Below are 57,671 nucleotides of genomic sequence, written 5' to 3' on the forward strand. Positions count from 1 at the left end.
GGGCTTTTTTGCGTCTGTGCGGGATGAAAACCGCCGGATGCGGCGTGCCGCCTTATCCGGCCTGCAGGGGCTGGGCTGAACGTATTTTGTAGGCCTGATAAGCGCAGCGCATCAGGCAACACGTCTGCACACTGCCGGATGCGGCGTATCGCCTTATCCGGCCTACAAAAGCTAGTCCTGCTACCCTCGTACGAGGTTGAGTAACGGGTACGGTCGTCCGAGATCGTCCACCTCTGTACGTCCCGTCACGCTAAATCCCATCTTCTTATAGAATCCAACCGCCTGCTCATTCTGCTCGTTAACATTGGTTGTTAGCGTTGAACTCATTGATAAAGCATGTTCAATCAGCAGTTTACCAACGCCACTACCACGCACATCCGGATCGACAAACAAAGCATCTATATGCTGGTCGGTCAGGAGCATAAAGGCGACGGGCTCATCCTGTTCTGTCACTGCAACCCACAGAGGGGCTTCTGGTAAAAATGAACGTACCAGCTCCTCCAGCTCAATCCGATAATCCGCAGAGAGGAAATGGTGCGTGGCATCTACTGAGCGACACCAAATAGAAACTAACTTATCTCCTTCGTCCTGACGCGAACGACGAATGGTAAGGTTCATAGCATTCTCCTTTTTTTCTTTACTGCACTATTCTACAGCAAGGAGCCGTGAAACTTTCTCAACTTGAGGATGCAGGCTCGACATTCGCATGATTCCTGGGTATCTTCAGCTATCTGGATGTCTAAACGTTTAAACGTATGTTGTGAGGTTATCAGGTTATGCCAATTCGCGTGCAGGACGAGCTACCCGCCGTCAATTTTTTGCGTGAGGAAAACGTCTTCGTGATGACGACATCCCGCGCTTCCGGTCAGGAAATTCGTCCACTGAAGGTGCTCATCCTCAACCTGATGCCCAAGAAGATTGAAACGGAAAACCAGTTCCTGCGCTTACTGTCTAACTCACCGCTGCAGGTTGATGTTCAGCTATTGCGCATCGATGCCCGCGAGTCACGCAACACCCCAACGGAGCATCTGAATAACTTCTACTGTAATTTCGAGGATATCTGCGATCAGAACTTTGACGGGTTGATCGTGACCGGCGCGCCGTTGGGCCTGGTTGAATTTAATGATGTGGCTTACTGGCCGCAGATTAAGCAAGTGCTTGAATGGGCCAAAGATCACGTTACCTCGACGCTATTTGTCTGTTGGGCGGTGCAGGCCGCGTTGAATATCCTGTACGGAATTCCCAAGCAAACCCGCACGGACAAACTCTCAGGCGTCTATGAGCACCATATTCTGCACCCTCATGCGCTTCTGACGCGTGGATTCGATGATGCGTTCCTGGCCCCGCATTCCCGCTATGCTGATTTCCCTGCAGCGCTTATTCGCGACTACACCGATCTCGAGATCTTTGCTGAAACCGAAGAGGGAGATGCCTACCTGTTTGCCAGCAAAGACAAACGTATCGCCTTCGTGACGGGTCATCCTGAGTATGACGACCATACACTCGGCAGCGAATATTTTCGTGACGTCGAAGCGGGCTTATCGCCGGAAGTACCCTATAACTATTTCCCGAAAGATGACCCGCAAAACAAACCGCGGGCAACCTGGCGTAGCCACGGTAATTTGTTGTTTACCAACTGGCTCAACTATTACGTCTACCAGATCACGCCATATGATCTGCGTCACATGAATCCAACGCTGGATTAATCTTCTGTAGCAGACGATCCTTAAGCGTTTCAGCATATTGAATCAGGCACCCTCGGGTGCCTTTTTTATTTCCGAAACGCACCTCATCGTGTAATTAAATTTTATTTATATTGTTATCAATAGGTTAATTGATAATTAAATTAAAAATGGAAATTGTTTTTGATTTTGAAATTTAAATGAGTAGTCTTAGTTGTGCTGAACGAAAAGCGCACAACGATCCTTCGTTCGCATTGGGGATGTGTTTGGATCAATGACGAGGAACTACGCAATGAATCAACAGGCAACGACAACCGATGAACTGGTCTTTACCAGGCCGCGTGGCGAACAGGAACAGCAAATTCTGACCGCTGAAGCTGTGGAGTTTCTGACTGAACTGGTGACAAGATTTACGCCAAAACGGAATAAACTTCTGGCTGCACGTATCCAGCAGCAGCAGGATATTGATGACGGTAAGTTGCCTGATTTTATTTCGGAAACAGCTTCCATTCGTGAAGGTAACTGGAAAATTCGCGGAATTCCTGATGATTTACTGGATCGCCGCGTAGAGATCACCGGACCCGTTGAGCGCAAGATGGTCATCAACGCGCTGAACGCGAACGTCAAAGTCTTTATGGCTGACTTCGAAGATTCACTGGCTCCTGAGTGGAGCAAAGTTATCGACGGGCAGATCAACCTGCGCGATGCGGTCAATGGCACCATTAGCTACACCAACGAAGCGGGTAAAATTTATCAACTCAAGCCTAATCCGGCTCTGTTGGTATGTCGCGTTCGTGGTCTGCATCTGCCGGAAAAACACGTCACCTGGCGTGGCGAATCTATCCCGGGCAGCCTGTTCGACTTTGCCCTCTATTTCTTCCACAACTACAAAACGTTGCTGGCGAAAGGCAGCGGCCCTTATTTCTATCTGCCAAAAACGCAGGCCTGGCAAGAAGCGGCATGGTGGAGCGAAGTGTTCAGCTATGCAGAGGACCGCTTTAACCTGCCGCGCGGCACCATTAAAGCGACCCTGCTGATTGAAACGCTGCCTGCCGTCTTCCAGATGGACGAAATTCTGCACGCCCTGCGTGACCACATTGTGGGTCTGAACTGCGGTCGTTGGGACTACATTTTTAGCTATATCAAAACACTGAAGAACCACCCGGATCGCGTGCTGCCGGACCGTCAGGTGGTGACGATGGATAAACCATTCCTCAGCGCCTATTCGCGTCTGCTGATTAAAACCTGTCATAAACGTGGCGCATTCGCGATGGGCGGCATGGCAGCGTTCATTCCCAGCAAAGATGCGGAACGTAACAACCAGGTTTTGACCAAGGTAAAAGCGGACAAAGCACTGGAAGCGAATAACGGTCATGACGGCACATGGATTGCCCATCCGGGACTGGCCGATACCGCTATGGCGGTGTTCAACGACGTACTCGGTGAAAACAAAAATCAGCTGTTCGTGACCCGTGAAGAAGATGCCCCGATTACCGCAGAGCAACTGCTGGCACCTTGTGAAGGTGAGCGTACTGAAGAAGGCATGCGCGCCAATATCCGTGTCGCGGTGCAGTACATCGAAGCGTGGATCTCCGGTAACGGCTGCGTACCGATTTACGGTCTGATGGAAGACGCGGCCACCGCCGAAATCTCCCGTACCTCCATCTGGCAGTGGATCCACCACGAGAAGACGCTCAGCAACGGCAAGCCGGTTACCAAACCGCTGTTCCGTCAGATGCTGGCCGAAGAGATGCTGGTGATTCAGGACGAGCTGGGCGAACACCGCTACAGCAGCGGGCGTTTTGACGATGCCGCGCGCCTGATGGAGCAAATCACTACCTCTGATGAACTGATCGATTTCTTGACCCTGCCAGGCTACCGCCTGCTGGCGTAATTCACCACATAACAATATGGAGCATCTGCACATGAAAACCCGTACTCAACAAATCGAAGAATTACAGAAAGAATGGACTCAACCGCGCTGGGAAGGCATCACCCGTCCATATAGCGCGGAGGAAGTGGTGAAATTACGTGGCTCGGTCAACCCGGAATGCACGCTGGCGCAGCTTGGCGCGGCGAAAATGTGGCGTCTGCTGCACGGCGAATCGAAGAAAGGTTATATCAACAGCCTCGGCGCGCTGACCGGCGGTCAGGCGCTGCAGCAGGCGAAAGCCGGTATTGAAGCGGTCTACCTTTCAGGCTGGCAGGTGGCGGCAGATGCCAACCTGGCATCCAGCATGTACCCGGACCAATCGCTGTATCCGGCGAACTCCGTCCCGGCGGTGGTGGATCGGATCAACAACACATTCCGTCGTGCCGATCAGATCCAATGGTCAACCGGTATTGAGCCGAACGATCCTCGCTATGTCGATTACTTCCTGCCGATCGTTGCCGATGCGGAAGCAGGGTTTGGCGGCGTACTGAACGCGTTTGAACTGATGAAATCGATGATTGAGGCTGGTGCAGCGGCCGTTCACTTCGAAGATCAGCTCGCATCGGTGAAAAAATGTGGTCACATGGGCGGCAAAGTGCTGGTTCCGACTCAGGAAGCTATCCAGAAACTGGTGGCCGCCCGTCTGGCAGCCGACGTCATGGGTGTGCCGACGCTGGTGATTGCACGTACCGATGCTGACGCAGCCGATCTGATTACGTCTGATTGCGACCCATACGACAGCGAGTTCATCACTGGCGAACGTACCAACGAAGGGTTCTACCGTACGCATGCGGGTATTGAGCAGGCGATCAGTCGTGGCCTGGCCTACGCACCGTATGCGGATCTGGTGTGGTGTGAAACCTCCACGCCGGACCTTGAGCTGGCGAAGCGATTTGCCGATGCGATCCATGCGAAATACCCTGGCAAACTGCTGGCTTACAACTGTTCGCCGTCGTTTAACTGGCAGAAAAACCTGGATGACAAAACCATCGCCAGCTTCCAGCAGCAGCTGTCGGATATGGGTTACAAATACCAGTTCATTACCCTGGCGGGTATCCACAGCATGTGGTTCAACATGTTCGACCTCGCGCACTCCTATGCGCAGGGTGAAGGCATGCGCCACTATGTTGAGAAGGTTCAGCAGCCAGAATTTGCGGCAGCTAAAGACGGTTACACCTTCGTCTCCCATCAGCAGGAAGTGGGCACAGGTTACTTCGATAAAGTCACCACCATCATTCAGGGCGGAGCTTCCTCGGTGACCGCGCTGACCGGCTCGACCGAAGAATCGCAGTTTTGATTAATGCCCGGTGGCGCTGCGCTTACCGGGCCTACGAAGGGATGTAGGCCGGATAAGCGAACGCGCCATCCGGCATGACGTTGTGCCGGATGGGAGACATTGATGACGCGTGGCCTGGAATTACTGATTGCTCAGACTATCTTGCAAGGTTTCGACGCCCAGTACGGGCGTTTTCTGGAAGTCACCTCCGGCGCGCAGCAGCGTTTTGAACATGCTGACTGGCATGCGGTTCAACAGGCGATGAAAAGCCGTATTCACCTTTACGATCATCACGTGGGTCTGGTGGTGGAGCAGTTGCGCTGCATTACTGACGGCAAAAGTACCGACGCGGATTTTTTACTTCGCGTGAAAGAGCATTACACCCGGCTACTGCCGGATTACCCGCGCTTCGAGATTGCGGAGAGTTTCTTTAACTCCGTTTACTGTCGGTTATTTGACCACCGCTCGCTGACTCCCGAGCGGCTGTTTATTTTCAGTTCTCAGCCAGAGCGCCGTTTTCGCACGATCCCACGTCCGCTGGCGAAAGACTTTTTTCCGGATACCGGCTGGGAGTGGCTGCTGACGCGCGTCCTTAGCGATCTGCCCCTGCGTCTGCCGTGGCAGAACAAACATCGTGATATCCACTACATCATCGAACACCTGACCGAAACCCTGGGAGCGGATGTGTTGTCGGGCTGCCATTTACAGGTGGCAAACGAACTGTTTTATCGCAACAAGGCCGCCTGGCTGGTCGGTAAGTTGATTACTCATTCGGGAACGCTACCATTTTTACTGCCAATCCACCGGACTGATGAAGGCGAATTGTTTGTCGATACCTGTCTGACCACGACGGCGGAGGCGAGCATTGTGTTTGGCTTCGCCCGCTCCTATTTTATGGTTTACGCTCCTTTGCCCGCGGCGCTGGTGGAGTGGCTGCGCGAGATCCTGCCCGGTAAAACCACCGCCGAACTGTACATGGCGATTGGCTGTCAGAAACACGCGAAGACCGAAAGTTACCGCGAATATCTGCTCTATCTTGCCCATTGCGATGAGCAATTTATTGAAGCGCCTGGGATCCGCGGCATGGTGATGTTGGTGTTTACGCTGCCGGGTTTTGACCGGGTGTTTAAAATCATCAAAGACAAATTTGCCCCGCAAAAAGAGATGTCTGCCGCCCACGTCCGCGCCTGCTATCAACTGGTTAAAGAACACGATCGTGTTGGGCGGATGGCTGACACCCAGGAATTCGAGAATTTTGTGCTGGAGAAACGGCAAATCGATCCGGCGCTGATGGCGCTGTTATTGCAGGAAGCCCCGGAAAAAATTACCGATCTCGGCGATCAGATTGTCATTCGCCATCTGTATATTGAACGACGGATGGTGCCGCTGAATATCTGGCTGGAGCAGGTCGAAGGTCAGCAACTGCGCGATGCCATTGAAGAGTATGGCAACGCCATTCGTCAGCTGGCCGCCGCCAATATTTTCCCCGGCGATATGCTATTTAAGAACTTCGGCGTGACCCGTCACGGGCGTGTGGTGTTCTACGATTACGATGAAATCTGCTACATGACTGAGGTGAATTTCCGCCATATCCCGCCGCCACGCTACCCGGAAGATGAGATGAGCGCTGAGCCGTGGTACAGCGTATCGCCGGGAGATGTCTTCCCGGAAGAATTTCGTCACTGGCTATGTGCCGACCCGCGTATAGGGCCGCTATTTGAAGAGATGCACGCTGACCTGTTCAGCGCTGACTACTGGCGCGGCCTACAGACGCGCATCAAAAACGGTCACGTGGAAGATGTTTACGCCTACCGGCGTCGGCAGCGGTTCAGCGTGCGTTATGAAACCGACCGTAGGCCGGATAAGGCACTTGCGCCGCCATCCGGCAATGTGCGCCGTGCCTGATGCGCTACGCTTATCAGGCCTACAAATCTGCCCTAACCTTAGATAGCAGGCCGGGTAAGGCGTAGCTGCCACCCGGCAACCCATCTTAGCGAAATCCGCCGTACGCCAGCGTTACTTCTTTCGCCGCTTTGATCGCCATGGCGCCAAACTCGGTCACGCGATCGTCGGTAATACGCGAAATGGGTCCGGAAATGGAAATCGCAGCGAACGGCTCGCGGTGCTCGTCATAAATGCACGACGCCACGCAGCGCAGACCCAGCGCATGTTCCTCATCATCAAAGGAATAGCCGCGCTTGCGCGTCTGGGCCAAATCCTCTTTCAGATGCACTGGCGACACCAGCGTGGCGTGTGTATAAGCATGCAGGCCTTTGCGGTGCAGCAGGCCAGTCACTTGTTCTTCGCTCAGTTGGGATAAAAACGCCTTACCCGCACCGGAGGCGTGCATCGGCAGCTTGCCGCCGATAGGCGCGGACATGCGCATCAGTTGGTTGCACTGCACCTGGTCGATAATAATGGCCTGATGATCGCTTTGATCCAGCACGGCCAGGTTTACCGTCTCACCGGAATCTTCCATCAGCTTGCGCAGGATCGGATGCACAATCGCCAGCAGATTACGGCTTTGCAAAAAGCTGCTGCCGACGATGAACGCATGCGCACCTACGGCCCAGTGGCCTAATTCACCCACCTGACGGACAAAACCCTGCTGCTGCATGGTGGTCAGCAAACGGTGAGTCGTGGAGTTTGGCAGGCCAGCCTGCTGCGCCAGCTCGGTCAGCGCCACGCTGCCGTTCGATTCCGCAATCCACTCCAGCAGCTTCAGGCCGCGGGTCAGAGACTGAACCTGCCCGGTTGCAGGTGCAGTAGCGGCGGCGGGTTTTCTACCGCGTTTCGCGGGGACAGTGGCTACCATGGCAGACTCCTTTTCTGTATCGTGGAAATCATTTTCGTTTTATTCAATTATAATGCAAGAATTCCTGTACTGATCGGATGAGTGAAGCTGAACATGTCTCATGTTGGCCGTTGTTCTCTTTTCCGCCTCTCAGGTTTGTGCCAGTATGGCCTGTTGAGTTTTTTTCGGTCTGGTTGAGCGTTGTCGGGAGCGAGTGTGAGCAGCAAAGTAGAACAATTACGTCAGCAGTTAAATGAACGTATTCTGGTGCTGGACGGCGGTATGGGCACCATGATCCAGGGATATCGTCTGAGCGAAGAGGATTTCCGCGGCGAACGCTTTGCCGACTGGCCGTGCGATCTGAAAGGTAACAACGACCTGTTGGTGCTCAGCAAACCGGAGGTGATTGCCGCCATCCATAACGCCTACTTTGAGGCGGGCGCGGATATCATCGAAACCAACACCTTTAACTCGACGACTATCGCCATGGCGGATTACCAGATGGAATCCCTGTCGGCGGAAATCAACTTTGCGGCAGCCAAACTGGCGCGTGCGGCGGCTGACGAATGGACGGCGCGCACGCCGGAAAAACCGCGCTACGTCGCGGGCGTGCTCGGCCCAACGAACCGTACGGCGTCTATCTCGCCTGATGTTAACGACCCGGCTTACCGCAACATTACCTTTGATCAGTTGGTGGACGCCTACCGTGAATCCACCAAAGCGCTGGTGGAAGGCGGCAGTGACCTGATCCTGATTGAAACCGTCTTCGATACTCTGAACGCCAAAGCCGCTATTTTCGCGGTTAAAACTGAATTCGAAGCGCTGGGCGTTGAGCTGCCGATTATGCTCTCCGGCACCATCACCGACGCTTCCGGCCGTACGCTTTCCGGCCAGACTACCGAAGCATTCTACAACTCCCTGCGCCACGCCGATGCGCTGACCTTCGGTCTGAACTGCGCGTTAGGTCCGGACGAGCTGCGCCAGTACGTGCAGGAACTGTCACGCATTGCCGAATGCTATGTGACTGCGCACCCGAACGCCGGTCTGCCGAACGCCTTTGGTGAATACGATCTCGACGCCGATACCATGGCGACCCAGATTCGCGAGTGGGCTGAGGCCGGTTTCCTGAATATCGTCGGCGGCTGCTGCGGCACCACGCCGGAACATATCGCCGCCATGAGCCGCGCGGTGGATGGCTTACCGCCGCGCCGCTTGCCGGAAATCCCGGTTGCCTGCCGCCTTTCCGGCCTTGAGCCGCTGAACATCGGCGACGACAGCCTGTTTGTGAACGTCGGCGAGCGTACCAACGTCACCGGTTCGGCGAAGTTTAAACGCCTGATCAAAGAAGAGAAATACAGCGAAGCGCTGGACGTCGCCCGTCAGCAGGTGGAAAGCGGCGCGCAGATCATCGATATCAACATGGATGAGGGGATGCTCGATGCCGAAGCGGCAATGGTGCGTTTCCTCAACCTGATCGCCGGTGAGCCGGATATCGCCCGCGTGCCGATTATGATCGACTCCTCGAAATGGGACGTCATCGAGAAAGGCCTGAAGTGCATTCAGGGTAAAGGCATCGTTAACTCCATCTCGATGAAAGAGGGGGTTGAGACCTTTATCCATCATGCGAAGCTGCTGCGTCGCTACGGTGCCGCGGTGGTGGTGATGGCCTTTGACGAGCAAGGGCAGGCCGACACCCGCGCACGTAAAATCGAAATCTGCCGTCGGGCGTACAAAATTCTTACCGAAGAGGTGGGCTTCCCGCCGGAAGACATCATCTTCGACCCGAACATCTTTGCTGTCGCGACCGGTATTGATGAGCACAACAACTACGCGCAGGACTTTATCGGCGCGTGTGAAGACATCAAACGCGAACTGCCGCACGCGCTGATCTCCGGCGGCGTTTCTAACGTTTCATTCTCGTTCCGTGGCAACGATCCGGTACGTGAAGCCATTCACGCGGTATTCCTCTACTACGCCATTCGCAACGGCATGGACATGGGGATCGTCAACGCCGGACAGCTGGCAATTTATGACGACCTGCCCGCCGAGCTGCGCGATGCGGTTGAAGATGTGATCCTCAACCGTCGTGACGATGGCACCGAACGACTGCTGGAGCTGGCAGAGAAATATCGCGGCAGCAAAACTGACGACACGGCGAATGCCCAGATGGCGGAATGGCGGACCTGGGACGTGAAAAAACGCCTCGAATACTCGCTGGTGAAAGGCATTACCGAGTTTATTGAGCTGGATACTGAGGAAGCGCGCCAGCAGGCAGCGCGTCCGATCGAAGTTATTGAAGGACCGCTGATGGACGGCATGAACGTCGTTGGCGATCTGTTCGGCGAAGGCAAAATGTTCCTGCCGCAGGTGGTGAAGTCCGCCCGCGTGATGAAGCAGGCGGTGGCGTACCTCGAACCGTACATTGAGGCCAGCAAAGAGAAAGGCTCCAGCAACGGTAAAATGGTCATCGCGACCGTGAAGGGCGATGTGCACGATATCGGCAAAAACATTGTTGGCGTGGTGCTGCAATGTAACAACTACGAAATCGTCGATCTTGGCGTGATGGTGCCAGCGGAGAAAATCCTCAGAACGGCGCGTGAAGTGAATGCCGACTTGATAGGCCTTTCCGGGCTGATTACCCCGTCGCTGGACGAAATGGTCAACGTGGCGAAAGAAATGGAGCGTCAGGGATTCACTATTCCGCTGCTGATTGGCGGTGCGACCACCTCAAAAGCGCACACGGCGGTGAAAATTGAGCAGAACTACAGCGGCTCGACGGTGTACGTGCAGAACGCCTCGCGTACCGTTGGCGTGGTGGCTGCGCTGCTCTCTGACACCCAGCGCGATGACTTTGTCGCCCGTACGCGTAAAGAGTACGAAACCGTGCGTATCCAGCATGCGCGTAAGAAACCGCGTACCCCGCCAGTAACGTTACAGGCTGCCCGCGACAACGATCTGGCCTTCGACTGGGAAAACTATACCCCGCCGGTGGCGCACCGTCTGGGCGTGCAGGAAGTGGAAGCCAGCATCGAAACTCTGCGCAATTACATCGACTGGACGCCGTTCTTTATGACCTGGTCGCTGGCCGGGAAATATCCGCGCATTCTTGAAGATGAGGTGGTAGGAGAAGAGGCGAAGCGCCTGTTCAAAGACGCTAACGACATGCTGGATAAACTCAGCACCGAGAAGACCCTGAATCCGCGCGGCGTAGTGGGGTTATTCCCGGCAAACCGCGTGGGTGACGACATCGAGATCTACCGTGACGAGACGCGTACGCACGTCATCAACGTGAGTCATCATCTGCGCCAGCAGACGGAAAAAGTCGGTTTCGCCAACTACTGCCTGTCTGACTTTGTTGCGCCGAAACTGAGCGGCAAAGCGGATTACATCGGTGCTTTCGCGGTGACCGGTGGTCTGGAGGAAGATGCGCTGGCGGATGCCTTCGAAGCCCAGCATGACGACTACAACAAGATCATGGTGAAAGCGATCGCTGACCGTCTGGCGGAAGCGTTCGCAGAATATCTGCATGAGCGCGTGCGTAAAGTCTACTGGGGCTATGCGGCGAATGAGAATCTCAGTAACGAGGAGCTAATCCGCGAAAACTACCAGGGGATTCGCCCGGCACCGGGTTATCCGGCGTGTCCGGAACACACCGAAAAAGCCACCATCTGGGAGCTGCTGGATGTGGAAGCGCACACCGGGATGAAACTCACCGAATCTTTCGCCATGTGGCCAGGCGCGTCGGTCTCCGGCTGGTATTTCAGTCATCCGGACAGCAAGTACTACGCCGTGGCGCAAATCCAGCGCGATCAGGTTGAAGATTATGCCTTCCGTAAAGGCATGAGCGTGGCAGAAGTGGAGCGCTGGTTAGCGCCGAACCTCGGCTATGACGCCGACTGATTCACAAAACTGTCATCTTTCTTTACAACAAACAGGGCGCTCAATGAGTGCCCTGTCTCTTTATTACGTTTAAACCCTTATACTGAAAGGGGGCCGTTGCCGGATGGCGGCGTAAACGCCTTATCCGGCCTACATAGGGATGATTTGTAGGCCTGATAAGCGCAGCGCCATCAGGCAAATGAGCCTCAAAAAACCATAAAAATAAGGAGAACCTGATTCCGTGTTAACTCTGTTACACCTGCTTTCTGCCGTTGCGATGCTGGTTTGGGGTACGCATATTGTGCGTACCGGCGTGATGCGCGTCTTTGGCGCCCGCTTGCGTACCGTGCTCAGCCGTAGCGTTGAAAAGAAGCCGCTCGCCTTTTGTGCAGGTATCGGCGTAACGGCGCTGGTGCAAAGTAGCAACGCCACCACCATGCTGGTGACCTCGTTTGTTGCACAAGATCTCGTGGCGCTCACCCCTGCGCTGGTCATAGTGCTCGGCGCCGACGTGGGGACCGCGCTGATGGCGCGTATCCTGACCTTCGATCTCTCCTGGCTGTCGCCACTGCTGATTTTTATCGGCGTGATCTTCTTTCTCGGTCGTAAGCAGTCCCGCGTGGGGCAACTGGGGCGGGTTGGTATTGGACTGGGGTTGATTTTGCTGGCGCTGGAGCTGATTGTGCAGGCGGTAACGCCGATCACCCAGGCTAATGGTGTACAGGTTATTTTTGCCTCGCTCACCGGCGATATTATGCTCGATGCGCTGATTGGCGCCATGTTTGCGATTATCAGTTACTCCAGCCTGGCGGCGGTGCTGCTGACGGCCACGCTGACCGCGGCAGGTATTATCTCGTTCCCGGTGGCGTTGTGTCTGGTGATTGGTGCCAACCTCGGGTCCGGCCTGCTGGCGATGTTGAATAACAGCGCCGCTAACGCCGCAGCACGTCGTGTGGCGCTCGGTAGCCTGCTGTTTAAGCTGGTGGGGAGCCTGATTATCCTGCCGTTTGTTCATCCGCTGGCCAATCTGATGGATGAACTGCCGCTGCCGAAATCTGAACTGGTTATCTACTTCCACGTCTTCTACAACCTGGTGCGCTGCGTGGCGATGGTGCCGTTCGCCGAACCGATGGCGCGTTTTTGTAAGCGCATCATCCGCGATGAGCCGGAGCTGGATGCACATCTTAAACCCAAACATCTGGACGTCAGCGCGCTGGATACGCCGACGCTCGCTCTGGCCAATGCCGCCCGTGAAGCCCTGCGTATCGGCGACGCGATGGAGCAGATGATGGACGGGCTGAAGAAGGTGATGCATGGCGAGCCGCGTGAAGAAAAAGAGCTGCGCAGGATGGCGGACGACATTAACGTGCTGTACACGGCAATTAAGCTCTATCTGGCGCGGATGCCAAAGGATGAGCTGGCGGAAGAGGAATCGCGCCGTTGGGCGGAGATTATCGAAATGTCGCTCAACCTTGAGCAGGCTTCCGATATTGTCGAACGTATGGGCAGCGAGATAGCCGATAAGTCGCTGGCCGCCCGCCGGGCATTCTCTGTCGAAGGGCTGAAAGAACTGGATGCGCTCTACGATCAGTTGCTCAGCAATCTGCAGCTGGCGATGTCGGTGTTCTTCTCAGGAGATGTGACCAGTGCCCGTCGTCTGCGCCGCAGCAAGCACCGCTTCCGTATTCTCAATCGTCGTTATTCGCATGCGCACGTTGACCGTCTGCATCAGCAGAACGTGCAGAGCATCGAGACCAGCTCGTTGCACCTGGCGCTGTTGGGCGATATGCAGCGTCTGAACTCGCTGTTTTGCTCCGTGGCTTACAGCGTGCTGGAACAGCCGGATGAAGACGATGGGCGGGATGATTTTTGAGTGAGGTGAAGCGGTAGGCCGGATAAGGCATTTATGCCGCCATCCGGCAATGTTGTCGTTTACTTTGTAGGCCGGATAAGGCGAAGCCGCATCCGGCATCAGACAATAAATCAACTAAAAGCAGTGGCCTGCTTCAACGGCAGCCGCCTCTTCACCCGCTTTGAAGATATACGTGGTGTTCGGGCCGCCAAGCACGGATTGACCGTTACTCACTTTGATCCAGTTACCTTCCGGCAAGCCAATCACCGTCAGCTCTGGTGCCACAACCAGCAGCTCGCGGATACGCTGTTCACGCGTTTCGCCTTTGTGGCCTTCCGGCAGCGCGTTGGTGAAGTGTGGGTTAATTTGCAGCGGGAACAGACCGAGCGCATCAAAGCCTTTTGGATCAACAATCGGCATGTCGTTGGTGGTGCGGATGGTCTGGCAGGCGAGGTTGGAACCTGCGCTCCAGCCAATGTACAGCGCACCGCGTTTGACGACATCCACAATCGGCACCAGCAGTCCGCGTTCGCGGCTTTCTTTCAGTAACTGGAAGGTATTACCCCCGCCGACAATCACCAGCTCTGCGTTTTCAATAGCGGCAATCGGGTCGGCAACGGTATGAATACCCGTAACTTTGACGCCCATTGGCGCAAAGATGGCTGCCGTTTTCGCCGTGTACTCATCCCAGGTTTGCGTCACGCCAGCGAACGGAATAAACACCGCCGTACGGCGACCATTCAGTTGTTCAGCAATCAGCGGCAGCGCATGTTCCATCCAGCCTTTGCCCGGCAGCGTCGAGTTACTCAATAAAAGCAGTTCCATCATTTCTCCATGTAATCAGAAAATTACAAACCGCGCTAATGCTACCACTATCAGGCTAACGCCTTACTGATATGGCTCACGATGTTGGAAGGGGGAGATAGAAGCTGAGGCTATTTTTTAAGTGTCAATTCAATGCCGAGTACCTTCATCATCAACCAGCGCAGTCGCGGGATCGTACTGAGTCAGTTTATTCATGGCGGAAGACCTCCTGATAATCCAGTGAACGTGCGAGCATTCTTCAACAGGTTTAACATCACCAGCTAAACCATTCGCCAAACGAAAAACGGGGGAGCAAGGGGAAATGCTGGCAGGAGGAAACAGGAAAGCGCCTCGCAATAATACGTAGTTTTTCAGGATGCTGCGGTTGATACGAGAAACGATAACATGGGATAGGGGGGCTTTGTGCCAGGCGCGGAAGCTATATGTCCACTAGAATATGACAGATTCATGCATGGTGATTCACCACTACACGTAGTTGCCGTCTTAGCAGGGTTTTATCCTGGAAAGAATAAAATCCACTCGCTCTTCTACAGAAACACATGGTAATTCAATCAACTGATAGTCATACATACGGTATGTTTTTACCATTGCGTGATATGTCGCGATGGCAACATCGAAAGATTGTTTGCGCTCTGTGTCCTGTACATATATTTCACGCCAGGGTGGTGCAATAAATACGATTCGGTTATAGCGAAATTTCTCGATGGCGTTTTCCAGATGCCTCGGTATGGTAAGTTCAGAAAGACGTAAATAACCTACAACATCAGGAACACCACGATCAAAGAAGCAGGGTTGTGTATGCCCTTCCGCTTCATGCCACGAACGCATTTCCCAGGATAGCATCAGATCTGCAAATGCAGTCTGGTTGGCCCACGGTAATGCATCGCCGCCGATGTTAACCTGGTCTTGGATCACACCTCTTCCAGCTTCTTTAGAACACCAAAACCCTCGTTTTATAATCGTATCAATTATCGTGCTTTTGCCTGACCCTGGGCCACCAGTCAGAATGAATCGATGCTGAAACGCTGAAGACATTGAACTCTCCCAAACCTTCTTGGACGCGATGATTTAGCAATTGATGGCGTACTTTTTGCGTATCGTCATATTACCTGCTGATGGCATGACTAACTACGTTTTATCCCCATTTTAATGTCCGCTATTCTCTCATTTCACAGGCCGATCTACTTTATTTCTCACTCGCCGAGGCGTTCCGCCATCTTGATTGTAGCCATCTCACTACTGAAGAAAATCTGGCGCTATCGTTTGGCTGTGAAGAGGCGCTGGCAGGGTTGTACCAGACGCTGAATTTTATGGGCGAAAGCCTGCTGACCATGGGGGGGGGGAAGGTCAGGAACATTTTGCGTATGAGAGCATATGCCAGTTAGGACACAGTCTGGTCAACATCAGCCAATTGATTCCCGCGCTGGCGCAGTTGGAAGCGAAAGCTGACCAGCAACTGTTCGCTGTTGCATAGTACCTAAAATAGACAGAGCGCCCATCCCTGGCGCTCTGTTCCTGCTTCTTTACCCCGCCCGCGCAAATTCTGCCGCTTCGGCGATTAGCGCGTCATCCGGGCGTACGCCGGTGTACATGGCGAACTGCTCTACGGCCTGTAAGGCAATCACCTCTGCACCGCTGATGGTCTTTTTACCTAATTGCTGTGCCAGTTTGATTACCGGTGTTTCCGGCGGCAGGGCGACGACGTCAAACACCACGCTGGCGGCAGCGACTATCGCTTCGCTGTAGGCCAGTTCATCGCTCTCTTTACCACCAGCCATGCCGACGGGCGTCACGTTGACCAGAATATCGCAGGTAATCCCTTCCGGCTGCGGTTGCCACTGGAAACCGTACTGTTTTGCCAGCGCCGGACCGCTCTCCCGGTTACGGGCGGCGACGATCACATCGCGAAAACCGGCATCGCGAAATGCAGCAATGACAGCTTTACCCATTCCACCGCTGCCGCGGATCATGACGCGTGCGTGGTTATCAAGCTGGTGGCTGGTAATCAGGCTTTTTACCGCAATGTAGTCGGTGTTAAATCCTGTCAGCGTACCGTTGTCATTGACAATGGTGTTGACGGAATCAATGACTTTTGCGGAAGGATCGATGGCATCCAGAAACGGCATGCAACTCTCTTTAAACGGCATAGAGACCGCACAGCCGCGAATCCCGAGTGCGCGAACGCCTTTCACTGCGGCCTCAATATCCTGCGTAGTAAAGGCTTTGTAGATAAAATTTAACCCTAACTTTTCATACAGATAGTTATGAAAGCGTGTGCCAAAGTTGCCGGGGCGACCGGCAAGCGACATGCACAACTGGGTGTCGCGGTTAATCATGTTAAATCTCCTCGGCGTGAGACAATATGTACTGTTCGGCTTCCTGCGACCAGATCCCCTGATGACGCTCCAGGATATCGCGCAAGGCCGGATCGTCAATCTGGGTGAGCGCAGTTAACGGCAATGCTTTTCCGGTGTAAACCAGTTTTTTACCCCCACCGACTTGCGGCAGTTCCAGCGTTGTTTCACCTGCCGCATTCAATCCCAGAATGTGCGTCACCACTTTTGCCGCCTGAACTTTCTTCTCTTCGATCAGTTTTACCGCCGCGCGCATGTCGTCGGTATTGCCGCCAGATGTCCCAACATAATGGGTGAAGGCATAGTGCACGTCGTAGAAGTTAATCGGCGCGCTAAACTGCTTATCCTGCGGACCGGCAAAGAAGTTCATGCAACCATCCGCAGCCAGCAAAGAAGAGGCCAGCGTGACCAGCTGTTCATTGGGCACAAATACAAAGATGTCATCAAACCCGTGCCCGCCGCTCAGCGCCATCAAGCTGTCATAACTCGCATCCTGGGCGTGGAGATAATGGATCAACGTTTGTGGTTCTGATGGATAGTGCTTGCGGGCGTAGCTCAGCTTGTCGTTATTGGTGTCGGTCACCACCAGCAGCGCTGGGTTAACCGGACCATGCAGCGCGTAGTCGATCGCCAGTAGTCCCATCGGCCCGGTGCCGCCGAGTATCAGTGTACGCCCCTGCGGACGAATGCCCATCTTGTGGTTATAAGTACCTTCCTGTAGGTGATAGTTGGCGTTGAATGCGCCAATCACGCAGGACAGCGGCTCAACCAGCGAGCCTTCAAAATAGGTTTCACCTTCGTAGGCCAACAGGCAGTCCTGCTCCATGACTTCATCAGGAATGATAACGTGCGTGGCTTCACCGCCTACCCACGGGAAGGAGTAGCCGGGGCAGTCCGGGCGATCCGGCAGTTGCAGGTTAGCCTGAATGACATAGCGCTGGCCGGGCTGAAACTTATGCTGCCATTTTTTCCCCACGGCAATAATATCGCCGCAAAACTCGTGACCGATGATGATCGGGTTGGTGGCCACATCGTCCGGCACCTTTTTGTGGTTCTCGCCCTGGTTAGCCTCTTTCCAGGAGGAAAGGCACAGGCTGTCGGTTATGACTGAGGCCAGAATTTCATCGTCCTGCATTTCAGGAAGATCGAAGGTTTCCAGGCGCAGATCGCGTTTACCATAAAGGCGTAAAGCTGTTGTTGTTTGCATTGTTACCACCTCTTCCTCTTTCGAGGACTATTTGTTGAAGTTGCCCCGGCATTGCCGGAGCGAAAAAATCAGGACAGGAAACCCAGCGCGTTACCGATAATCCCCAGCGCAAACAGGGCGAAGATCAGCCATACCGGATTAATTTTCTTGTTAAGCAGACGCACCATCAGCAGCGTCAGACCCAGCGCCAGCAGGCCGGGGCAGAGTTGGTCGAGAATGTTCTGCACGGTCATGGTGACGGTGGTGCCGTCTGCGCCAGGCGTTTGCGATACTACCAGCGGCACGTTGATGCTGGTCCATTTGGTGACCAACACCCCCATGACAAACAGGCCGAGAATCGATGCGCCTTCGGTCAGTTTCTGCAGCAGGTTGCCGCCCATGTCACTGACGATATTGACCCCTTTACGAAAGCCAAGCTGTAAGCCGTACCACTTCATGGCAAGACGTACTGCATTGAAAATAAAGAAGAATAATAGTGGGCCGAGAATGTTTCCGGACAGCGCCAGCGATGCGCCGAGCGCGGCGGTAATCGGGCGCAATGTTCCCCAGACCAACGGGTCGCCAACACCGGCCAGCGGGCCCATCAGCCCAACTTTGATGCCGTTGATGGCGCCGTCGTCAATTTCCGCACCATTGGCGCGAGCTTCTTCCATCGCGGCGGTCACGCCAATCACCGGGCCGCACACGGCAGGCGTGGTGTTGAAAAACACCAGGTGGCGTTTGAGTGCTGCAACCTGGTCCTCTTTCAGCGGATACAGGCGCTTGATGGCAGGGATCATGTCGTAGCAAAAGCCCAGCCCATGAATGCGTTCAAAGTTGAATGACGCCTGTTGTAGGTTGGAGCGAACAAACATGCTAAACAGGTCGGATTTGGTTAGTTTTTTCTGTTCCATGGCTGGCTCCATTAGTCATCAAGCTGATCGAGAGCTTGAGAAGAGGCGGGTTGCGCCTGCGGTTCGGCTTTACGCCACTGTGGGTTCAACTGGATGTAGACCAGCGCGATAATCACGCCAACCCCACCGAAAGCCAGCAGGCTCAAATCGAGATACCCCCCAGCGATAAACCCGAGGAAGAAGAAGGGCATCAGGTACTTCACGCCCATCATGCGCAGCACCATGGCGTAGCCGACCACCACGATAAAGCCACCGGCAATCTGCAATCCGCGGGTGACGAATTCCGGAATGGCGTTGAGCATATTGCTGACCATATCGGCGCTGACAAACAGCGAGACGATTAATGCAGGAATGGCAACTCGCAGCGCCTGTACGCCGAGAGCGGAAACGTGCAGCATGTCGATGGTGCGAAAGCGGGCGTCTTCGGCTGCTTTATCCGCCGCGTGCTGGAACACCACGGTGATGGTACGGGCAAAGACAGTTAGTACCTGACCTGCCGCCGCGACTGGCAGGGCGATGGCGATACCGGTAGCAATGCTTTGCTGACCGACGATAACCAGAATGGCGGAGATAATACTGGCGAGCGCCGAATCGGGAGACTGCGCTGCGCCGACGTTCATCCAACCAAGAGCGATTAACTCCAGCGTGCCGCCGAGCATAATCCCGGTTTTTAAATCACCAAGGATCAGGCCGATAACGGTACAAGCAATTAGCGGACGGTGGGTCTGGAACTCATCCAGCACGCTGCCCATTCCGGCAATACAGGAAAATAGGAATATGGCGATAATTTGTAGGGTACTTATTTCCATAATATGTCACCTTGTGAATGTGATCATCCCTGCCTGTTAAAGCATAAGAACACAGGCATTTTTATTTATTCAGCGAACGATTGTTCTTCTATTTTTTCGAGAATATTAATAGATGGATCGGATGCGACGACGCGTAAATCCAGCGTGACACCCAGTTTAGCTAATTCTCGAAACGCATTAATGTCGTCACTGTCTAAAGAAACGGCTTTAGTTAATTGTTTTTTACCCGGTCGCCAAGCCATGCCGCCAATATTTAACGTGGCGATTTTCACGCCTTGCTTGACCATTGCTAATGCATCCTGTGGGCGGGTAAACAGATAAAAAACGGTTTCGTTCTGGTATTGCGGATTATGGTAAACCGCGACCGCCTTTTCGATATTAACGACGTTCACTTTTATTCCCGGTGGGGCGGCCTGACGTAATAATGTGCGACGTACTTCATCGTTATAAACGTCGTCATTACAGATAATAATCCGTTGGGCATTCGCCACCTTCGACCAGACGGTGGTGACCTGACCGTGGATCAGGCGGTCATCAATACGAGCAAGGGTAATGTTCATCAGAAATCCTCTTCGGCCGTTTCCAGATGCTTCCAGACGACACAGGTTTGTTGAGCAATGGTCGTCAGGTGTTCGCACAGTTCATCCACATTCATATTGCTTTGGTTGTCTACCAGTTCCAGCGCCAACGGCAGTGATAACCCGCTAATGACCCGTATCGCCGGATTGTGCATCGCCAGCGTCGCGGCGGCATTCCAGGGACTGCCACACTGCAAATCGACGGCAATCAGCCATTCATCGCCAGTGTGAATACTTACTAACTTTTTTAGCTTTTCCACAATATCGCTGGCGTTCTCTCCGGGGGCAAATGCCACGGCTTCAACGTTGGCATCACCGTAGACCATCTGTACCGATTCCAGCATGGCGCAGGCCAGTTTGCCGTGAGCACAGAAGATTGCATTGACCATAAAATCTCCTTAGCCGCGCGTTTTTCCGCCCGCAATGTTAGTGGTTACTCCGGTGATGTAACTGGCACGCTCAGATAAAAGATAACAAACAAAATCAGCGACTTCGCTTAAGCGTCCTGAACGACCAATCGGGATCGCGTTCTTGGTGTAGCCCTCGCGCAGCTGTTCGACGGTGATGTTGCGGGTCCAGGCCAGCGCTTCTTCATACTCGGGGGTCCGCAGTCCGGTTTTTTCCAGAATGCCAGGTGCAATGCCAACTACACGGATGCCGTGTTTGCCCAACTCTTTCGACCAGGAACGGGTAAAGCTATTCAATGCGGCTTTGGTCGCGGCGTAACAGCTTTGACCTTCAGAACCTTCCAGTCCGCTTTCAGAAGAGACATTCACAATCACGCCGTTACGCTGTTTTACCATTTGGCGTGCCGCTGCCTGCGACATTAAGAACACACCTTTCTGGTTGATATTAACCATTTTTTCAAAAGCAGCTTCGTTGAGTTCGTATTGCCCGGCGGGTGCTTTTTCATCGACCAGCAGACGCGGAAAATTAACGCCAGCATTATTTACCAGCCCATCAATACGTCCGTAGCGTTGGATAATTTCAGCGACCGTATGATTAACCTCTTTGGCACTGGAAATATCCGTTGGCCAAAAATGATACCCGTCATGGCTATCGTATTTACCTTCTCCGCCATGAATATCTGCCATTTGCACATTAGCGCCTTGCGCTAATAACTCCTCGACAATTGCCAGACCAATTCCGGATGCACCACCGGTAACAATAATGACTTTGCCCTGCAAGTTTAACCACGTTTGCATAATTAACTCCCGATTTCAGATAAGGGGATCCCACATAAATTTAATTATGGTAGGACCAATTAGAATTTATTTACTTCAACAATAACTCAGCGGTATTGCTGTTGGTGACTAAACAGTTAATATAATTCCCACGTAATGCGCCTAATATCCCACTGTATTTTTCTTCACCCATTGCAATGCCAATGGAGTAACGCGCCTGTTTTAATTTATTGGTTTCGATGGAGAGCGTCTTTTCACTCATATTGGTCTCTACGGTTACACCGTTGATATCGTAAAAGCGCGAGCAAATGTCTCCGGCGACCTGGCGGGCATGCAGGTCATCACTCTCTTCACTGCCGTAAAAAGCGTGCCAGTTGGCGCCATCACGTATCGCCGGAGATCCAATCCCGACCAGCGCGATGTCCAGATTATCCCAGTACGCAGAAATCGATTTAAAATGTCGTGACTGCATGATCCCGTTACGGATCAGCGGGTTTTCCAGCAGTGCCGGGAAATCTGCCAGGTGTGATTCCCCTTTGAGCTTTGCCGCAGCGCCGTAGGTCAGCGTATTGACGTGGTAGCGGCTTTCAAGCTTGCCGGATGGTCCGCCGATAATCGGCACACAGATCAGCTGGCGCGACTGGCTGGCAGGAGATAATCCTTCCACCAGTCCCCGTACCGCGCGGCCCCATGAGAACCCGATAATGTCCCTAGGTTCCAGTAAGCGTTCCAGCAACTGTGCGCCATGTGCGCCCATCATATTAAGTTGTTCATCTTCCTGCTCGCTATCGCAGGAGACTACGACCGCCTCTTTCAGGCCAAATTTCTGTTTTAGCTGCTGTTCCAGCCACAGATTTTCGTTGTAGTCGTAATTAATGGCGATGGTGACGATACCCTGCTCGCGTCCACGTTTTAGTAAACGGCTGATCGTGGTGCGATAAATACCCAGCTCGCGAGCTATTTGCGCTTGTGTCATATCCTGTTCGTAATACAGCTGCGCTATTTTTACGATCAGGCGGATATCATCGCTGTTTTCCGTCGCCATTTTTGGACTCCTGCACATTTGTGCAAATCACGAAATTGCCTTCTTGATCTGATATAACCCCATCTGTTCTCCATCTCAAAGCTATTTTCACTTATTTCATCGTCCTGAAATGACCGATTGTGTTGCACATTTGATGTGGTGATGGTGCGTTGTCGGCACAGATGTGCATGCCTCTCTAATGTATTGATTCTGCTTGTTTTCACTCAACAAAATTGCAGGGATGGATCGCTGACACTTTTGTGTCAAAAGGTGTGACGGATCACAAATAGCGCGTGGGTAGTCGAACACGATTATTTTTTATCGTCCGCAAGGTAGGGTATATTTCGCTTTTAATACACAAAGTCATTCAAGTTGTATCAAGGCGGCAAGGGAGCGAACCCCCGGGAGCATAGATTGCTATGTGACCTGGGTGAGTGAGGGTAGCCAACGCAGAGACAGCTTGCAGGATGAAGTGTATACAGGAGAAATTATGCTGCCCGACTCATCTATCCGATTAAATAAATACATCAGTGAAAGCGGAATCTGCTCGCGTCGCGAGGCGGATCGCTTTATCGAACAAGGGAATGTCTTCCTGAATGGCAAACGCGCCACCATCGGCGATCAGGTGATGCCTGGCGACGTCGTAAAAGTAAATGGTCGGTTGATTGAGCCGCGTGAAGCGGAAGATCTGGTTTTTATCGCGCTGAACAAGCCGGTAGGGATTGTCAGCACCACGGAAGACAGCGAACGCGACAACATTGTTGATTTCGTGAATCACAGCAAGCGCGTGTTTCCAATTGGCCGTCTGGACAAAGATTCCCAGGGACTTATCTTTCTGACTAACCACGGCGACCTGGTGAATAAAATCCTGCGTGCCGGTAACGATCACGAAAAAGAGTATCTGGTGACGGTCGATAAGCCGGTCACTGATGACTTTATCCGTGGGATGGGGGCCGGTGTGCCCATTCTCGGTACCGTCACCAAAAAATGTAAGGTGAAGAAAGAAGCGCCGTTTGTGTTTCGCATTACGCTGATTCAGGGACTTAACCGTCAGATCCGTCGTATGTGCGAACACTTTGGCTATGAAGTTACCAAGCTTGAGCGTACGCGAATCATGAACGTTGGTTTGTCTGGTCTGCCGCTTGGTGAATGGCGCGACCTGACAGATGACGAACTGATCGATCTGTTCAAGCTGATTGAGAACTCGTCCTCAGAAGCCAAACCGAAGGCGAAAGCGAAGCCAAAAACCGCAGGCATTAAGCGTCCGGTGGTGAAAATCGAAAAATCAGCGGAGAAAGAAAAATCGCGCCCGGCGGCAAACGGTAAGCGTTTTACCTCTCCGGGGCGTAAGAAGAAGGGACGCTAACGTCTGCCGCGTGTCGGCGTATTTGCTGACCAGGAAAACGATGCTTCCGCATCCGGTTTATAAGCCTGCTTTTTCTTTAACTGGCGGGCTTTTTTAGCTTCTGCTTCGCGCAAAGCCATCAGTTTATCGATGTACTCTTTCTTGATGCTGTTTGTTTCAGCGTTGGTAAGCAGCCGACCATGCGCAATGCGCGCGCGGTCGAGCAGCGTTTTCAGTTCACGCTGTTCGCGCTCGGTCATCTCTTTTTGGGTAATGCGGGGGAGTGCCATAAGGGTGCCCTCTGTTAGCCGATATCCTCAGTGTACGGTAATCCAGAACCTGCTGATAGCGTCATGTATTGTATTATTCAGCAATACGTAATTTTCCGGCGAAGTCCTGCTGTGTATAGCCCGTTGTTACGAATCGTTTGTCTGTGATGATGTTATCGATCTCTTTTAATGTGGCGATACACATCACTCCGTCCTGGCCAAATTTTGTATGGTCGGCAAGAATTACCGACTTTTTACTCATAGCAATCATTGATTTGGCAACATAGGCTTCATCGAAGCTTTTCACCAGCACACCATGTTGAGGTGAAATACCACCCGCGCCGATGAAGCAGATATCTGCGTGAATAGTGTTTATTTGCTGACAAACGGAGACGCCGAGATTGGCACGGAAATGGTAGTCATATTCACCACCTAATACATAAACGCGCGCTTTAAGATTATGTTCTTTTATTTTATCGGCAATTAAGGCTGAGTTAGTAATAACGGAGTAGGCCAGAGGAGGTAATTGTTCGGCCAGAATAAGATTTGTTGTACAGGAGTCAATGAATAGAGTGTCGTGCTCGCTGACCATCCCGGCGGCAAGTTTACCAATTGCCATTTTTTCTTCGCGGTGTATATCAATCCGCGCGCCAAATTCATCTTCCTGAACAACCTGCTTTTTGACGGCTCCGCCGTGAATCTTGGTAATTTGCCCTTCAGACTCCAGGATGGAGAGATCGCGGCGAATGGTCTCTGATGTGACTTTTAGCGTTTCCGATAATTTGATAACCGTCACTTCACCGAATTTATTTAATTCATCGAGGATATGTTTTCTTCTTTTAATCGGGTTCATTATTTTCCGCCAACGTCGTGCTTTGGCGCATGGTAACTGGATGTGCAGAGCAACGCAACCACTCCAGCGCACAGACAATACCCTCATCATCATTAGAGGCCGTCACATAGCTGGCTTGTCGTTTTACTACCTCAGGCGCATTCCCCATTGCAATACCAATGCCGGCGGCGGAAAACATACTGATATCGTTTTGCTGGTCGCCAATCGCCGCAACTTTATCGGCTGTTATATTTAGCTGGTGCATTAACATGCTAATAGCATAACCTTTATTTATTTCGCTACGTTGGATATCAATGTAATTCTCCCCAGTGATAGTCGCTGTATAGCCATAAGGCAATTTATTATTCACTTCTGCACATAGTGCATTTATTTTTAACTGCTCGGTAACGAGTGTGATTTTATAAATATCCTGCCGATTTAAAATATTTCCAGGCGCTGCCAAAATAAGTGGTAATTCAAATAAACGGGCTTCATAAGTTGTCCATGGCGCAATCTGTTGGTCGCAACGATGATAAATAGCATCGGCGCTAAAAAAGTGATGAGGACAGAGGGAAAGCGAAATATGCCAGTCAATATCCCGAAGATTCATACAAGAGAGCGCTGCAGTATGAATATTGTGCTGCTGCGCCATCTCGAGGATCTGACCTCCGTTAAAGCCTGCGCACCAGCCAAACAGCGCATTAACCTGCTGCTGCTGTAGCAGGCGCATCATAGAGGAGACCGGTCTGGCGGAACAGGCGGCCAACAGGCCACCGCGCTGGTGGAATTCTACGAGTGCTTGACGAGTGCGTGGACTGATTGTCTTTTGCGAAGTCAGTAGTGTTCCATCCAGATCGGTGACCAGTAACATGCTTTTTTTCCCTTAATATCAATGCGCAATAAACGGTGTGACAGCCTCTTTGGCGGCGTTGCAGACCATATTGTCGATTGCCGTACCGACGACCAGAATATTGACCCCGGTATCCTTAAACGCTTTGGCATTGGCGAGGTTAATTCCGCCTTCCGCCAGCGTCGGCACGCTTACCGCGCCGACCAGTGCCCACAGGCGATCTTTAATGGCTTGCGGAATATCACCTGCGGCTACGCCTTCGTAGCTCATACCGGTCATTAAACCAATCATGTCGACGCCAATTTCCTGCATCCGTTTTGCTACGCTGGCGACCTCTTCCGGAGTGCGTGCAGGAATACCGAAGGTATGCAGGTCATCCGGGTGACCAATATAAGCATCAACGGTCAGGCCATACTGATGGGCGAGATTAACGATGTCCTGTAGATCGTCCCAGTCGGATTTATGGGTGTGTAAGCCATCGGCACCAGCACGGGCAATCTCCAGTATCTCTGTTTCCGTGAGCGGGACTGGTAACGTTTCGGTAAAGCCACCTGCGATACCGACGGTAATGAAGATATCGTCAGGAACCACATTACGTACGCCATGTACTGCTTCGGCCATCTGGCTGTTGGTGATTTCGTGGCGGATTTGTTCTGCCGCGTGCATGTTGCTTACCCCCTTATGCCCACGCGCCAGCGCCAGTGCGGGATGGTTCGGTTCGAGCAGCTTAACGCCCGCCTCACATACTGCTTTTGCCAGACGCGCATCGTCGCCGGTTATCCCTGTACTGAGGATGGTCTGCCCGCCGTGCAGCGTGATGGCATCTTTCACTTTCTGTAACGCTTTAGCGCGTTTTTTATTCATATCGCCTTTAAACATGGTGTACCTCTGGTGTTGGTGCATTAATTAATGGGCTGACGCGGTAGATTCTTTCTGTGCGACAGCCTTAAAACGGTTGGCAATAATGGTGGAAATACAGGTCAGGCCCATGACGGTAACCATAACAATCGCCATTTGCAGCGCATTGCTGGATAAGAACGGAGAGGCAAATGCGGGGACATAAGCCACGCCTTTGACGTTAAAGAAACCCAGCATCACGCCGCCCAGACCGGCCCAAACGATCGCTGAACCAAAGACAATTTTGTTGGCAAACATGAACGGATAGGCCGATTCAACGAAGGTCCCAAAGCCGAGGTTGATAAGCAGGCCGGGCGTCGCGACGGCTGCTTCGCTTTTTTCTCGTGGTGCGATGACGTTAGCCAGGTTGATTCCTGCAGCAACCATCACCAGGCCTACCATATCGACAGCGCCGAGGAAGCTGACTCCGGATTTTTCCATTTCCAGGAGCACCAGCGGCAGAATGACTGCGTGATAGACTCCCCCCAGGATAGCTGGCCAGATAACCAACCCAGCCAGCAGGCCGGCAAGAATAGGGCTGAAGGCCAGCGTGCTTTCGATAGCCAGTTTGATGTAATTACCTGCTGACAGCGCCAGCGGACTCAGCAGATAGTGCATGATTAACCCAGCGGCCAGGCCTGAGATCCCACCCGCTACAATGTTGACGGTGGTCATCGGAAAGCGCCAATTCAGGCATAATTCGAACAGCCAACGAACGAAAATCCCGGCCATCAAACCACCGATGATCCCTCCAATCAGACCGCCTTCGACGGAAAGTACTCCGGCGACCACCCCGGCAACAATTGAGACTTCATCCAGTTCCGAAATCTGTTTTGCTGCGAGAACCGCAACTAAAACCGGTAGGCCCTTCAGTAGAATTTCAAAGATATCGTTGAGTTTTTCCAGGCCCGGAATGTGACTGAGTGCGAGCACGATTGCCATGGCAATAAAGCCCGGCAGCGCAGGGATCATTATGCTGCGAATATTGAAGCGCTTAAGCAGACTTTTTCCAGAACCGCCCTGTGAAGGAGAGGCACTGCCCAACTGTGGTTTGTATTTAACGCCCCAGTGCTTACACAGTGATGCGATGAAGGAGACTGCGCGGGTTCGGCTGGTGGTACCCGTCGTGCCCGAGGTTGCGACGATATTTGCCCCTTTTGCCGCCACTAGCGCCATTGAGGTTCCGCCGGTGCCAACAATCGGTGTTTTCATTTCAACAGCTGCGGCAAAGACCGCCTGGTTGGCCTTCACCGGATCGGCGCTCATCACGATGATCCCGTCGATCTCACCGTTACGGATCATTTTAGCAATCCTGCAATCGCTCTCAACTACCGAGTCGTTCACTTCTGAAAGTTTGCCCTGAAATATCCTTTGTGGTTTTTGTTGGTTTTCTGTGGTTAGTGAAAATACAGACGCTGGTGTGTGAGGTTTGGCAGCGTCCATTGAGGCCTCTGCCGCAATGAACTGCACAGCGGCAACTTCCACACCTGCGGCTTCGCACTGCTGGTAAATTTCCTGGAGTAGCTTTTCGGGTTCGGCACCACCCAGGTTGTAGAGGTTGCCTCCACTGCTTCCAATAATCGCAATTTTTTTCATAGCGGCCTCGAAGATAGGGTAAGGGTTTATCTGTGTTGTAGTGGAATCATATTCCCAATTAAAACAAACCAAATCAACATGCAAAAAATGATTGAACTGGGGTTTGAAACAGGTTTATTTGTATATTTGATTGAAATATAACAATTAAATAATTATTTTGTTTTGTGTTGATATTTGTTGTTTTGTGATGGGGTTCAAATGCAGGTAGGGAGAAATGGAGGATGCCTCCTCCATTTATGAAGATTAGTGTTGTTTTACTGCGTGTGGTTTCTCTTCAATCGGCTTGCCGGACCAGTAGCCTGCCAGCAGCGAACCGGAAAGGTTATGCCAGACGGAGAACAACGCGCCGGGCAGGGCGGCAAGCGGGCCAAAGTAGATCTTGCCCAGCGCAGCGGCAAGTCCCGAATTCTGCATGCCCACTTCGATTGCCAACGTACGGCAGGTTGACTCGTCGAAACCAAACAGTTTTCCGCCCCAGTAGCCGCCGAGCAGGCCAATGGTGTTATGCAGGATTACGGCGATAATCACCACAAAGCCGACAGATGCAATGTGCGAGGCAGAACCCGCTACGACGGCGCTGATGATCGCCAGAATGCACACCATTGAAAATGCGGGCAGATACGGTTCCACGGCTTTTACGACGCGTGGGAACAGGTGGTGAATGACCAACCCCAACGCAATCGGAATGACCACGATCTGCAGGATACTCAGCAGCATACCCATCACATCTACCTGGATATGCGCGTCGACATACAGCCGTGTAAGCAGCGGTGTGGCGACAACGCCCACCAGCGTTGAAACCGATGAAATAGTCACAGAGAGTGCCACATCGCCTTTTGCCAGATAGATCATTACGTTTGATGCTGTTCCGCTGGCGACGCTACCGACCAGCACCATCCCTGCGGACAATTCCGGCGGCATATTAAATGCCAGCGCTAAAATCCATGCGGCGAGCGGCATCACCAGATAGTGCAGGAAAATACCCGCCGCGACTGGTGCAGGACGTGAGAGTACGCGTTTAAAGTCGTCTACCTTCAGGTGAACGCCCATACCGAACATGATCAGCATCAGTAACGACGGCACGAATGGCCCGACAGGCGTAAAGGTGGTGGGCGTGTAATACGCAACAACAGAGAGCAGCAGTGCCCATAACGGGAACAGCCGCGTGAGAGTAGCGAGCATGTTATATTCCTTGCGATTGAAATGTGTTGTTATAAAAAAGCCGGGTTCGAGCCCGGCTATCGTTATTGTTTATTGCGTGATGAAATTTTATTCAAACAAATTATGGTGCAGCTTCTGTACCACTTGTTCGGCTTCAGTACCGGGCACCAGGAAGCACAGGTTATGGCTGGATGCGCCGTAGCAAATCATGCGGATGTTGAACGGTTCCAGTACGCCGAACACCTCTTTACCCACGCCACAGGCTTTGGACAGGTCGTTGCCAATCAGTGCCACCAGCGCCAGGCCTTCTTCCACTTCAACCCGACACAGTGCAGACAGTTCCATCAGCAGAGACTGTGTTAACAGTGTATCGCCGGTGGAGGTGGAGCCTGTAGTATCCAGTGTCAGCGCCACGCTGACTTCGGATGTGGTAATCAAATCTACCGAGATATTGTGGCGTGCCAGGATGCCGAACACTTCCGCTAAAAAGCCGCGAGAGTGCAGCATATTCAGGCTATGCAGCGTTAGCAGCGTTTGCTTACGGCGCAGTGCCAGCGCCCGGAACAGCGGTGGATTCGCGGTTTTATTGCATACCAGCGTACCGCCTGCTTTTGGATCCTTACTGGAGCCAACAAACACCGGGATATCGCTACGCACGGCTGGCAACAACGTTGCCGGGTGCAGCACTTTCGCGCCAAAGGTCGCCATTTCTGCGGCCTCTTCAAAGGCGATTTCATCAATACGCTGCGCCGCCGGAACAACGCGCGGATCGGTCGTGTAAATGCCAGGAACATCGGTCCAGATATCGACGCGCGTGGCGTGCAGCGCTTCGGCCAGCAGGGCAGCCGTATAATCGCTCCCGCCGCGCCCCAACGTGGTGGTGCGGCCTTTACCTTCACTGCCGATAAAGCCCTGAGTAATCACCAGACCTTCGCTCAGACGCGGGGCCAACTGGAGCGTTGCCAGTTCGGCTAGCGCCGCGACGTCAGGCTCTGCGCGGCCAAAACGATCGTTGGTGCGCATCACTTTACGTACGTCAAACCACTGCGCCTGCACGTTGCGCTCACGCAGGATCTCGACGAACAGCAGGGTAGACATCAGTTCACCGTGGCTGACCAGTTCGTCGGTCAGCGCGGTTGAGGTCGCCAGTGACGCCGCTTCTGCCAGCGTGGTGATGTTTTCCAGCAGACGTTCGATCTCTTCACGGATCACGTTTGGATAACGCAGGCGCTCCAGAATATTGAACTGAATTTGACGAATGGCATCGAGTTTTTCGAAGCGCGCGGTTGGCTCCAGCCCTTCAGCCAGTGCGACCAGCAGGTTGGTGATCCCCGCAGAAGCGGAAAGTACCACTACACGGACGTTAGCATCAGAAAGCACTACATCAGCGCTGCGATTCATGGCATCAAAATCCGCCACGCTGGTACCGCCAAACTTGGAGACAACTACATCAGTCATAACTACCTCGTGTCAGGGAATGAATAGAGCGACCATGGCACATAAGGCAGAACAGAAACCGGTGCAGGCGCAAATGCAAATACCGTATTTATAAATAAAATGTGTAGCTTGCACTGTCAACGCTGGGATTATGCGGATTTTTCATGCTGCAACTGCGTTGAGTAACGGTACTAATAACAACGCTGATAACCGCTATACTTTTTAGCCACGTTTGGCGGATGCCCTGGCAATGGCATTAAAACAATCACACTTTTCTGTGACTGGCGTTACAATCGATCTCAGTCACAATTCTCAAAATCAGAAGAGTATTGCTAATGAAAAACATCAATCCAACGCAGACCTCAGCCTGGCAGGCACTACAAAAACACTTTGAAGAAATGAAAGACGTTACTATCGCGGATCTTTTCGCGAAAGATAGCGATCGTTTCACTAAGTTTTCCGCGACGTTTGACGATTTGATGCTGGTGGATTTCTCCAAAAACCGCATCACTGAAGAGACGCTGGCTAAACTGCAGGATCTGGCGAAAGAAACCGATTTGGCGGGCGCCATCAAGTCCATGTTCTCCGGTGAGAAAATCAACCGCACTGAAGACCGTGCCGTGCTGCACGTGGCGCTGCGCAACCGTAGCAATACGCCTATCATCGTTGACGGCAAAGATGTCATGCCGGAAGTGAATGCTGTGCTGGAGAAGATGAAATCCTTCTCTGAAGCGATCATCTCCGGAAGCTGGAAAGGCTATACCGGTAAAGCCATCACTGATGTAGTAAACATCGGTATCGGCGGTTCTGACCTCGGCCCGTTCATGGTGACCGAAGCGCTGCGTCCGTACAAAAATCACCTGAACATGCACTTTGTGTCTAACGTCGATGGTACGCACATTGCCGAAGTGCTGAAGAAAGTGAACCCGGAAACCACGCTGTTCCTGGTCGCTTCCAAAACCTTCACCACCCAGGAAACCATGACCAACGCCCACAGCGCGCGCGACTGGTTCCTGGCGACCGCAGGCGACAACAAGCACGTTGCCAAACACTTCGCTGCGCTCTCCACTAACGGTAAAGCGGTTGGCGAGTTCGGTATTGATACTGCCAATATGTTCGAGTTCTGGGACTGGGTAGGCGGTCGTTACTCCCTGTGGTCTGCAATCGGTCTGTCCATCATCCTGTCCGTAGGCTTCGACAACTTTGTTGAGCTGCTCTCCGGCGCGCATGCGATGGACAAACACTTCTCCACCACTCCGGCTGAGAAAAACCTGCCGGTGCTGCTGGCGCTGATCGGTATCTGGTACAACAACTTCTTCGGTGCCGAAACCGAAGCGATTCTGCCGTATGACCAGTATATGCACCGTTTCGCGGCTTACTTCCAGCAGGGCAACATGGAATCCAACGGTAAATACGTTGACCGTAACGGCAATGCGGTGGATTACCAGACTGGCCCAATCATCTGGGGTGAGCCGGGTACTAACGGCCAGCATGCGTTCTACCAGCTGATCCACCAGGGCACCAAAATGGTTCCATGCGATTTCATCGCGCCGGCCATCACCCACAACCCGCTGTCGGATCACCATCCGAAACTGCTGTCTAACTTCTTCGCGCAAACCGAAGCGCTGGCATTCGGTAAATCTCGTGAAGTGGTTGAGCAGGAATACCGCGACCAGGGTAAAGATCCGGCAACGTTGGACCACGTTGTGCCGTTCAAAGTGTTCGAAGGTAACCGCCCAACGAACTCCATCCTGCTGCGCGAAATCACGCCGTTCAGCCTGGGTGCGCTGATTGCACTGTACGAACATAAAATCTTCACTCAGGGCGCTATCCTGAATATCTTCACCTTTGACCAGTGGGGCGTTGAGCTGGGCAAACAGCTGGCGAACCGCATTCTGCCAGAGCTGAAAGATGGTTCAGAAGTGAGCAGCCACGACAGTTCTACCAACGGTTTGATTAACCGTTATAAGTCCTGGCGTGCCTGATAGCACACACTTGTAGGCCGGATAAGGCGTTTAGCCGCATCCGGCATTAATGAAATAAAAAGCCGATATTAATATCGGCTTTTTTGTAAGAATGCTCCAGGATATCTACGTTTTAACTTCATACCTTAATTGAGCTTAATCCTAAAATAATTTTCTTAATGTTATTCAAATTCTTATTTTTTCGGATTTACCGGATATTGCATTTTAATTTTTATATTTTAATTTATTGATTTAGTTGTCTTTATTATATTTTTAATCATTTTTCCTTTCGTTATCTAATTATCCTAAATTCCCGCATGGTGTAATTTGCACACTTTGGTTTGTGTATACTCGATCTCGCCCGAAATTCTTTTGGGTAAATCTCCATTCATACAATGAAGGGAATTTTTAATGAAAAAAGTTCTGTATGGCCTGTGGGCTATATCTGCGCTTGCGGCGACTTCTGTCTATGCTGCCCCCGTTCAGGTGGGTGAGGCGGCAGGGTCGGCTGCCGCGTCGGTTTCGGCAGGAAGTTCCTCCGCAACCAGCGTGAGCACCGTAAGTTCTGCAGTGGGGGTCGCCCTGGCGGCGACCGGTGGTGGCGATGGTTCTAATACCGGAACCACAACCACTACAACCACCAGTACCCAGTAATAAAGGTACGTTTAATTCTAACCACACTTCGGTGTGGTTATTTTGGAATCGCCAAAAGTCTGTGGGATTTGTAGACCGGGTAAGCGTCGCGCCACCCGGCAATAATGCGGAGAAACGTCGTGAAGCGACCAGCGCTCATAATGGTTTGCCTGTTACTGCAGGCGTGCTCAGCCACCACCGAAGGGTTGGGACATTCGCTGTGGGATAGCGTGTTTGGTACTCCCGGCGTACAGATGACGGACGATGAAATCCAAAATATGCCCTACGCCAGCCAGTATATGCAGCTAAACGGCGGCCCCCAGCTGTTTGTGGTACTCGCGTTTGCGGAAAACGGACAGCAGAAATGGGTGACTCAGGATCGGGCTATTCTCGTCACGCAGCATGGGCGCATTGTGAAAACGCATCTCGGTGGGGACAACCTAATCGAGGTGAATAATCTGGCGGCAGACCCACTCATCAAACCCAATCAGATAGTCGATGGCGTAACGTGGACCCGCACAATGGGCTGGACTGAACATCAGCAGGTACGCTATGCCACCGCGCGCTCGGTTTTCAAATGGGATGGCGCAGACACCATCAAGGTCGGCAGCGATGACACGCCGGTACGGATCCTCGATGAAGAGGTAACCACCGATCAAACGCGCTGGCATAACCGCTACTGGATCGACAGTGAAGGGCAGATTCGCCAGTCGGAACAGTATCTTGGCGCGCATTACTTCCCGGTGAAAACCACGCTGATTAAGGCGGCAAAATCATGATCAAACGAGCCGTTATGGCGCTGCTGTTGAGCCTGAGCGCAGCGTCTGTTTTTGCTGCGGGCAGCGTTAAGGTCTTTACCTCTGCCAGCGAAGAGCCAAAAACGCTGACCGGGGCCGAACATCTGCTCGACCTGGTCGGACAGCCGCTGTTGAGCAATAGCTGGTGGCCAGGTGCGGTTATCAGCGAAGAGCGGGCAACGACGGAGGCGGGACGTCAGCAGCAGGCGTTACTGGCTCGCCTGGCGACGCTGGGCGCTGAAGAAAGCGGTGACGATGCTGCCGCTATCAACGCATTACGCCAGCAAATTCAGGCGTTGAAGGTGACCGGCAGGCAGATGATTAATCTTGACCCGGATGTTGTGCGCGTCAGCGAGCGAGGCAACCCGCCGTTGCAGGGCAATTACACGCTGTGGGTCGGAGCGCAGCCAACGCATATCACGCTGTTTGGCCTGCTAAGCCATCCGGGTAAACAACCGTTTATGCCCGGGCGTGATGTTGCCAGTTATCTCGATGGGCAAAGTCGGCTCAGCGGCGCGGATCGTAGCTTCGCCTGGGTTATCTATCCCGACGGGCGCACGCAAAAAGTACCGGTCGCTTACTGGAACAAACGTCACGTTGAGCCGATGCCCGGCAGCATCATTTATGTCGGACTCTCTGATGCTGTCTGGAGCAGCACCCCGGATGAAATTAATGCCGACATTCTTCGCACCCTGACCCAGCGGATACCCGAATAATGAGAAAAACTTACCTGCTCAGCGTATTGGCGCTGGGCGTAAGCGTTGCCTGCCATGGTGAAACCTGGCCCGCGCCCATTGGACCTTCGCAGTCCGATTTTGGCGGCGTGGGGCTGCTGCAAACCCCAACCGCACGCATGGCGCGCGAGGGCGAAATGAGCCTCAATTACCGCGATAACGATCAGTACCGCTACTACTCTGCGTCGGTGCAGCTCTTCCCGTGGCTGGAAACCACGCTGCGTTATACCGATGTGCGTACCAAAAAATACAGTAGCGTGGAGTCGTTTTCTGGCGATCAGACTTACAAGGATAAAGCTTTTGATCTCAAACTGCGGCTGTGGGAAGAGGGCTACTGGATGCCGCAGGTGGCGGTTGGCGCGCGGGATATTGGCGGAACTGGCCTGTTCGATGCGGAGTATATTGTGGCGAATAAAGCCTGGGGGCCGTTTGATTTCTCGCTTGGCCTGGGCTGGGGATATCTCGGGACCAGCGGTAACGTCAGCAATCCGTTTTGCTCATACAGCGATAAATTCTGCTATCGCGATAACAGCTACAAGCAGGCCGGTTCTATTGACGGCAGCCAGATGTTCCACGGCCCGGCATCGCTGTTTGGCGGCGTCGAGTATCAGACGCCCTGGCAGCCGTTGCGTCTGAAACTGGAGTATGAGGGAAACAATTACCAGCAGGATTTTGCGGGCAAGCTGGATCAGAAGAGCAAGTTTAACGTCGGCGCTATTTATCGCGTCACCGATTGGGCCGACGTTAACCTCAGCTATGAGCGTGGGAACACCTTTATGTTTGGGGTCACGCTGCGGACTAACTTCAACGATCTGCGGCCAAACTATAACGACAACGCCCGCCCGAAATATCAGCCACAGCCACAGGATGCCATCCTGCAACACTCGGTGGTGGCGAATCAGCTAACGCTGCTGAAATATAACGCCGGACTGGCCGATCCTAAAATTCAGGTGCAGGGCGATACGCTGTATGTGACCGGTGAACAGGTGAAATACCGTGATTCGCGCGAAGGGATCGAACGTGCCAACCGGATCGTGATGAACGATCTTCCCGATGGGATCCGTACGATCCGTATTACGGAAAATCGTCTTAACTTGCCGCAGGTGACGACCGAAACGGAGGTTTCCAGCCTCAAGCGTCATCTGGAAGGCGAACCGTTGGGCCATGAAGCCCAGCTGGCGCAAAAACGCGTTGAGCCCGTGGTGCCGAAAACGACCGAGCAGGGCTGGTATATCGATAAGTCACGCTTCGATTTCCACATCGATCCGGTGCTTAACCAGTCGGTGGGCGGCCCGGAAAACTTCTATATGTATCAGTTGGGCGTGATGGGAACGGCGGATTGGTGGGTTACCGATCACCTGCTGACCACCGGGAGTTTGTTCGCCAACCTCGCCAATAACTATGACAAATTTAACTACACCAACCCGCCGCAGGATTCGCATTTGCCACGAGTGCGTACCCATGTGCGCGAGTATGTGCAAAACGATGTCTACGTGAATAACCTACAGGCCAACTACTTCCAGTCACTCGGAAACGGGTTCTACGGACAGGTTTACGGTGGCTATCTGGAAACCATGTACGGCGGAGCGGGGGCAGAAGTGCTGTATCGTCCGCTGGACAGCAACTGGGCGTTTGGTGTTGATGCCAACTACGTGAAACAGCGTGACTGGCGTAGCGCGCAGGACATGATGAAATTCACCGACTACAGCGTGAAGACCGGGCATTTGACGGCGTACTGGAATCCGTCATTCGCTCAGGATGTACTGGTGAAAGCCAGCGTGGGTCAGTATCTGGCGGGAGATAAGGGCGGAACGCTGGAAGTGGCGAAGCGCTTTGACAGTGGCGTTGTGGTAGGCGGCTATGCGACCATCACCGACGCCTCGCCGGATGAGTACGGAGAGGGTGATTTTACCAAAGGGGTGTACGTATCCGTGCCGCTGGATCTGTTCTCGTCAGGCCCGACCCGCAGCCGTGCGGCGATTGGCTGGACGCCGTTAACGCGTGATGGCGGCCAGCAGCTTGGACGTAAGTTTGGTCTGTACGACATGACCAGCGACAGGAGTGAGAACTTCCGTTGATGTGAATGTTGATCGCCCGGTGGCGCTACGCTTACCGGGCCTACAGTACGGCTGTAGGCCGGATAAGGCAAAGCCGCCATCCGGCAAGGACCTTCCGGAGAACAAAACATAAACAAAAAATGTAGATCTCTGTCACATTTTTGCGTTATACAGGAACCTCGCCACTGAGTAAGAGGTGCTGTTATGACGTCGCTATCTCGTCCGCGCGTGGAGTTTATCTCCACCATCTTACAGACCGTGTTGAATCTGGGACTGCTGAGTCTGGGTCTGATCCTGGTTGTATTCCTCGGGAAAGAAACGCTGCATCTGGCAGATGTGCTGTTCGCGCCGGAACAAACCAGCAAGTATGAGCTGGTAGAAGGGCTGGTGGTTTACTTCCTCTACTTTGAATTTATCGCGCTGATTGTGAAGTACTTTCAGTCAGGTTTTCACTTTCCGTTGCGCTATTTTGTCTATATTGGGATCACCGCGATTGTGCGGTTGATCATCGTCGATCATAAAGCACCGATGGATGTACTGATCTATTCCGCGGCGATCCTGCTGCTGGTGATCACCCTGTGGCTGTGTAATTCCAAACGGCTGAAGCGAGAGTAAAAGATAACACGCCGCAATCGGGCTGCGGCGTGTTGCAGGTCAGGATTACTGCGCAGAGGCAGGCTGGGTTTTCTCTGTGGCGGGTTCCCACAGTTCTTCAAGTTCTTCCAGCGTTTTGCCTTTGGTTTCCGGTACAAACTTCCACATAAACAGCGCCGCCAGAATGCCCATACAACCGTAAATCCAGTAGGAGAAACCGTTGTGGAAATGGGAAACCAGCCACGAATTTTTGTCCATCATCGGGAAGGTCCAGGAGACGAAGTAGTTCGCCAGCCATTGAGCGGCAACGGCAATGGCGAGCGCTTTGCCGCGAATCGCATTGGGGAAGATTTCTGCCAGCAACACCCAGCAAACCGGTCCCCAGGACATGGCGAATGCGGCGACGTAAAACAGCATCGACAGCAGTGCAACCAGCCCGGAAGCCTGGGTATAAAACGCGGTACCGAGGCTGAACATACCGATGGCCATGCCCAGAGCGCCAATAATCTGCAGCGGTTTGCGACCAAATTTATCCACCGTCATGATCGCCAGCACGGTGAAGCTCAGGTTGATCACGCCAACAATGATGGTCTGTAACAGCGCCACATCGGTGCTGGCTCCCAGCGTTTTAAACACCTCCGGGGCGTAGTAGAGCACGACGTTAATACCGACGAATTGCTGGAAGATGGACAGCATTACGCCGATGACGATAACGCCTGCGCCAAACATCAGCAGGCGGCCGCCGGTTTTACGACCATGTTCCAGAGACTGATTGATCTCCTGCATGGCCTGGGTGGCGAGGGCGCTGCCCATAATTTTGCGCAGAATACCTTCCGCCTGCTCGTGTCTGCCACGTGCCATCAGCCAGCGCGGGCTTTCTGGTACGGTGTACAGCAGCAGTAAAAACAGCAGGGCGGGAATACTTTCGGACGCAAACATATAGCGCCAGCCATCGGTATTCAGCCAGTTGGCATCGCCTGAACGTGCGATAAAATAGTTAACGCAATACACTAACAGTTGACCAAAAATAATGGCGAACTGGTTAAATGACACCAGTTTCCCGCGAATGTGTGCGGGCGCCAGTTCTGCAATATACATTGGTGAGAGCATTGAAGCTAAACCTACGCCAATACCCCCAATGATACGATAAATAACAAATTCGGGAACGTATCCGGCTAAATAAACGGGTACGGCGTTATCTGGGTTAATAGTCGTAAAACCTAATTCTGGCCAGGCGGAACCAATACCGGAAATAAAGAACAGCAGAGCCGCGATTTTCAGCGAGTCCCGGCGGCCAAACCGGTTACTACAATAGCCGCCCAGGGCACCACCGATGATGCAGCCTATCAACGCACTGGCGACGCAAAAGCCCAACAGCGAGTTGGCGGCGGATTCACTTAAATGTTGTGGGGCGACAAACACGGTATTCAGGGATTCTACCGTTCCGGATATGACCGCAGTGTCGTAGCCGAATAATAGCCCTCCTAACGTTGCCACTAATGTAATCGAAAAAATATAACTGGAATTATATTGAGAGTTCATTCAGACCTGCCTTAGAGGATACAGCTCTTTTGATCAGTGCCGTGATGTTGAATTTAACAGGCAGGGAAGACAATTATCATTTTTTACATTGCAATTACGTTTTGTCTTTTCTGTGATCTTAATTCTGTTTGATTTATCTATATTCAGACAGGAAATAGAATTGCAGTGATGGAGAGCACGAAAGGAAATAATCGTAACAGTGATGCAAAATAACATAAAAAAAGGGCGCTCCGTAGAGCGCCGAATAACAGTCACAGGTTGGGATAACATAAGTTGAGGGTTGCAGTGGCATTGCCCGTTGCCGGGCAGGTACTTCGGTAAAACTTAACCTTTCACACCACCCGCGGTCAGACCGTTGACTAGCCAGCGCTGCGCCAGCAAGAACACCAGAGTGATCGGAATGGCTGAAAGTACAGCCGCGGCGGCAAAGTCGCCCCACAAATAGTTCTGTGGGTTGAGGTACTGCTGCATACCTACCGCAAGGGTATAGCTGTTCACATCACGCAGCAGCAGTGACGCGACCGGTACTTCGGTAATAGCGGCAATGAAAGACAGAATAAACACGACCGCCAGAATCGGAACGGAAAGCGGCAGCAGCACCAGGCGGAATGCCTGCCACGGCGTAGCGCCATCCAGCGCGGCCGCTTCTTCCAGTGAACCGTCGATAGTTTCGAAATAGCCCTTTATCGTCCATACATGCAGCGCAATACCGCCGAGGTAGGCGAAGATCACGCCGCCGTGCGTGTTCAGGCCGATAAACGGAATGTACTGGCCCAGGCGATCAAACAAAGCATACAACGCGACCAGAGACAGCACCGCCGGGAACATCTGGAAAATCAGCATCCCTTTCAGCAGGGTTGCTTTGCCCGGGAAACGCATACGAGCAAAGGCGTAAGCACAGGTAGTGGAAAGTGTCACGATACCGATCGCGGTAATGCTGGCCACTTTCACCGAGTTCCACAGCCATAACAGTACCGGGAACGGCGGTGGCGTCACACGGCCATCCGCGTGTTCAACGCTAAAGCCCAGCGCCAGTTTCCAGTGTTCCCAGGAGATGTTTTCCGGGATCAGGCTGCCGGTGGCAAAGTTACCTTCGCGCAGCGAGATAGCGATAACCATCAGCAGCGGGAACATGATCGCCGCGATAAAAATCAGCAGCCCTAAGTGCGTTGCGAATAAACGTAACTTTTGTGATTTCGGTTGGACCATAGCCATTGTCGTTATCTCCCCTAATCAAACTTCATACGTGTGGCTTTCAGGTTCACAATCGCCAGCGCACCAACCAGCAGGAAGATCAGCGTAGCAATCGCCGCCGCCAGACCGAAGTCCTGACCACCGCCGCCTTCAAAGGCGATACGGTAGGTGTAGCTCACGAGCAGGTCGGTATAACCGGCTGGTGTGGTGGTACCAAGACGGTCCGGACCACCGTTGGTCAACAGCTGAATCAGCACGAAGTTGTTAAAGTTAAAGGCGAAGCTGGCGATCATCAGCGGCGTCAGCGGCTTAATTAACAGCGGTAGCGTTATCTTAAAGAAGTTCTGGAATGGACCTGCGCCATCCATCGCTGAGGCTTCATACAGGTCGTCAGGAATCGCTTTCAGCAGACCCATGCACAGGATCATCATGTATGGATAACCGAGCCAGGTGTTGACAATAATAATCATCGAACGCGCGGTCGTTGGGTCGCTGAACCAGGCCGGTTTGATGCCAAACAGCGCGCTCAGCATCATGTTGATTTCACCAAAGCTCTGGTTGAATAAGCCCTTGAAAATCAGAATCGAGATAAACGACGGTACGGCATACGGAAGAATCAGCAGGACGCGGTAAATCGCTTTGCCTTTGAGAGACTCCCACTGTACGAGACAGGCCAGCACCATGCCCACGGCAACGGTCAAAATAACGGTCAGTACCGAGAAGACCACCGTCCAGACGAAGATGGCGAAGAACGGTTTCTGGATGCCTTCGTCGGTAAACACGCGGGTGAAGTTATCCCAGCCGATGGCAACGGTGTAGCCCGGGCTGAGTTTTTCGCTACCCCAGCTACCGTCAGCGTTAATCGCCTGATAATAACCAATATCGTTGTTGGCGCGGTATTTTACGCCGCTCTGGCTGTTGGTGAGTGTGCCGTCTTCAGCGAGCGTATAAAGTGGCTGCGTGCCGGAAAACTGGCGCAGCGAACTCATGGTAACTTTGCTTTCATCCGGCAGGATGGCGGTCAATTGGGTAAGCGCCTGGCGATTCTGCGTGATGATACGCAGTGTTGCACGTTCGCCTGCCGGCAGCGCCTCGGCTTCTTTCAGTTGCAGTTTCTGCTCGCCGCCAAATTTAAAAGCGTCAGAAAGGTAATTCTTGCCGGTTTCACCGTCGGTGAGGGCCAGTTGCCACTCATCACCCGCCGGATACAGGCCAAAGTTGTAGGTTTTCCCAGCCTGATACGAACGATCCATCAGGACTTCCTGAGCGCGTTCAAAGGTCAGCTGGTTGGTACTGCTGTAGTTGGTAAAGGCAATGGCGATCGTACAAATCAGCGGAAACAGGACAAACAGCCCCATACCGGCAACGCCCGGGTAAACATAGCGCCAGGCATAGGCTTTACGGTTAGCGAAAATATACAGGCCAGCAGAGCTTAAAATCAGCGTCATGATGGCAAACAGGTACTCCCCCTGAGCGTACATCAAAACAACAAGGTAACCGACCAGCAGCCCAAGCAGACCCATCACTGACCATTTCAGCGTGTCGCTTTGCCACCAGTGTTTCTTTTTAATGACATCCATGGGGATCTTCCTCTACAACATTGAACATCTGTCGGCAAAAGTGCCTGATGGCGCTGCGCTTATCAGGCCTACGGTGAGTTGTAGGCCGGATAAGGCATTTATGCCGCCATCCGGCACGTGTGCTACAGCACTACTTGGTGATACGACCCTGCGCGTCTTTCAGTGCGGCATCGACGGTCTGACGGCCGCTGGCTGCATTGATCACTGCGGTACGAACGGCATACCAGAATGCGGACATCTGTGGGATGTTCGGCATGATTTCGCCTTTCTGGGCGTTATCCATAGTGGCGGCGATACGTGGGTCTTTCGCTAACTGATCCTGGAAGGATTTCAGCGCAACGGCGCCCAGCGGTTTGTCCTTGTTCACTTCATCCAGACCCTGATCGGTCAGCAGGTAGTTTTCGAGGAACTCTTTCGCCAGTTCTTTGTTCGGGCTGGCGGCGTTGATACCGGCGCTCAGAACGCCAACAAACGGTTTAGACGCTTTGCCTTTGAAGGTTGGCAGCAGCGTGACGCCGTAGTTGATTTTGCTCTTATCGATGTTGGACCATGCCCACGGACCGTTAATGGTCATCGCGGTATCGCCTTTGTTAAAGGCCGCTTCGGCGATGGAGTAATCGGTATCCGCGTTCATGTGTTTGTTCTTGATCAGATCAACCAGGAAGGTCAGACCCGCTTTCGCGCCAGCGTTATCCACGCCCACGTCTTTCACATCGTACTTACCGTTCTCAAACTTGAACGCGTAACCACCGTCGGCGGCAATCAGCGGCCAGGTGAAGTACGGTTCTTGCAGGTTAAACATCAGTGCGGATTTACCTTTCGCCTTCAGCTCTTTATCCAGTGCAGGAATTTCTTCCCAGGTTTTCGGTGGATTTGGAACGAGGTCTTTGTTGTAAATCAGCGACAGCGCTTCAACCGCGATCGGGTAGGCAATCAGTTTGCCGTTATAGCGTACGGCATCCCAGGTGAACGGATAGAGCTTGTCCTGGAACGCTTTGTCAGGCGTGATTTCAGCCAGCAGGCCAGACTGAGCGTAGCCGCCAAAACGGTCATGTGCCCAGAAGATGATGTCCGGGCCGTCGCCGGTCGCGGCAACCTGCGGGAATTTCTCTTCCAGTTTGTCAGGGTGCTCAATAGTGACTTTGATCCCGGTGTCTTTCTCGAATTTTTTGCCCACTTCAGCGAGGCCGTTATAGCCTTTGTCGCCGTTAATCCAGATAACCAGCTTACCTTCTTCAATCTTGGCGAGAGCCGAGGCGGAAAACATCATCGTCGTTAATGCAGACAATGCGAGGATGCGTGCGCCAGTTTTGATTTTCATAGTTCCCATCCTGTTTGGTGATTTTGCAGAGGTGGCTTAACGGTTACTAGTTTCTTTATACGACAACCTCTTTCCATCCTCCTTACCCCTACGCCCCACCCGCTCTTTATGTGATCTGTGTTACATAAATGTGAGTATTGCGTACTGGCGCACATAAAAACCCACCGATTTTTGCAGGCTGCATCACGAAATTCCTCTGAGGCTGGTGGCCCGGGTCTCAGACGCTGCTCTCTCATCCTCCCGCCTCCTCCCCCATAAAAAAGCCGGGGGGTGGAGGATTCACGCAGTCAAGGGATCGCGCATAGTCAGCCCATCATGAATGTTGCTGTCGATGACAGGTTGTAACGAAGGGAGAAGGGCATGGCGAGCGTACAGCTACGAAATGTAACGAAAGCCTGGGGTGACGTGGTGGTATCGAAAGATATCAATCTCGACATTCACGAAGGGGAATTCGTGGTGTTTGTCGGACCGTCAGGCTGCGGTAAGTCGACCTTGCTGCGTATGATCGCCGGACTTGAAACCATCACCAGTGGTGACCTGTTTATCGGGGAGACCCGGATGAACGACATTCCGCCCGCCGAACGTGGTGTAGGCATGGTCTTTCAGTCCTACGCGTTGTATCCCCATTTGTCCGTCGCGGAAAACATGTCGTTCGGCCTCAAACTGGCCGGAGCGAAAAAAGAGGTGATGAACCAGCGCGTGAACCAGGTTGCGGAAGTTCTGCAACTGGCACACCTGCTGGAGCGTAAACCAAAAGCGCTTTCCGGCGGACAACGTCAGCGTGTGGCGATTGGCCGTACGCTGGTCGCCGAACCGCGCGTATTCCTGCTGGACGAACCACTGTCGAACCTCGATGCCGCTCTGCGCGTGCAGATGCGTATTGAAATCTCCCGCCTGCATAAACGTCTTGGCCGCACGATGATTTACGTTACCCACGATCAGGTCGAAGCGATGACGCTGGCCGACAAAATTGTGGTGCTGGATGCCGGTCGCGTAGCGCAGGTTGGTAAGCCTCTGGAACTGTATCACTACCCGGCTGACCGCTTTGTGGCGGGCTTCATTGGTTCACCGAAGATGAACTTCCTGCCGGTGAAAGTCACGGCAACGGCTATCGATCAGGTGCAGGTTGAACTGCCCAACCGCCAGCAAATATGGCTCCCGGTAGACAGCCATGCGGTACAGGTTGGCGCCAACATGTCTTTAGGTATCCGCCCGGAACATCTGCTGCCCAGCGATATCGCCGATGTCACCCTCGAAGGTGAAGTGCAGGTGGTCGAGCAGCTTGGTCACGAAACACAAATTCATATCCAGATCCCCGCCATCCGTCAAAACCTGGTTTACCGCCAGAACGACGTGGTGTTGGTAGAAGAGGGTGCCACATTCGCTATCGGCCTGCCGCCAGAGCGTTGCCATCTGTTCCGTGAGGATGGCACTGCATGTCGTCGGTTGCACAAAGAGCCGGGCGTTTAAGGTGTCCCATTAAAAAAAACGCAAATCCGTCAAGGTGAAGCGTTCAAAGAAAAGCAATGATCTCAGGAGATAGAACGATGATTACTCTGCGCAAACTCCCTCTGGCGGTTGCTGTGGCAGCGGGCATTATGTCTGTTCAGGCAATGGCTGTGGATTTCCATGGTTATGCTCGTTCCGGCATTGGCTGGACAGGTAGCGGCGGTGAACAACAGTGTTTCCAGGCAACTGGTGCCCAAAGTAAATACCGTCTTGGTAACGAATGTGAAACCTATGCGGAAATCAAATTAGGTCAGGAAGTGTGGAAAGAGGGCGATAAGAGCTTCTACTTCGACACCAACGTTGCCTACTCCGTTGCACAGCAGAATGACTGGGAAGCGACCGATCCTGCTTTCCGCGAAGCCAACGTGCAGGGTAAAAACCTGATTGAATGGCTGCCGGGTTCCACCATCTGGGCCGGTAAACGTTTCTATCAGCGTCATGACGTCCACATGATCGACTTCTACTACTGGGATATTTCAGGTCCTGGTGCTGGTATTGAAAACATCGATCTGGGCTTCGGTAAACTGTCTCTGGCCGCAACCCGTTCTCAGGAAGCGGGTGGTTCTTACACCTTCAGTAGCCAGAATATCTACGACACATCCAAAGATACCGCGAACGACGTATTCGACATGCGTTTAGCGCAGATGGCCATTAACCCGGACGGCATGCTGGAACTGGGTGTTGACTACGGTCGTGCGAATAAAACTGACGGTTATAGCTACGCGGATAGCGCTTCTAAAGATGGCTGGATGTTCACTGCAGAACATACTCAGAGCATGCTGAAGGGCTATAACAAGTTCGTGGTTCAGTATGCAACTGATGCGATGACCACGCAGGGTAAAGGTGGCTCGCAGGGTACTTACGGTTCAACCTTCGATACCCAGGCAACACCAAATGATCCCGTTATCCATCATGTAAACAACAATATCAATAACAACGGTAGCCTGGTGCGCGTACTTGACCACGGTGCTATCTCTCTGGGCGACAAGTGGGACCTGATGTACGTCGGTATGTATCAGAATATCGACATGGATAATGACCTGGGTACTGAATGGTACACCGTGGGTATTCGTCCGATGTACAAATGGACACCAATCATGAGCACCCTGATGGAAGTCGGCTACGACAACGTCAAATCTCAACAGACTGGCGATCGCAACAGCCAATACAAAATCACCCTGGCACAACAGTGGCAGGCAGGCGACAGCATCTGGTCTCGTCCGGCAATCCGCGTCTTTGCAACCTATGCCAAATGGGATGAAGAGTGGGGCTACGTTAAAAATGGTAACAACGTATCTAAATACGCAGCTGCAACGAACTCTGGTATCAGCACAACCAGCCGTGGCGACAGCGATGAGTGGTCCTTCGGTGCTCAGATGGAAATCTGGTGGTAATTCAGCTCTAACCTGACGTAAAGACCGAAAGAGGGGCGCAAGCCCCTCTTGATTACGGTTTAGCGCGCTATTGCCTGGCCACCGCTGAACCCATGCTATCTGAGGTGATAACAATGAAAATGAAGAAAAGTCTCGTTGCCCTTTGTTTATCTGCAGGGTTATTTGCCAGCGCGCCTGGCATCAGCCTGGCCGATGTAAATATTGTTCCGCAGAACACCACCGCGGCGCCTGCTATTCCCACTGCAGCGTTGCAACAGTTAACCTGGACGCCAGTTGATCAATCGAAAACCCAATCAACCTCGTTGGCGACAGCGGGACAGCGTCTGGACATTGCCGGTATTAGCGGCCCGGTTGCCGCCTACAGCGTACCGGCCAACATTGGTGAACTGACCCTGACACTGAGCAGTGAAGTTAACAAACAAACCAGCGTATTCGCGCCAAACGTCTTAATTCTTGATCAGAACATGACGCCATCTGCGTTCTTCCCTAGCAGTTACTTTACCTACCAGGCACCGGGTGTGATGAGTGCCGATCGTCTGGAAGGGGTGATGCGCCTGACGCCAGCGCTGGGACAGCAAAAACTGTATGTTCTGGTCTTTACTACTGATAAAGATCTCCAGCAGACCACAACCCTGCTTGACCCGGCAAAAGCCTATGCCAAGGGGGTAGGTAACGCTGTTCCGGATATTCCGGACCCGATTGCCCGCCACACCACCGACGGTCTGCTGCATCTGAAAGTTAAAACCAGCTCCTCCTCCAGCGTGCTGGTCGGGCCGCTGTTTGGTTCTTCCGGCCCAGGTCCTGTTACGGTTGGCAATACCGCAGCACCTGCGGTGGCCTACGCGGCTCCGGCGGCAGCCGTTGCTGCTCCGGCACCACAACCCGTGAAGAAAAGCGAGCCAATGTTGAACGACACGGAAAGCTATTTTAATCAGGCGATTAAGGATGCAGTTGCAAAAGGCGATGTTGATAAAGCGCTGAAGCTGCTTGATGAAGCGGAACGTCTGGGATCCAAATCTGCCCGATCCACCTTTATCAGCAGTGTAAAAGGCAAGGGGTAAACATCTCCCCACATTGTTGATTTTGCAACAACTGGTGCGTCTCCTGGCGCACCTTTTTTTATCCTTCGGTGCTAATTGTTACACTTATGTTGCCCTACCGATCACTTAATCGTGTTTGCTCACCCCGTAATGCCTTTTCTGCGATACAATGCCTTCAGGTTATAAATCGGAGAGTAAGGCATGCCACACCCTGCGTTAACGCAACTGCGTGCGCTGCGTTATTTTGATGCGATCCCAGCGCTGGACGCCCAACTGCTCGACTGGTTGTTACTGGAAGATTCCATGACCAAACGTTTTGAGCAGCAGGGGAAAAAGGTCACCGTAACGTTGATTCGCGAAGAATTCGTTGGGCAAAATGAGGTGGCTGAAGAACTGACGCTGCTGCCTAAAGAGTCTCGTTATTGGTTACGTGAAATCCTGTTATGCGCGGATGGTGAACCCTGGCTTGCCGGACGGACTGTGGTGCCTGAATCAACCTTGTGCGGCCCTGAACTGGCCTTACAGAACCTTGGGAAAACCCCGCTCGGACGCTACCTGTTTACGTCATCGACATTGACCCGAGATTTTATTGAGATTGGCCGCGATGCAGCGCTGTGGGGGCGTCGTTCCCGCCTGCGGCTGAGCGGTAAGCCACTGATGCTTACCGAGCTTTTTCTGCCTGCGTCGCCGTTGTACTGAGAGGAAGATAAAGATGGAGTGGAGTCTGACGCAGAATAAGCTGCTGGCGTTTCACCGCTTGATGCGTACGGATAAGCCAATCGGCGCCTTACTGCTGCTCTGGCCTACGCTGTGGGCACTGTGGGTGGCGACCCCAGGCATGCCGCAACTGTGGATCCTGGCGGTTTTTGTCGCTGGCGTTTGGTTAATGCGCGCCGCCGGATGCGTGGTGAATGATTATGCCGACAGGAAATTTGACGGGCACGTCAAACGCACCGCGAATAGACCGCTGCCGAGCGGGGCTGTCACCGAGAAAGAAGCCCGAACGCTGTTTGTGGTACTGGTGCTGCTGGCCTTCCTGCTGGTTTTGACCCTCAACACGATGACCATTTTGTTATCCGTTGCGGCATTAGCATTAGCGTGGGTTTACCCGTTTATGAAGCGCTATACGCATCTGCCGCAGGTGGTGCTGGGGGCGGCGTTTGGCTGGTCGATCCCGATGGCGTTCGCCGCCGTGAGTGAGTCCGTACCGCTGAGCTGCTGGCTGATGTTCCTTGCGAATATTCTCTGGGCGGTGGCTTATGATACGCAGTACGCCATGGTTGACCGGGATGATGACCTGAAGATCGGCATTAAATCGACCGCGATCCTGTTCGGTCAGAACGACAAGCTGATTATTGGTATTTTGCAGGTAGGCGTGCTGGTGCTGATGGCGCTGGTGGGCTGGTTAAACGGGTTAGGACTGGGCTATTACTGGTCTCTGCTGGTGGCGGGCGCGCTGTTTGTCTATCAGCAGAAACTGATCGTCAACCGTGAACGTGATGCCTGCTTTAAAGCGTTTATGAACAATAACTACGTCGGTCTGGTGCTGTTCTTAGGCCTGGCAATGAGCTACTGGCATTTTTGATTTTGGCTTAGCCTGCAAAATAAAAAAACCGGTCATTTCGACCGGTTTTTTTATGCTTACTCGCCCTGAGTGGCGCTCTCGATAGTCAGACGCACATCTGACGTGACCAGTTCGGCCAGCATCTGATAGATCTTCATCGTCTCTTCCGGTTCGGCATCTCCGGTATCGCTGATGAATCCCTCGTCACGCAGCGTCAGCACCAGAGAGCTGAACACGGCTTTATCGAAGAATTCCGGCGCGTTAATGCCGTGCAGCACTGAGAGGCGTTGCGCCACGGTGCGGCTCTCTTTTTCCAGCGTGCCACGGTTGATGGACGGGTTCGCGCTCAGCAGCCAGAAGGTAATGGCGTAGCGCTGCAACGTCTCGCGAGCACCTGCCGCCAGCAGCTGTAGCGTGCGGGAGCGGGCTGGATTGATATGCAGTTCGTCATCGGTCAGGGTGATGAGTCCCTGGCGCTGCATTTCGCTGGCCAGTTCGTCAATTACCCCGGCAAGCTCATCACGCTCCCAGCGTAAGAACAGCTCCGCTTTTAGCATCGGGTACAGCGCATCAATATGCTGCTGCAACGCGGCGCGTGAAATCCGACGATGCTGAGTCACAATGGCTGCCATCAACGAAGGCAGAACCAGCATATGCGCAATATTATTGCGGTAGTAGGTCATCAATACCGCCTGCTCGCGCGGCAGAATAATGATGTCACCGATGGTGTCTTTCTCGACCTCAAACTTATTCATCTGCAAGGCGTGGTCGATCAGTTCACTGGCACTCTGCGCAGGAACAGTAGCATCCGCCGCGTACGGCACGTTGCGCAGCAGGCTCAGGTAGCAGTCAAGCTGTTCGGTTAGCTGTTCACGGGTCAGAGAGCGCTGGCGGGAAGCCAGTAACGCAGTACAGCACAGGTTCATGGCGTTGGCCGCGCCTGCGTTGTTAATGCGTACCATCAAATCGGCGGCAATGTTATTCACCGTCGGTGTCAACCAGGCCGGGCGGATCGACTCGATAGGGTCAATAGATTCACGCCACTCCGGCACATGCTGGTTGAGGTAAGTCATCAATGGCATTGGTTCACCAAAGTTGACGTAGCCCTGACCCAGGTTACGCAGCTTGCTTAAGCCACGCAGCATTTGCGGCAGACTTTCTTTCTCTTTCGTCGCGCCACGCAGCTCTTTCGCGTAGGTGCCCACTTCCATTACGTGCTCATAGCCGATGTAAATAGGTACGAGGGTAATAGGGCGCGTACCGCCGCGCAGCATCGCCTGAATAGTCATCGACAGCGTGCCGGTTTTCGGGTCGAGCAGACGACCGGTACGTGAACGGCCCCCTTCGACAAAGTACTCAACCGAGTAGCCGCGGCTGAACAGCTCGCCCAGGTATTCGCGGAATACGGTGGAATAGAGCTTGTTGCCCTTGAAGGTACGACGAATAAAGAACGCGCCCAGACGGCGGAAAATCGGACCCGCTGGCCAGAAGTTCAGGTTGATACCGGCTGCGATGTGCGGCGGCACCAAACCCTGATGGTACAGAACGTACGACAGCAGCATATAGTCCATATGGCTGCGGTGGCACGGAACGTACACGATTTCATGCCCATCGTGCGCCAACTGGCGTACACGTTCAGCATTATGAACGTTAATCCCCTGATACAGACGGTTCCAGGTAAAGCCCAAAATACGGTCCGTCAGACGAATCATTTCGTAGGAGAAGTTGGCGGCAATCTCTTCCATCAGCGCAATGGCATTTTGCTGCGCTTTTTCGTGGGAGATTTTTTTACTGCGCGCTTCATCTTCTACCGCACGAGCGATCGCTTTTGAAGCTAACAGTTTATTAAACAGATCCTGGCGGGCAGGGAGGCGCGGGCCGACAGCGGCCAGGCGCTGGCGAGCAAAGTGCATACGCGCCACGCGTGCCAGCTTCTGGGCGATGATCTTATCCGTACCGTGTTCATCCGCCATACGGCGCAGAGAGACCGACGGGGAGAAACGGACAAAACTGTCGCGACCCAGCCAGGACACCGCAAAGAATTTCTGTACGCCGTTTAGCATACGTAACGGCGGATTGACCTCGCCTTTTTCACGCCCCGGCGCACGGCCAAACATCACCGAAACCGGCACCATCTGCACATCCAGATCTGGATTGCTGCGATGCAAGTCGAGATAGTTGTGGAACAGCTTGATAGACTCTTCTTTCGGCGTGTAATAGGTGAATACACGCGGACCGCCGTGAATAAACACGTAGCGCGGTAACAGCGTTCCGTCTATCTCTAGTGGTTCCAGGGGATCGGGGAGGTCGTGCACCAGACATTGGGCACGCAGCGTCAGCAAGTCTGCTTTCGAATTGTACGGTAGGACGTACATAATGGGACGCGAAGTATCGAGTCCCAATTCCGGAGCAGGTTCTGCTGGAATAGACTTGCTTTTTACCAGGACGCTTAATGGTAAATTCAGTAATTTGTAGTAAATTCGTGGCCAGCCGGACATAAACGATGTAAAGCCTCTGGTTAATAATGCAAATGCGCTGCAAGGATATCAGAAAGTTTAGTGAATTTCTGTGGTATCCGGTCATACTTCGCGCTGCTTTGCCACACCCTGAACAAACGGGGTAACGTTACAATGACATTGACGCTAATAATGTAAAAAGGTTCTTTTTGATGGCCAATAATACCACTGGATTCACCCGAATTATCAAAGCAGCAGGTTATTCCTGGAAAGGTTTTCGCGCTGCATGGATTAATGAGGCGGCATTCCGTCAGGAAAGTGTTGCCGTCCTGCTGGGCGTCGCTATCGCCTGCTGGCTGGATGTTGATGCAATTACCCGCGTGTTGTTGATCGGTTCTGTGATGCTGGTGATGATCGTTGAAATCCTCAACAGTGCGATTGAAGCGGTAGTTGATCGTATTGGTTCTGAGTACCACGAACTTTCCGGTCGGGCGAAAGATATGGGGTCGGCAGCGGTATTGCTGTCTATTTTTGTCGCGCTGATCACCTGGGGCATTCTGTTGTGGTCGCATTTGCGATAAGGCTTCCACAACTGCATAAATCTCCTGTTTTTTGTGCAGTTTGCGGTTCCAAAATCGCCTTTAGCTGTATATACTCACAGCATAACTGTATATACACCCAGGGGGCGGAATGAAAGCGTTAACGGCCAGGCAACAAGAGGTGTTTGATCTCATTAGAGATCACATCAGCCAGACAGGTATGCCACCGACGCGTGCGGAGATCGCGCAGCGTTTGGGGTTCCGTTCCCCAAACGCAGCTGAAGAACACCTGAAAGCGCTGGCGCGTAAAGGTGTGCTGGAAATTGTATCCGGCGCATCGCGCGGTATTCGACTGTTGCAGGAAGAAGAAGAAGGGTTACCGCTTGTGGGGCGCGTGGCAGCCGGTGAGCCACTTTTGGCGCAGCAGCACATTGAAGGCCACTATCAGGTCGATCCTTCACTGTTCAAACCGAACGCCGATTTTCTGCTGCGCGTTAGCGGTATGTCGATGAAAGATATCGGGATTATGGACGGTGATTTACTCGCTGTGCATAAGACCCAGGACGTGCGTAACGGCCAGGTTGTTGTTGCCCGTATTGATGACGAAGTTACGGTTAAGCGTCTGAAAAAGCAGGGCAACAAGGTTGAACTCTTGCCAGAAAACAGCGAATTCAAACCTATCGTTGTCGACCTGCGCGAACAAAACTTCACTATTGAAGGGCTGGCAGTAGGCGTCATTCGTAACGGTGAATGGCTGTAATTTTCTGTTGAATCCCTGTAGGCCGGATAAGACGATGACGTCGCCATCCGGCAACGTGCCCGGTAGCGCTGCGCTTGCCGGGCCTGCATCACATTGTCCAGTACGTCTAACTTCTTCTCAGGCCCTCCTGTATGCCTTTCTTTACCTCTTCTGATAAAGCACTCTGGCACCTCGCCTTACCGATGATCTTCTCCAATATCACCGTTCCCCTGCTGGGACTGGTGGATACTGCGGTGATTGGTCATCTGGATAGTCCAGTCTATCTTGGCGGTGTTGCGGTTGGTGCCACGGCAACCAGTTTTCTTTTTATGCTGCTGCTTTTTTTGCGCATGAGTACCACTGGTCTGACCGCACAGGCATTTGGTGCGAAAAATCCACAGGCGCTGGCGCGCGCACTGGTGCAGCCGCTCATGCTGGCGCTGGGAGCGGGGTTGCTTATCGCACTGTTTCGTACGCCAATTATCGATCTGGCTCTGCACATTGTTGGCGGAAGTGAAGCGGTACTGGAGCAGGCCCGACGTTTCCTCGAAATTCGCTGGTTAAGCGCACCCGCCTCGCTGGCGAATCTGGTGCTGCTCGGCTGGCTGCTTGGCGTTCAGTATGCGCGTGCGCCGGTTATCTTGTTGATTGTCGGCAATATTCTCAACATTGTGCTTGATGTATGGCTGGTTATGGGCCTGCATATGAACGTGCAGGGTGCGGCACTGGCAACGGTGATTGCTGAATATGCCACCTTGCTGATCGGCCTGATGATGGTGCGCAAAGTCCAGCATATGCGCGGAATTTCGCTGGCAATGCTGAAGCAGGCGTGGCGTGGCAACTTCCGCCGTTTGTTGGCACTTAACCGTGACATCATGTTGCGCTCGCTACTGCTGCAGCTCTGTTTTGGCGCTATCACGGTGCTGGGTGCGCGTCTGGGAGGCGATATCATTGCGGTTAATGCCGTTCTGATGACCCTGCTAACCTTTACCGCCTACGCGCTGGATGGATTTGCCTATGCCGTGGAAGCGCATTCGGGCCAGGCCTATGGGGCGCGAGATGGTAGCCAGTTGCTGGACGTCTGGCGGGCGGCCTGCCGACAGTCCGGTATTGTGGCTATTTTGTTCTCGTTGGTTTATGCCCTGTTTGGCGAGCAGATTGTTGCGCTACTGACCTCGCTGCCGCAAATCCAACTGCTGGCCGATCGCTATCTTTTCTGGCAGGTGGTGTTACCGCTGGTGGGTGTCTGGTGTTATCTGCTCGACGGAATGTTTATTGGCGCGACGCGCGCGGCAGAAATGCGCAACAGTATGGCCGTTGCTGCCACAGGATTTGCATTAACGCTGCTGACTTTGCCGTGGCTGGGAAACCATGGCTTGTGGTTGGCGTTAACGGTTTTCCTGGCGTTGCGCGGGCTTTCACTGGCCTTTATCTGGCGACGTCACTGGCGTAATGGAACCTGGTTTGCCTGAGCGGGATGGTTAAAAATTCCGAATAGTAAATAAAACCCAGAATCACTGACTACACTTATTCTCACGTCCAGCAAAAACAGCATGTGTCTGGACATGGCACTCTCGCTATTCACAACCTAACGATGAGGACTTGATGATGAATAAAGACGAAGTCGGCGGCAACTGGAAGCAGTTTAAAGGTAAAGTGAAAGAGCAATGGGGCAAACTGACCGATGATGATATGACGGTCATTGAAGGTAAACGTGACCAACTGGTCGGTAAAGTCCAGGAGCGTTACGGTTACGCGAAAGATCAGGCGGAGAAAGAAGTTAACGATTGGGAAAAACGTAATGATTACCGCTGGTAATTAACCCTTCCCTCCTGAGAGTACAAGGATGTACGCTCTCCCGCTTACCTAGCGCCCAACCTTCTTCTTCACCTGAATCGTATGGTCATGCTGGCACTCGCCAGGATGGCGGCAAGATTCAACTTCCACACAGGCCGGACACAGCCCGTGGGCTTCAATAACGTTATGCCGCAGTGCAAAGCCCATTTTTGCCGCCAGCGTATGCATAATGTCTTCAACGCCTTCCGCACACTCTTCTTTTACCACGCCGCAGCGGTCGCAAATGAACATTGCAGAACTGTGGGTTGGCTGATCGAACAGATGACAAAGCACATAGCTGTTGGTGGATTCCACCTTGTGCACGAAACCTTGTTCCAGCAGAAAATCGAGCGCACGATATACGGTAGGTGGTTTAGCCTGCGGCTCGGTTTCCCGCAGCAGGTCGAGCAGGTCATAGGCGCTGATCGCACCTTCCTGCAGGCTCATCAGGCGCAGTACTTCGAGGCGTTGTGGCGTAAGCCGCACGTTGCGTTGCGCGCAGAGTTTTTCAGCTTGAGCCAATAACTCTTGCGTAGTGGTTTTGTCCATTTGGCGCCTCGATTTGCGTGGAAGGTTAATCCCTTACTTTAACATGTTCTGCTTAAAACACCGAGATCCACCGTGGTGTGCTATACCTGACGCATCGCAATACTGGAAAATAACCATGAAAAGACCCGATTGTATTCGCCACTGGCGTGAGGTTGAGGGGGCTGATGACTCCACTTATCCTGACAGCGATGAGCTATTTGCTATTGGCGCGCCGCTTGCCCGCAAGTTGGGGTTAGGACGACTCGGCATTCATCATGAACGCCTGCCGCCGGGTCGGCGCACGTCGTACCCGCACGCTGAAAGCGATGAAGAAGAATTTATCTACGTGCTGGAAGGTTATCCTGAGGTCTGGATTAACGGGTATTTATGGAAGCTGGAACCGGGCGACAGCGTCGGTTTCCCTGCAGGTACAGGCGTGTGCCATACCTTTATCAATAACACTAGTGAAGAGGTGCGCCTGTTAGTCGTGGGTGAGGCGAACAAAAAATACAACCGCATTTATTATCCGCTTAACCCGGTCTATGCCGCTACACGTGAGGATCGCTGGGTCGACCATCCGCCGCAGTTTTTTGGATCTCACGACGGAAAACCGGGGTGTAAATAGCTTTTGTTTAGGGTCAGGGGGAGTGAGCCGCGAGGATGTGGCTCACTATCGTAACGGTCTATGCTATAGTAGCGCCCCTTTTTTAACCGGATGCTTGAATATTCGCCATGCTGCCTGAATCTCAGTCTACCGCTTTTCCCGCTCATCGTTTTTCTATCGCGCCGATGCTCGACTGGACGGACAGACACTGCCGCTACTTTTTACGTTTACTGTCCAGCCAGACGCTGCTCTATACGGAGATGGTAACCACTGGCGCAATCATTCATGGTAAAGGCGATTATCTGGCGTATAGCGAAGAAGAACATCCGGTCGCATTACAACTGGGCGGGAGCGATCCTGCGGCGCTGGCGCAGTGCGCAAAGCTCGCTGAACAGCGGGGCTACGACGAAATTAACCTCAACGTGGGTTGTCCTTCCGACCGCGTACAGAATGGCATGTTTGGCGCCTGCCTGATGGGGAATGCGCAACTGGTCGCCGATTGCGTCAAAGCAATGCGCGACGTGGTGTCGATTCCGGTAACGGTGAAAACTCGTATCGGTATTGATGACCAGGATAGCTACGAATTCCTCTGCGATTTCATCAACACGGTATCTGGCAAAGGCGAATGTGAGATGTTTATCATTCACGCCCGCAAGGCCTGGCTGTCAGGGTTAAGCCCGAAAGAAAACCGCGAAATTCCACCGCTGGATTATGACCGTGTTTATCAGTTAAAGCGTGATTTTCCGCATCTGATGATGTCGATCAACGGCGGCATTAAATCGTTGGAAGAAGCGAAAATTCATCTGCAACATATGGATGGCGTGATGGTGGGGCGTGAGGCGTATCAAAACCCAGGCATTCTGGCGTCCGTTGACCGCGAGATTTTTGCAGCTACCACCGAAGATACCGATCCAGTCGCCGTGGTGCGTGCCATGTACCCGTATATTGAGCGTGAACTGAGTAAGGGAACCTATTTGGGACATGTGACACGCCATATGTTGGGGCTGTTTCAGGGGATCCCTGGTGCCCGTCAGTGGCGTCGCTATCTGAGCGAGAATGCACATAAAGCCGGGGCAGATATTAACGTTCTGGAGCACGCGCTGAAGCTGGTGGCAGACAAGCGTTAAGTTTTCACCAAAAGTTAGTTAATTTCACCACGCCCTGCGCTTTGTCGCGGGGCGTTTTCTTTATAAATCAACGCATTATTTTTGGCATGTTTCTTGTAAAGCAATGGAGAGAATTTCATTTCGGGAGAGAGCCATGCTGGAACTACTTTTTGTGATTGGATTTTTTATCATGCTGATGGTCACCGGCGTTTCTTTGCTGGGCGTTCTGGCCGCATTGGTCGTAGCCACCGCAGTGATGTTTCTGGGCGGACTATTTGCCTTGATGATTAAACTGTTGCCCTGGCTGCTACTGGCTGTTGCCGTGGTGTGGGTTATCAAGGCGATAAAAGCGCCAAAAGTCCCACAGTATCAGCGCAATAACCGCCGGTTTTACTAAGGTATTGAGCGGTACGTCACAACCTGCAACATTGCCTTTAGAACCAAATAGGAATTGATTATCAAATCTGTCACTATTGCCAGGTTAACGAATTCATCGAGCTGTACCCTACATACAGCCGAACTAAAAAAAGAAAGGGCTTCCTACGGGAAGCCCTAATTCTTTCTTTCCCCGTCATCTTACGGAATCAGCAAACTCGATCCCTGCGTGGCCCGGCTTTCCAGTACTTCATGAGCACGCTGTGCATCGTGCAGTGCGAACGTCTGACCAGGCGTGACATCCACTTTGATCACTCCACTGGCAATGAGCGAGAATAGCTCATTGCTGGCTTCGGTTAATTCGCGGTGATTGGTGACATACCCCTGGAGTGAAGGACGGGTCACGTACAGCGAACCTTTCTGGTTCAGAATGCCTAAGTTCACGCCAGTCACCGGCCCGGAAGCATTACCAAAGCTGACCATTAGTCCCCGGCGCTGTAAACAATCCAGCGAGGCTTCCCAGGTATCTTTCCCTACCGAGTCATACACCACCCGCACTTTTTTACCGCCAGTTATCTCTTTCACTCGCTCAACAATGCTCTCTTCACGATAGTTAATGACCTGCCATGCGCCAGCCTGCAACGCAATTTGCGCCTTTTGCGCACTGCCGACGGTACCAATCAGCTTCGCACCCAATGCTTTTGCCCACTGGCAGGCAATCATGCCGACGCCGCCCGCAGCCGCATGGAACAAAAACGGCTCATCAGGCTGAATTTCATACGTTTTACGTAACAGATAAAAAACGGTTAGCCCTTTAAGAAACGAGGCGGCAGCTTGTTCAAACGAGATAGCGTTAGGCAGGATGGCGGCTTTATCGGCCGGAACGTT

Annotated in this window: 51 protein-coding genes and 1 pseudogene (1 of these 52 running past the window's edge); 26 read left to right on the plus strand and 26 right to left on the minus strand. The window is 52.9% G+C overall.

The window, feature by feature from the left end; genetic code table 11:
- Nucleotides 1–180: 180 nt before the first annotated feature.
- Nucleotides 181–618 carry an acetyltransferase gene (locus OGX89_RS14925; protein ID WP_003826501.1) on the minus strand — a complete coding sequence of 146 codons (438 nt, stop codon included), beginning with the start codon at nt 616–618 and terminating at the stop codon, nt 181–183.
- A 158-nt stretch (nt 619–776) separates the two neighbouring features.
- On the opposite strand from OGX89_RS14925, the gene metA reads away from it, so the two are divergent.
- From metA to aceK, 4 genes are all read left to right on the plus strand, one after another.
- Nucleotides 777–1,706 carry a homoserine O-acetyltransferase MetA gene (metA, locus tag OGX89_RS14930; RefSeq protein ID WP_003826503.1) on the plus strand — a complete coding sequence of 310 codons (930 nt, stop codon included), beginning with the start codon at nt 777–779 and terminating at the stop codon, nt 1,704–1,706.
- Between the two features lie 268 nt (nt 1,707–1,974).
- Nucleotides 1,975–3,576, plus strand: coding sequence for a malate synthase A (aceB, locus tag OGX89_RS14935; RefSeq protein WP_032942053.1), 1,602 nt, complete (start codon nt 1,975–1,977; stop codon nt 3,574–3,576).
- 31 nt (nt 3,577–3,607) lie between these two features.
- Nucleotides 3,608–4,912 carry an isocitrate lyase gene (gene aceA / locus OGX89_RS14940; protein WP_126957401.1) on the plus strand — a complete coding sequence of 435 codons (1,305 nt, stop codon included), beginning with the start codon at nt 3,608–3,610 and terminating at the stop codon, nt 4,910–4,912.
- 102 nt (nt 4,913–5,014) lie between these two features.
- The gene (gene aceK / locus OGX89_RS14945; protein ID WP_063941205.1) at nt 5,015–6,796 is read left to right on the plus strand and encodes a bifunctional isocitrate dehydrogenase kinase/phosphatase; all 1,782 of its coding nucleotides are present in this window, start codon (nt 5,015–5,017) and stop codon (nt 6,794–6,796) included.
- A gap of 85 nt (nt 6,797–6,881) precedes the next feature.
- Here aceK and iclR read toward each other — a convergent pair whose 3' ends face one another.
- Entirely contained in the window at nt 6,882–7,706 is an 825-nt protein-coding gene (gene iclR, locus OGX89_RS14950) for a glyoxylate bypass operon transcriptional repressor IclR (protein ID WP_126957399.1), read from the minus strand.
- A gap of 195 nt (nt 7,707–7,901) precedes the next feature.
- Here iclR and metH point away from each other — a divergent pair, with 195 nt between their 5' ends.
- Both metH and OGX89_RS14960 read left to right on the plus strand, forming a co-directional pair.
- Nucleotides 7,902–11,585, plus strand: coding sequence for a methionine synthase (gene metH / locus OGX89_RS14955; protein ID WP_286560717.1), 3,684 nt, complete (start codon nt 7,902–7,904; stop codon nt 11,583–11,585).
- A gap of 220 nt (nt 11,586–11,805) precedes the next feature.
- The gene (locus OGX89_RS14960) at nt 11,806–13,437 is read left to right on the plus strand and encodes a Na/Pi cotransporter family protein (RefSeq protein ID WP_003826514.1); all 1,632 of its coding nucleotides are present in this window, start codon (nt 11,806–11,808) and stop codon (nt 13,435–13,437) included.
- Nucleotides 13,438–13,551: 114 nt separating this feature from the next.
- Here the strand turns inward: OGX89_RS14960 and pepE are convergent, their stop codons facing one another.
- The 10 genes from pepE to OGX89_RS15010 all read right to left on the minus strand — a co-directional run bounded on the left by pepE (nt 13,552) and on the right by OGX89_RS15010 (nt 22,311).
- Nucleotides 13,552–14,241, minus strand: a complete 690-nt coding sequence (gene pepE, locus OGX89_RS14965; RefSeq protein ID WP_126957409.1) for a dipeptidase PepE — start codon at nt 14,239–14,241, stop codon at nt 13,552–13,554.
- Nucleotides 14,242–14,724: 483 nt separating this feature from the next.
- Complete coding sequence (locus tag OGX89_RS14970; RefSeq protein WP_003826517.1) at nt 14,725–15,276, minus strand: AAA family ATPase; 552 nt, start codon at nt 15,274–15,276, stop codon at nt 14,725–14,727.
- Between the two features lie 488 nt (nt 15,277–15,764).
- Nucleotides 15,765–16,577, minus strand: coding sequence for a shikimate 5-dehydrogenase (locus OGX89_RS14975; RefSeq protein WP_063941212.1), 813 nt, complete (start codon nt 16,575–16,577; stop codon nt 15,765–15,767).
- Nucleotide 16,578: 1 nt separating this feature from the next.
- On the minus strand, nt 16,579–17,802 hold the full coding sequence (sorE, locus tag OGX89_RS14980; RefSeq protein ID WP_126957395.1) for an L-sorbose 1-phosphate reductase: 1,224 nt from the start codon (nt 17,800–17,802) through the stop codon (nt 16,579–16,581).
- Between the two features lie 68 nt (nt 17,803–17,870).
- Nucleotides 17,871–18,695, minus strand: a complete 825-nt coding sequence (locus OGX89_RS14985; protein ID WP_003031641.1) for a PTS system mannose/fructose/sorbose family transporter subunit IID — start codon at nt 18,693–18,695, stop codon at nt 17,871–17,873.
- Between the two features lie 11 nt (nt 18,696–18,706).
- Nucleotides 18,707–19,504, minus strand: coding sequence for a PTS mannose/fructose/sorbose transporter subunit IIC (locus OGX89_RS14990; protein ID WP_003826527.1), 798 nt, complete (start codon nt 19,502–19,504; stop codon nt 18,707–18,709).
- A gap of 65 nt (nt 19,505–19,569) precedes the next feature.
- The gene (locus tag OGX89_RS14995; RefSeq protein ID WP_003826529.1) at nt 19,570–20,064 is read right to left on the minus strand and encodes a PTS sugar transporter subunit IIB; all 495 of its coding nucleotides are present in this window, start codon (nt 20,062–20,064) and stop codon (nt 19,570–19,572) included.
- Nucleotides 20,064–20,471, minus strand: coding sequence for a mannose/fructose/sorbose PTS transporter subunit IIA (locus OGX89_RS15000; RefSeq protein WP_126957393.1), 408 nt, complete (start codon nt 20,469–20,471; stop codon nt 20,064–20,066). The genes OGX89_RS14995 and OGX89_RS15000 overlap by 1 nt, the downstream gene beginning before the upstream one ends.
- 9 nt (nt 20,472–20,480) lie before the next feature.
- Nucleotides 20,481–21,287, minus strand: a complete 807-nt coding sequence (locus OGX89_RS15005; protein ID WP_008786899.1) for an SDR family oxidoreductase — start codon at nt 21,285–21,287, stop codon at nt 20,481–20,483.
- A 70-nt stretch (nt 21,288–21,357) separates the two neighbouring features.
- Entirely contained in the window at nt 21,358–22,311 is a 954-nt protein-coding gene (locus tag OGX89_RS15010; protein ID WP_286560721.1) for a sugar-binding transcriptional regulator, read from the minus strand.
- Nucleotides 22,312–22,780: 469 nt separating this feature from the next.
- On the opposite strand from OGX89_RS15010, the gene rluF reads away from it, so the two are divergent.
- Entirely contained in the window at nt 22,781–23,656 is an 876-nt protein-coding gene (gene rluF / locus OGX89_RS15015) for a 23S rRNA pseudouridine(2604) synthase RluF (RefSeq protein WP_008786901.1), read from the plus strand.
- Here the strand turns inward: rluF and OGX89_RS15020 are convergent.
- The 7 genes from OGX89_RS15020 to lysC form a co-directional block, all read right to left on the minus strand.
- The gene (locus OGX89_RS15020; RefSeq protein ID WP_003826541.1) at nt 23,653–23,925 is read right to left on the minus strand and encodes a YjbD family protein; all 273 of its coding nucleotides are present in this window, start codon (nt 23,923–23,925) and stop codon (nt 23,653–23,655) included. The two genes, rluF and OGX89_RS15020, sit on opposite strands and share 4 nt — an antisense overlap.
- 73 nt (nt 23,926–23,998) lie before the next feature.
- The gene (locus OGX89_RS15025) at nt 23,999–24,757 is read right to left on the minus strand and encodes a DeoR/GlpR family DNA-binding transcription regulator (RefSeq protein ID WP_126957391.1); all 759 of its coding nucleotides are present in this window, start codon (nt 24,755–24,757) and stop codon (nt 23,999–24,001) included.
- Nucleotides 24,744–25,607 (minus strand): Cof-type HAD-IIB family hydrolase, encoded by an 864-nt coding sequence (locus OGX89_RS15030; RefSeq protein WP_193134906.1) that lies wholly within the window; start codon nt 25,605–25,607, stop codon nt 24,744–24,746. Before OGX89_RS15030 ends, OGX89_RS15025 begins: the two co-directional genes overlap by 14 nt.
- 18 nt (nt 25,608–25,625) lie before the next feature.
- On the minus strand, nt 25,626–26,465 hold the full coding sequence (locus OGX89_RS15035) for a beta/alpha barrel domain-containing protein (RefSeq protein ID WP_032942081.1): 840 nt from the start codon (nt 26,463–26,465) through the stop codon (nt 25,626–25,628).
- A 27-nt stretch (nt 26,466–26,492) separates the two neighbouring features.
- Entirely contained in the window at nt 26,493–28,079 is a 1,587-nt protein-coding gene (locus tag OGX89_RS15040; RefSeq protein ID WP_185879296.1) for a PTS sugar transporter, read from the minus strand.
- 243 nt (nt 28,080–28,322) lie between these two features.
- A complete protein-coding gene (gene panS / locus OGX89_RS15045) occupies nt 28,323–29,261 on the minus strand; it encodes a ketopantoate/pantoate/pantothenate transporter PanS (protein ID WP_126957387.1) in 939 nt (312 codons plus the stop codon).
- Nucleotides 29,262–29,348: 87 nt separating this feature from the next.
- Entirely contained in the window at nt 29,349–30,698 is a 1,350-nt protein-coding gene (lysC, locus tag OGX89_RS15050) for a lysine-sensitive aspartokinase 3 (RefSeq protein WP_003826556.1), read from the minus strand.
- 314 nt (nt 30,699–31,012) lie between these two features.
- Between lysC and pgi the strand changes: the two genes are divergently transcribed.
- From pgi to psiE, 6 genes are all read left to right on the plus strand, one after another.
- Nucleotides 31,013–32,662, plus strand: coding sequence for a glucose-6-phosphate isomerase (pgi, locus tag OGX89_RS15055; protein WP_003826559.1), 1,650 nt, complete (start codon nt 31,013–31,015; stop codon nt 32,660–32,662).
- 390 nt (nt 32,663–33,052) lie between these two features.
- A complete protein-coding gene (gene yjbE, locus OGX89_RS15060) occupies nt 33,053–33,295 on the plus strand; it encodes an exopolysaccharide production protein YjbE (protein ID WP_003826562.1) in 243 nt (80 codons plus the stop codon).
- Nucleotides 33,296–33,414: 119 nt separating this feature from the next.
- Nucleotides 33,415–34,053: a YjbF family lipoprotein gene (locus OGX89_RS15065; protein ID WP_126957385.1), complete on the plus strand. Its 639-nt coding sequence runs from the start codon at nt 33,415–33,417 to the stop codon at nt 34,051–34,053.
- Nucleotides 34,050–34,787 carry a capsule biosynthesis GfcC family protein gene (locus OGX89_RS15070; protein ID WP_126957383.1) on the plus strand — a complete coding sequence of 246 codons (738 nt, stop codon included), beginning with the start codon at nt 34,050–34,052 and terminating at the stop codon, nt 34,785–34,787. The genes OGX89_RS15065 and OGX89_RS15070 overlap by 4 nt, the downstream gene beginning before the upstream one ends.
- Nucleotides 34,787–36,883, plus strand: a complete 2,097-nt coding sequence (locus OGX89_RS15075) for a YjbH domain-containing protein (RefSeq protein ID WP_126957381.1) — start codon at nt 34,787–34,789, stop codon at nt 36,881–36,883. Before OGX89_RS15070 ends, OGX89_RS15075 begins: the two co-directional genes overlap by 1 nt.
- Nucleotides 36,884–37,066: 183 nt before the next feature.
- Nucleotides 37,067–37,477 (plus strand): phosphate-starvation-inducible protein PsiE, encoded by a 411-nt coding sequence (gene psiE / locus OGX89_RS15080; RefSeq protein WP_003031674.1) that lies wholly within the window; start codon nt 37,067–37,069, stop codon nt 37,475–37,477.
- 45 nt (nt 37,478–37,522) lie between these two features.
- Here psiE and xylE read toward each other — a convergent pair whose 3' ends face one another.
- The 3 genes from xylE to malF form a co-directional block, all read right to left on the minus strand.
- The gene (gene xylE, locus OGX89_RS15085) at nt 37,523–38,998 is read right to left on the minus strand and encodes a D-xylose transporter XylE (RefSeq protein WP_126957379.1); all 1,476 of its coding nucleotides are present in this window, start codon (nt 38,996–38,998) and stop codon (nt 37,523–37,525) included.
- A 324-nt stretch (nt 38,999–39,322) separates the two neighbouring features.
- Nucleotides 39,323–40,213, minus strand: a complete 891-nt coding sequence (malG, locus tag OGX89_RS15090) for a maltose ABC transporter permease MalG (RefSeq protein ID WP_003826575.1) — start codon at nt 40,211–40,213, stop codon at nt 39,323–39,325.
- 14 nt (nt 40,214–40,227) lie between these two features.
- Nucleotides 40,228–41,772 carry a maltose ABC transporter permease MalF gene (gene malF / locus OGX89_RS15095; protein ID WP_003826577.1) on the minus strand — a complete coding sequence of 515 codons (1,545 nt, stop codon included), beginning with the start codon at nt 41,770–41,772 and terminating at the stop codon, nt 40,228–40,230.
- 40 nt (nt 41,773–41,812) lie between these two features.
- On the opposite strand from malF, the pseudogene OGX89_RS23895 reads away from it, so the two are divergent.
- Nucleotides 41,813–41,887, plus strand: a pseudogene (locus OGX89_RS23895) (hypothetical protein); the annotation flags it as partial.
- 15 nt (nt 41,888–41,902) lie between these two features.
- Here the strand turns inward: OGX89_RS23895 and malE are convergent.
- Nucleotides 41,903–43,093, minus strand: a complete 1,191-nt coding sequence (gene malE, locus OGX89_RS15100) for a maltose/maltodextrin ABC transporter substrate-binding protein MalE (protein WP_003031680.1) — start codon at nt 43,091–43,093, stop codon at nt 41,903–41,905.
- Between the two features lie 360 nt (nt 43,094–43,453).
- Here malE and malK point away from each other — a divergent pair, with 360 nt between their 5' ends.
- From malK to ubiA, 5 genes are all read left to right on the plus strand, one after another.
- Nucleotides 43,454–44,563, plus strand: coding sequence for a maltose/maltodextrin ABC transporter ATP-binding protein MalK (malK, locus tag OGX89_RS15105; protein ID WP_003826581.1), 1,110 nt, complete (start codon nt 43,454–43,456; stop codon nt 44,561–44,563).
- Between the two features lie 77 nt (nt 44,564–44,640).
- Nucleotides 44,641–45,996 (plus strand): maltoporin, encoded by a 1,356-nt coding sequence (locus OGX89_RS15110; protein ID WP_003826583.1) that lies wholly within the window; start codon nt 44,641–44,643, stop codon nt 45,994–45,996.
- Nucleotides 45,997–46,109: 113 nt separating this feature from the next.
- A complete protein-coding gene (gene malM / locus OGX89_RS15115; RefSeq protein WP_003826585.1) occupies nt 46,110–47,057 on the plus strand; it encodes a maltose operon protein MalM in 948 nt (315 codons plus the stop codon).
- 180 nt (nt 47,058–47,237) lie between these two features.
- Nucleotides 47,238–47,735 (plus strand): chorismate lyase, encoded by a 498-nt coding sequence (gene ubiC, locus OGX89_RS15120; RefSeq protein ID WP_003826587.1) that lies wholly within the window; start codon nt 47,238–47,240, stop codon nt 47,733–47,735.
- A 13-nt stretch (nt 47,736–47,748) separates the two neighbouring features.
- The gene (gene ubiA, locus OGX89_RS15125; protein WP_003826589.1) at nt 47,749–48,621 is read left to right on the plus strand and encodes a 4-hydroxybenzoate octaprenyltransferase; all 873 of its coding nucleotides are present in this window, start codon (nt 47,749–47,751) and stop codon (nt 48,619–48,621) included.
- A 56-nt stretch (nt 48,622–48,677) separates the two neighbouring features.
- On the opposite strand, the gene plsB is transcribed toward ubiA, so the two are convergent.
- Entirely contained in the window at nt 48,678–51,098 is a 2,421-nt protein-coding gene (gene plsB, locus OGX89_RS15130; RefSeq protein ID WP_003826592.1) for a glycerol-3-phosphate 1-O-acyltransferase PlsB, read from the minus strand.
- Between the two features lie 170 nt (nt 51,099–51,268).
- On the opposite strand from plsB, the gene OGX89_RS15135 reads away from it, so the two are divergent.
- The 4 genes from OGX89_RS15135 (at nt 51,269) to OGX89_RS15150 (ending at nt 54,152) form a co-directional block, all read left to right on the plus strand.
- Nucleotides 51,269–51,637, plus strand: a complete 369-nt coding sequence (locus OGX89_RS15135) for a diacylglycerol kinase (RefSeq protein ID WP_003826594.1) — start codon at nt 51,269–51,271, stop codon at nt 51,635–51,637.
- A gap of 109 nt (nt 51,638–51,746) precedes the next feature.
- The gene (gene lexA, locus OGX89_RS15140) at nt 51,747–52,355 is read left to right on the plus strand and encodes a transcriptional repressor LexA (RefSeq protein WP_003826596.1); all 609 of its coding nucleotides are present in this window, start codon (nt 51,747–51,749) and stop codon (nt 52,353–52,355) included.
- 131 nt (nt 52,356–52,486) lie between these two features.
- Nucleotides 52,487–53,806, plus strand: coding sequence for an MATE family efflux transporter DinF (gene dinF, locus OGX89_RS15145; RefSeq protein ID WP_126957375.1), 1,320 nt, complete (start codon nt 52,487–52,489; stop codon nt 53,804–53,806).
- Nucleotides 53,807–53,942: 136 nt separating this feature from the next.
- The gene (locus tag OGX89_RS15150) at nt 53,943–54,152 is read left to right on the plus strand and encodes a CsbD family protein (RefSeq protein ID WP_003031706.1); all 210 of its coding nucleotides are present in this window, start codon (nt 53,943–53,945) and stop codon (nt 54,150–54,152) included.
- 48 nt (nt 54,153–54,200) lie between these two features.
- Here OGX89_RS15150 and zur read toward each other — a convergent pair whose 3' ends face one another.
- Nucleotides 54,201–54,719 carry a zinc uptake transcriptional repressor Zur gene (zur, locus tag OGX89_RS15155; protein ID WP_003031709.1) on the minus strand — a complete coding sequence of 173 codons (519 nt, stop codon included), beginning with the start codon at nt 54,717–54,719 and terminating at the stop codon, nt 54,201–54,203.
- A gap of 115 nt (nt 54,720–54,834) precedes the next feature.
- Here zur and OGX89_RS15160 point away from each other — a divergent pair, with 115 nt between their 5' ends.
- The 3 genes from OGX89_RS15160 to pspG all read left to right on the plus strand — a co-directional run bounded on the left by OGX89_RS15160 (nt 54,835) and on the right by pspG (nt 56,805).
- Nucleotides 54,835–55,323, plus strand: a complete 489-nt coding sequence (locus OGX89_RS15160) for a cupin domain-containing protein (protein ID WP_126957373.1) — start codon at nt 54,835–54,837, stop codon at nt 55,321–55,323.
- A gap of 107 nt (nt 55,324–55,430) precedes the next feature.
- The gene (gene dusA / locus OGX89_RS15165; RefSeq protein ID WP_126957371.1) at nt 55,431–56,429 is read left to right on the plus strand and encodes a tRNA dihydrouridine(20/20a) synthase DusA; all 999 of its coding nucleotides are present in this window, start codon (nt 55,431–55,433) and stop codon (nt 56,427–56,429) included.
- Nucleotides 56,430–56,562: 133 nt separating this feature from the next.
- Entirely contained in the window at nt 56,563–56,805 is a 243-nt protein-coding gene (gene pspG / locus OGX89_RS15170) for an envelope stress response protein PspG (RefSeq protein ID WP_003031713.1), read from the plus strand.
- A 179-nt stretch (nt 56,806–56,984) separates the two neighbouring features.
- On the opposite strand, the gene OGX89_RS15175 is transcribed toward pspG, so the two are convergent.
- Nucleotides 56,985–57,671 carry the 3' portion of a quinone oxidoreductase gene (locus tag OGX89_RS15175; RefSeq protein ID WP_123269156.1) on the minus strand. 297 nt of this gene lie beyond the right edge of the window, so 687 of the gene's 984 nt are visible here — the last part of the coding sequence; the start codon falls outside the window, past its right edge — the gene reads right to left on this strand; it ends in the stop codon at nt 56,985–56,987.

The organism is Citrobacter sp. Cpo103 (genome assembly GCF_030332605.1).
GTDB lineage: Bacteria > Pseudomonadota > Gammaproteobacteria > Enterobacterales > Enterobacteriaceae > Citrobacter > Citrobacter portucalensis.

Bases quoted from the DNA above. Each gene is read 5' to 3' on its own strand.
- OGX89_RS14925 (WP_003826501.1), bottom strand. From the start codon at position 618: ATGAACCTTACCATTCGTCGTTCGCGTCAGGACGAAGGAGATAAGTTA.
- metA (WP_003826503.1), top strand. From the start codon at position 777: ATGCCAATTCGCGTGCAGGACGAGCTACCCGCCGTCAATTTTTTGCGT.
- aceB (WP_032942053.1), top strand. From the start codon at position 1,975: ATGAATCAACAGGCAACGACAACCGATGAACTGGTCTTTACCAGGCCG.
- aceA (WP_126957401.1), top strand. From the start codon at position 3,608: ATGAAAACCCGTACTCAACAAATCGAAGAATTACAGAAAGAATGGACT.
- aceK (WP_063941205.1), top strand. From the start codon at position 5,015: ATGACGCGTGGCCTGGAATTACTGATTGCTCAGACTATCTTGCAAGGT.
- iclR (WP_126957399.1), bottom strand. From the start codon at position 7,706: ATGGTAGCCACTGTCCCCGCGAAACGCGGTAGAAAACCCGCCGCCGCT.
- pepE (WP_126957409.1), bottom strand. From the start codon at position 14,241: ATGGAACTGCTTTTATTGAGTAACTCGACGCTGCCGGGCAAAGGCTGG.
- OGX89_RS14970 (WP_003826517.1), bottom strand. From the start codon at position 15,276: ATGTCTTCAGCGTTTCAGCATCGATTCATTCTGACTGGTGGCCCAGGG.
- OGX89_RS14975 (WP_063941212.1), bottom strand. From the start codon at position 16,577: ATGATTAACCGCGACACCCAGTTGTGCATGTCGCTTGCCGGTCGCCCC.
- sorE (WP_126957395.1), bottom strand. From the start codon at position 17,802: ATGCAAACAACAACAGCTTTACGCCTTTATGGTAAACGCGATCTGCGC.
- OGX89_RS14985 (WP_003031641.1), bottom strand. From the start codon at position 18,695: ATGGAACAGAAAAAACTAACCAAATCCGACCTGTTTAGCATGTTTGTT.
- OGX89_RS14990 (WP_003826527.1), bottom strand. From the start codon at position 19,504: ATGGAAATAAGTACCCTACAAATTATCGCCATATTCCTATTTTCCTGT.
- OGX89_RS14995 (WP_003826529.1), bottom strand. From the start codon at position 20,064: ATGAACATTACCCTTGCTCGTATTGATGACCGCCTGATCCACGGTCAG.
- OGX89_RS15000 (WP_126957393.1), bottom strand. From the start codon at position 20,471: ATGGTCAATGCAATCTTCTGTGCTCACGGCAAACTGGCCTGCGCCATG.
- OGX89_RS15005 (WP_008786899.1), bottom strand. From the start codon at position 21,287: ATGCAAACGTGGTTAAACTTGCAGGGCAAAGTCATTATTGTTACCGGT.
- OGX89_RS15010 (WP_286560721.1), bottom strand. From the start codon at position 22,311: ATGGCGACGGAAAACAGCGATGATATCCGCCTGATCGTAAAAATAGCG.
- rluF (WP_008786901.1), top strand. From the start codon at position 22,781: ATGCTGCCCGACTCATCTATCCGATTAAATAAATACATCAGTGAAAGC.
- OGX89_RS15020 (WP_003826541.1), bottom strand. From the start codon at position 23,925: ATGGCACTCCCCCGCATTACCCAAAAAGAGATGACCGAGCGCGAACAG.
- OGX89_RS15025 (WP_126957391.1), bottom strand. From the start codon at position 24,757: ATGAACCCGATTAAAAGAAGAAAACATATCCTCGATGAATTAAATAAA.
- OGX89_RS15030 (WP_193134906.1), bottom strand. From the start codon at position 25,607: ATGTTACTGGTCACCGATCTGGATGGAACACTACTGACTTCGCAAAAG.
- OGX89_RS15035 (WP_032942081.1), bottom strand. From the start codon at position 26,465: ATGTTTAAAGGCGATATGAATAAAAAACGCGCTAAAGCGTTACAGAAA.
- OGX89_RS15040 (WP_185879296.1), bottom strand. From the start codon at position 28,079: ATGAAAAAAATTGCGATTATTGGAAGCAGTGGAGGCAACCTCTACAAC.
- panS (WP_126957387.1), bottom strand. From the start codon at position 29,261: ATGCTCGCTACTCTCACGCGGCTGTTCCCGTTATGGGCACTGCTGCTC.
- lysC (WP_003826556.1), bottom strand. From the start codon at position 30,698: ATGACTGATGTAGTTGTCTCCAAGTTTGGCGGTACCAGCGTGGCGGAT.
- pgi (WP_003826559.1), top strand. From the start codon at position 31,013: ATGAAAAACATCAATCCAACGCAGACCTCAGCCTGGCAGGCACTACAA.
- yjbE (WP_003826562.1), top strand. From the start codon at position 33,053: ATGAAAAAAGTTCTGTATGGCCTGTGGGCTATATCTGCGCTTGCGGCG.
- OGX89_RS15070 (WP_126957383.1), top strand. From the start codon at position 34,050: ATGATCAAACGAGCCGTTATGGCGCTGCTGTTGAGCCTGAGCGCAGCG.
- OGX89_RS15075 (WP_126957381.1), top strand. From the start codon at position 34,787: ATGAGAAAAACTTACCTGCTCAGCGTATTGGCGCTGGGCGTAAGCGTT.
- psiE (WP_003031674.1), top strand. From the start codon at position 37,067: ATGACGTCGCTATCTCGTCCGCGCGTGGAGTTTATCTCCACCATCTTA.
- xylE (WP_126957379.1), bottom strand. From the start codon at position 38,998: ATGAACTCTCAATATAATTCCAGTTATATTTTTTCGATTACATTAGTG.
- malG (WP_003826575.1), bottom strand. From the start codon at position 40,213: ATGGCTATGGTCCAACCGAAATCACAAAAGTTACGTTTATTCGCAACG.
- malF (WP_003826577.1), bottom strand. From the start codon at position 41,772: ATGGATGTCATTAAAAAGAAACACTGGTGGCAAAGCGACACGCTGAAA.
- malE (WP_003031680.1), bottom strand. From the start codon at position 43,093: ATGAAAATCAAAACTGGCGCACGCATCCTCGCATTGTCTGCATTAACG.
- malK (WP_003826581.1), top strand. From the start codon at position 43,454: ATGGCGAGCGTACAGCTACGAAATGTAACGAAAGCCTGGGGTGACGTG.
- OGX89_RS15110 (WP_003826583.1), top strand. From the start codon at position 44,641: ATGATTACTCTGCGCAAACTCCCTCTGGCGGTTGCTGTGGCAGCGGGC.
- malM (WP_003826585.1), top strand. From the start codon at position 46,110: ATGAAAATGAAGAAAAGTCTCGTTGCCCTTTGTTTATCTGCAGGGTTA.
- ubiC (WP_003826587.1), top strand. From the start codon at position 47,238: ATGCCACACCCTGCGTTAACGCAACTGCGTGCGCTGCGTTATTTTGAT.
- ubiA (WP_003826589.1), top strand. From the start codon at position 47,749: ATGGAGTGGAGTCTGACGCAGAATAAGCTGCTGGCGTTTCACCGCTTG.
- plsB (WP_003826592.1), bottom strand. From the start codon at position 51,098: ATGTCCGGCTGGCCACGAATTTACTACAAATTACTGAATTTACCATTA.
- OGX89_RS15135 (WP_003826594.1), top strand. From the start codon at position 51,269: ATGGCCAATAATACCACTGGATTCACCCGAATTATCAAAGCAGCAGGT.
- lexA (WP_003826596.1), top strand. From the start codon at position 51,747: ATGAAAGCGTTAACGGCCAGGCAACAAGAGGTGTTTGATCTCATTAGA.
- dinF (WP_126957375.1), top strand. From the start codon at position 52,487: ATGCCTTTCTTTACCTCTTCTGATAAAGCACTCTGGCACCTCGCCTTA.
- OGX89_RS15150 (WP_003031706.1), top strand. From the start codon at position 53,943: ATGAATAAAGACGAAGTCGGCGGCAACTGGAAGCAGTTTAAAGGTAAA.
- zur (WP_003031709.1), bottom strand. From the start codon at position 54,719: ATGGACAAAACCACTACGCAAGAGTTATTGGCTCAAGCTGAAAAACTC.
- OGX89_RS15160 (WP_126957373.1), top strand. From the start codon at position 54,835: ATGAAAAGACCCGATTGTATTCGCCACTGGCGTGAGGTTGAGGGGGCT.
- dusA (WP_126957371.1), top strand. From the start codon at position 55,431: ATGCTGCCTGAATCTCAGTCTACCGCTTTTCCCGCTCATCGTTTTTCT.
- pspG (WP_003031713.1), top strand. From the start codon at position 56,563: ATGCTGGAACTACTTTTTGTGATTGGATTTTTTATCATGCTGATGGTC.